At 68.4% G+C, this 57,671-nt stretch carries 40 protein-coding genes and 1 tRNA gene (1 of these 41 running past the window's edge); 20 read left to right on the top strand and 21 right to left on the bottom strand.

Going from position 1 to position 57,671, the window contains the following annotated elements; genetic code table 11:
* Nucleotides 1-627: 627 nt before the first annotated feature.
* The 6 genes from AC3WT6_RS12540 to AC3WT6_RS12565 all read right to left on the bottom strand — a co-directional run bounded on the left by AC3WT6_RS12540 (nt 628) and on the right by AC3WT6_RS12565 (nt 19,804).
* The gene (locus AC3WT6_RS12540) at nt 628-5,490 is read right to left on the bottom strand and encodes a type I polyketide synthase (RefSeq protein ID WP_492653939.1); all 4,863 of its coding nucleotides are present in this window, start codon (nt 5,488-5,490) and stop codon (nt 628-630) included.
* 121 nt (nt 5,491-5,611) lie between these two features.
* Nucleotides 5,612-13,798 (bottom strand): SDR family NAD(P)-dependent oxidoreductase, encoded by an 8,187-nt coding sequence (locus AC3WT6_RS12545; protein WP_492653940.1) that lies wholly within the window; start codon nt 13,796-13,798, stop codon nt 5,612-5,614.
* 36 nt (nt 13,799-13,834) lie between these two features.
* Nucleotides 13,835-14,650 carry a sulfatase-like hydrolase/transferase gene (locus tag AC3WT6_RS12550; RefSeq protein WP_492653941.1) on the bottom strand — a complete coding sequence of 272 codons (816 nt, stop codon included), beginning with the start codon at nt 14,648-14,650 and terminating at the stop codon, nt 13,835-13,837.
* Nucleotides 14,651-15,040: 390 nt separating this feature from the next.
* Nucleotides 15,041-16,561 carry a SpoVR family protein gene (locus tag AC3WT6_RS12555; RefSeq protein ID WP_492654021.1) on the bottom strand — a complete coding sequence of 507 codons (1,521 nt, stop codon included), beginning with the start codon at nt 16,559-16,561 and terminating at the stop codon, nt 15,041-15,043.
* Between the two features lie 68 nt (nt 16,562-16,629).
* Entirely contained in the window at nt 16,630-17,871 is a 1,242-nt protein-coding gene (locus AC3WT6_RS12560; RefSeq protein WP_492653942.1) for a YeaH/YhbH family protein, read from the bottom strand.
* Nucleotides 17,872-17,881: 10 nt separating this feature from the next.
* Entirely contained in the window at nt 17,882-19,804 is a 1,923-nt protein-coding gene (locus AC3WT6_RS12565; RefSeq protein ID WP_492653943.1) for a PrkA family serine protein kinase, read from the bottom strand.
* A gap of 620 nt (nt 19,805-20,424) precedes the next feature.
* Here AC3WT6_RS12565 and AC3WT6_RS12570 point away from each other — a divergent pair.
* The 5 genes from AC3WT6_RS12570 to AC3WT6_RS12590 all read left to right on the top strand — a co-directional run bounded on the left by AC3WT6_RS12570 (nt 20,425) and on the right by AC3WT6_RS12590 (nt 25,528).
* Nucleotides 20,425-21,639, top strand: a complete 1,215-nt coding sequence (locus tag AC3WT6_RS12570) for an acetylornithine/succinyldiaminopimelate transaminase (RefSeq protein WP_492653944.1) — start codon at nt 20,425-20,427, stop codon at nt 21,637-21,639.
* A 147-nt stretch (nt 21,640-21,786) separates the two neighbouring features.
* Complete coding sequence (locus AC3WT6_RS12575) at nt 21,787-22,083, top strand: hypothetical protein (protein ID WP_492653945.1); 297 nt, start codon at nt 21,787-21,789, stop codon at nt 22,081-22,083.
* Nucleotides 22,084-22,162: 79 nt separating this feature from the next.
* Nucleotides 22,163-23,506, top strand: a complete 1,344-nt coding sequence (locus tag AC3WT6_RS12580; protein WP_492653946.1) for a hypothetical protein — start codon at nt 22,163-22,165, stop codon at nt 23,504-23,506.
* Nucleotides 23,507-23,516: 10 nt separating this feature from the next.
* Nucleotides 23,517-24,431, top strand: a complete 915-nt coding sequence (locus AC3WT6_RS12585) for a metal ABC transporter substrate-binding protein (protein WP_492653947.1) — start codon at nt 23,517-23,519, stop codon at nt 24,429-24,431.
* 275 nt (nt 24,432-24,706) lie between these two features.
* Complete coding sequence (locus AC3WT6_RS12590) at nt 24,707-25,528, top strand: metal ABC transporter permease (protein ID WP_492653948.1); 822 nt, start codon at nt 24,707-24,709, stop codon at nt 25,526-25,528.
* On the opposite strand, the gene AC3WT6_RS12595 is transcribed toward AC3WT6_RS12590, so the two are convergent.
* The 6 genes from AC3WT6_RS12595 to AC3WT6_RS12620 form a co-directional block, all read right to left on the bottom strand.
* A complete protein-coding gene (locus AC3WT6_RS12595) occupies nt 25,487-25,816 on the bottom strand; it encodes a YnfA family protein (protein WP_492653949.1) in 330 nt (109 codons plus the stop codon). The genes AC3WT6_RS12590 and AC3WT6_RS12595 overlap by 42 nt on opposite strands.
* Nucleotides 25,816-26,574, bottom strand: coding sequence for a general secretion pathway protein GspB (locus AC3WT6_RS12600; RefSeq protein WP_492653950.1), 759 nt, complete (start codon nt 26,572-26,574; stop codon nt 25,816-25,818). The genes AC3WT6_RS12595 and AC3WT6_RS12600 overlap by 1 nt, the downstream gene beginning before the upstream one ends.
* A complete protein-coding gene (locus tag AC3WT6_RS12605) occupies nt 26,571-28,322 on the bottom strand; it encodes an ExeA family protein (protein ID WP_492653951.1) in 1,752 nt (583 codons plus the stop codon). The genes AC3WT6_RS12600 and AC3WT6_RS12605 overlap by 4 nt, the downstream gene beginning before the upstream one ends.
* A gap of 54 nt (nt 28,323-28,376) precedes the next feature.
* Nucleotides 28,377-28,835 (bottom strand): GNAT family N-acetyltransferase, encoded by a 459-nt coding sequence (locus tag AC3WT6_RS12610; protein WP_492653952.1) that lies wholly within the window; start codon nt 28,833-28,835, stop codon nt 28,377-28,379.
* Between the two features lie 72 nt (nt 28,836-28,907).
* Nucleotides 28,908-29,558: an outer membrane beta-barrel protein gene (locus AC3WT6_RS12615; RefSeq protein WP_492653953.1), complete on the bottom strand. Its 651-nt coding sequence runs from the start codon at nt 29,556-29,558 to the stop codon at nt 28,908-28,910.
* Between the two features lie 103 nt (nt 29,559-29,661).
* Entirely contained in the window at nt 29,662-30,312 is a 651-nt protein-coding gene (locus tag AC3WT6_RS12620) for a response regulator (protein ID WP_492653954.1), read from the bottom strand.
* Between the two features lie 152 nt (nt 30,313-30,464).
* Here AC3WT6_RS12620 and AC3WT6_RS12625 point away from each other — a divergent pair, with 152 nt between their 5' ends.
* Nucleotides 30,465-31,190, top strand: a complete 726-nt coding sequence (locus tag AC3WT6_RS12625) for a sensor histidine kinase (RefSeq protein ID WP_492653955.1) — start codon at nt 30,465-30,467, stop codon at nt 31,188-31,190.
* A gap of 69 nt (nt 31,191-31,259) precedes the next feature.
* Nucleotides 31,260-32,336 carry a hypothetical protein gene (locus AC3WT6_RS12630; RefSeq protein WP_492653956.1) on the top strand — a complete coding sequence of 359 codons (1,077 nt, stop codon included), beginning with the start codon at nt 31,260-31,262 and terminating at the stop codon, nt 32,334-32,336.
* 41 nt (nt 32,337-32,377) lie between these two features.
* On the opposite strand, the gene astB is transcribed toward AC3WT6_RS12630, so the two are convergent.
* The 7 genes from astB to AC3WT6_RS12665 form a co-directional block, all read right to left on the bottom strand.
* Nucleotides 32,378-33,730, bottom strand: a complete 1,353-nt coding sequence (gene astB, locus AC3WT6_RS12635) for an N-succinylarginine dihydrolase (RefSeq protein ID WP_492653957.1) — start codon at nt 33,728-33,730, stop codon at nt 32,378-32,380.
* Nucleotides 33,731-33,834: 104 nt separating this feature from the next.
* Nucleotides 33,835-35,979 (bottom strand): molybdopterin oxidoreductase family protein, encoded by a 2,145-nt coding sequence (locus AC3WT6_RS12640; RefSeq protein WP_492653958.1) that lies wholly within the window; start codon nt 35,977-35,979, stop codon nt 33,835-33,837.
* Nucleotides 35,980-36,076: 97 nt separating this feature from the next.
* Nucleotides 36,077-37,549: a succinylglutamate-semialdehyde dehydrogenase gene (gene astD, locus AC3WT6_RS12645; protein ID WP_492653959.1), complete on the bottom strand. Its 1,473-nt coding sequence runs from the start codon at nt 37,547-37,549 to the stop codon at nt 36,077-36,079.
* A 39-nt stretch (nt 37,550-37,588) separates the two neighbouring features.
* Nucleotides 37,589-38,602 carry an arginine N-succinyltransferase gene (gene astA / locus AC3WT6_RS12650; RefSeq protein ID WP_492653960.1) on the bottom strand — a complete coding sequence of 338 codons (1,014 nt, stop codon included), beginning with the start codon at nt 38,600-38,602 and terminating at the stop codon, nt 37,589-37,591.
* Nucleotides 38,603-38,691: 89 nt separating this feature from the next.
* Nucleotides 38,692-39,045 carry a tRNA-binding protein gene (locus tag AC3WT6_RS12655; protein WP_492653961.1) on the bottom strand — a complete coding sequence of 118 codons (354 nt, stop codon included), beginning with the start codon at nt 39,043-39,045 and terminating at the stop codon, nt 38,692-38,694.
* Nucleotides 39,042-39,854, bottom strand: a complete 813-nt coding sequence (locus AC3WT6_RS12660; protein ID WP_492653962.1) for a DUF3298 and DUF4163 domain-containing protein — start codon at nt 39,852-39,854, stop codon at nt 39,042-39,044. The genes AC3WT6_RS12655 and AC3WT6_RS12660 overlap by 4 nt, the downstream gene beginning before the upstream one ends.
* On the bottom strand, nt 39,845-41,059 hold the full coding sequence (locus AC3WT6_RS12665) for a hydrolase (protein ID WP_492653963.1): 1,215 nt from the start codon (nt 41,057-41,059) through the stop codon (nt 39,845-39,847). The genes AC3WT6_RS12660 and AC3WT6_RS12665 overlap by 10 nt, the downstream gene beginning before the upstream one ends.
* A 117-nt stretch (nt 41,060-41,176) precedes the next feature.
* On the opposite strand from AC3WT6_RS12665, the gene AC3WT6_RS12670 reads away from it, so the two are divergent.
* The 3 genes from AC3WT6_RS12670 to AC3WT6_RS12680 are packed head-to-tail and all read left to right on the top strand — an operon-like array spanning nt 41,177 to nt 43,669.
* The gene (locus AC3WT6_RS12670) at nt 41,177-41,983 is read left to right on the top strand and encodes a transporter substrate-binding domain-containing protein (protein ID WP_492653964.1); all 807 of its coding nucleotides are present in this window, start codon (nt 41,177-41,179) and stop codon (nt 41,981-41,983) included.
* Nucleotides 41,980-42,915, top strand: coding sequence for an amino acid ABC transporter permease (locus AC3WT6_RS12675; RefSeq protein ID WP_492653965.1), 936 nt, complete (start codon nt 41,980-41,982; stop codon nt 42,913-42,915). The genes AC3WT6_RS12670 and AC3WT6_RS12675 overlap by 4 nt, the downstream gene beginning before the upstream one ends.
* Nucleotides 42,908-43,669, top strand: a complete 762-nt coding sequence (locus tag AC3WT6_RS12680; protein ID WP_492653966.1) for an amino acid ABC transporter ATP-binding protein — start codon at nt 42,908-42,910, stop codon at nt 43,667-43,669. The genes AC3WT6_RS12675 and AC3WT6_RS12680 overlap by 8 nt, the downstream gene beginning before the upstream one ends.
* 21 nt (nt 43,670-43,690) lie before the next feature.
* Here the strand turns inward: AC3WT6_RS12680 and AC3WT6_RS12685 are convergent, their stop codons facing one another.
* On the bottom strand, nt 43,691-44,965 hold the full coding sequence (locus tag AC3WT6_RS12685; RefSeq protein ID WP_492653967.1) for a lipase family protein: 1,275 nt from the start codon (nt 44,963-44,965) through the stop codon (nt 43,691-43,693).
* A gap of 115 nt (nt 44,966-45,080) precedes the next feature.
* Between AC3WT6_RS12685 and AC3WT6_RS12690 the strand changes: the two genes are divergently transcribed.
* The 8 genes from AC3WT6_RS12690 to arsA all read left to right on the top strand — a co-directional run bounded on the left by AC3WT6_RS12690 (nt 45,081) and on the right by arsA (nt 55,268).
* Nucleotides 45,081-45,157: transfer RNA gene (locus AC3WT6_RS12690), tRNA-Arg, on the top strand.
* A gap of 312 nt (nt 45,158-45,469) precedes the next feature.
* A complete protein-coding gene (locus AC3WT6_RS12695) occupies nt 45,470-46,315 on the top strand; it encodes a class I SAM-dependent methyltransferase (RefSeq protein WP_492653968.1) in 846 nt (281 codons plus the stop codon).
* A gap of 108 nt (nt 46,316-46,423) precedes the next feature.
* Nucleotides 46,424-50,980: a PAS domain S-box protein gene (locus AC3WT6_RS12700; protein WP_492653969.1), complete on the top strand. Its 4,557-nt coding sequence runs from the start codon at nt 46,424-46,426 to the stop codon at nt 50,978-50,980.
* A gap of 115 nt (nt 50,981-51,095) precedes the next feature.
* Nucleotides 51,096-51,254, top strand: coding sequence for a DUF3309 family protein (locus tag AC3WT6_RS12705; protein ID WP_492653970.1), 159 nt, complete (start codon nt 51,096-51,098; stop codon nt 51,252-51,254).
* A gap of 174 nt (nt 51,255-51,428) precedes the next feature.
* Entirely contained in the window at nt 51,429-52,007 is a 579-nt protein-coding gene (locus AC3WT6_RS12710) for a hypothetical protein (protein WP_492653971.1), read from the top strand.
* Complete coding sequence (locus AC3WT6_RS12715) at nt 52,004-52,726, top strand: cytochrome c3 family protein (RefSeq protein WP_492653972.1); 723 nt, start codon at nt 52,004-52,006, stop codon at nt 52,724-52,726. The genes AC3WT6_RS12710 and AC3WT6_RS12715 overlap by 4 nt, the downstream gene beginning before the upstream one ends.
* Nucleotides 52,727-52,744: 18 nt before the next feature.
* Entirely contained in the window at nt 52,745-53,491 is a 747-nt protein-coding gene (locus AC3WT6_RS12720; protein WP_492653973.1) for a cytochrome b/b6 domain-containing protein, read from the top strand.
* A gap of 10 nt (nt 53,492-53,501) precedes the next feature.
* The gene (gene arsA / locus AC3WT6_RS12725; protein ID WP_492653974.1) at nt 53,502-55,268 is read left to right on the top strand and encodes an arsenical pump-driving ATPase; all 1,767 of its coding nucleotides are present in this window, start codon (nt 53,502-53,504) and stop codon (nt 55,266-55,268) included.
* Here arsA and AC3WT6_RS12730 read toward each other — a convergent pair whose 3' ends face one another.
* A complete protein-coding gene (locus tag AC3WT6_RS12730) occupies nt 55,269-57,074 on the bottom strand; it encodes a CocE/NonD family hydrolase (RefSeq protein ID WP_492653975.1) in 1,806 nt (601 codons plus the stop codon). It abuts the gene before it with no gap.
* Nucleotides 57,075-57,266: 192 nt separating this feature from the next.
* Here AC3WT6_RS12730 and AC3WT6_RS12735 point away from each other — a divergent pair, with 192 nt between their 5' ends.
* Both AC3WT6_RS12735 and AC3WT6_RS12740 read left to right on the top strand, forming a co-directional pair.
* Nucleotides 57,267-57,536: a hypothetical protein gene (locus AC3WT6_RS12735; RefSeq protein ID WP_492653976.1), complete on the top strand. Its 270-nt coding sequence runs from the start codon at nt 57,267-57,269 to the stop codon at nt 57,534-57,536.
* Nucleotides 57,537-57,566: 30 nt separating this feature from the next.
* Nucleotides 57,567-57,671 carry the 5' portion of a nitroreductase family protein gene (locus tag AC3WT6_RS12740; RefSeq protein ID WP_492653977.1) on the top strand. It continues 459 nt past the right edge of the window, so 105 of the gene's 564 nt are visible here — the first part of the coding sequence; the start codon lies at nt 57,567-57,569; its stop codon lies beyond the right edge, outside the window.

Below are 57,671 nucleotides of genomic sequence, written 5' to 3' on the forward strand. Positions count from 1 at the left end.
GCCCTATAGGCGCCTCAGACAGGCGCTCGCTGTCATCCCCCTTTGGTCCTCTACGGCCCGGCCGTAGGCCGGGCGTTCGCTGGGGCGGATTGCCATTCAAGGCAATCCGCAAAGCCTCCCAGCTCACTCTCGGCGCTACGAAGGGGACCGGAACATCTACAGCACGGCGGTCTTCGCCCGCCGCGAAGAGAGAAGCCACATCACCAGCAACCACAGGCGCTTGCTTCGCTCGCGCGATGTCGGCGTAGCCGACGAGCCTGAGTGCTGTTGATGTGGCTTTTGACTTGCCCTCCCCTTCGTAAGCGCCGAGAAGCGCAGTGGTCGGGGGGTATGGAAGCGCCCGCATGTTCGAGGCGCCTATAGGGCGCCGAGTTCGGGCGCGTCCCCCCGGCCGCGAGCATCGCAGGGCACCCCGTAGGGGCGCGACGCAGGGGTGTGCTTTCTTTTGCTGTTGGCATGGCTTGCCATGCCAACCCATTAACTGTTTCTTTGCACAAGCAAAGAAAAGTGAGTCGCCAAGAGGCGAAAAAAAGCTCGCACCAACAGCAGGCTCAGCAGAGCGCGAAGGCGCGAACCACAACCCAGCCGATCGAGGCAAAGGCGAACTAGCCATGGCTATCCCCATGCTCAGTCCGACACCGCTACCGCCGGTACCGCCTCAGTCGCCACACACAAGGCCAGCACCGCCTCGTCGCCCTCGAAGTGCAGCGCCACGTCGTAATCGCGCTCACCCTGGCGCACCCGCGCCACGGTGGGGCTGCCGCCGCGGCGGTCGAGCTGGGCGGCGACCACCAGCCAGTCCTGCGGACGGCCCTGCAGGCCGCTGCCGGCAGCCTTGGCGGCGGCTTCCTTGGCACACCAGAGCGCGACCGCCTGGCGGGCACGCTCGCCGCTGCCGGCGGGCGCGCTCAGCCAGTGCTGCTCGCTGGCGGCGAAGGCGCCGTGGATCAGGTCCTCGGCACGCAGAGGCTCGATGCGTTGGTAGTCCAGGCCCAGGCCGACACCGGGATCGCTGGCGACGGCGCAGGCCCAGCGCCGGCTGTGCGCCAGCGAGATCGCTGGCGGCAGCCGGCCTTGCAGGGCGGCGCAGCGCACCAGCGGGCGGCCGCTGTCCAGGCTGGCGATCTCGATGTCGGCGGGTGCCAGTTCCAGGCCGTGACGCAGACGGACCCAGTCGCGCACCGCGTCCTTGGCGGCGAGCCGGCCCATCAGCCATTCCTCGCGACGCGGACCCTGCGCCGGCAGCGCGTACCAGCGGCCGCGTTCGGCGGCGGTCAGCACCTGGTGGGCGGTGACTCGCTTCCAGATCGCGCCGCCTTCGTCGAGCAGACCTTCCTCCAGCGGCGCCAGGCGGCGGATGCACAACTCCGGTGGCAGGCGCTCGCGCAGCAGCGGCTCGCTTAGCGGTGCGGCGGCGGGGTCCTGGCGGAAGGCATGCAAGCGCGGCGGCACCGCGAACACGCGGTCTTCCCAGCCCTCGGCGCGCATCCGGACCAGGCCTTCACGGTCGGCAATCTCCCAGCGCGCTTCCAGCTGCTTCGCCTCGCCGTCCAGGCGGATCTGCCCCTGGCAATGCAGTACCTGGCCAGTGGCGGGCGGCGGGCCATACAGGCGCAGGCTGCGCACGCGATAGGGGAAGCAGTTGAGCACCTGCTCCGTGTACTTCTCGCGCAGCCAGAAGCCGGCGAGCTGGCCGGCGGCGTCGAGCAGGGCGGCGTCGAACTGGAAGGCCGGTGCCGGCTGGTCGCGGAAGTAGTCGTGCACCGGCAGCACACGCAGCTCGGCGTCCATGCCCTCGGCGTCCCAGCCGGCGATGCGCGCGCAGCCTTGCAGGCGCGGGCCATGGAACATGCCGTGGCGGTAGATCGCCTCCGGCGTGTGCAGACGCGGCGGCTGCAGCGGCCGGCCGTTGGCAGGCAGGCTGGGCGGCGCCGGGTACTGCGCGGCGAGCAACACCTCGCCCTCGAACACCAGGAGCCCACCGGGCGCATTGCCCTCGTCCGGCGCCTGGATGCGGCAGGCGATGCGCTGGGGGCCGCCGTGCTCGCCGGCGCGGCCGGGCAGGCGCTCGGCCTGGATGCGCAGCCGCAGGCGGCCCGAGTCCAGCGCCAGCCAGCGGCTGCCGCGCGCCTGGTCGATGCCGATGACCTTCAGCCCCTCGCCCTCGCAGAGCGCGGCGGCGGCCTCGGCGATCAGCTCCATGCTGAAGGTGAAGGGCAGCACCGGCAGCGGCCGCAGGCCGGGGTCGCGCGGCGTCGGCGTGGTGCCGATGGCGTGGTCGTTGAGAAACAGATCGCTGGCGAGATCGAGCAGGCGCTCGGCCTGCAGGCGCTCGCGTTCGCGCAGGCGGATTTCGCCGAGCAGGGGGTAGCGGCTGCCATCGACGGCAACCGTTGTCGCCGACATCGGCGACGGCGCCGGTAGTAGGGCGGGCTCTGCGCGCGGGACGACCGGCGCAGGCAGCACGCCGGCGAGCCCCAGCACCCGCGCCTGCGAGTCGAGAAACTCCTGCATCAGCGAGAAGTGCATGCGCAGCGCGGCGTTGCGGGCGTCCTCGCCGCTGGGCTCCTCCTGCGCGTCGCGCGCCGCAGTCGCCGGCGTGGCGGCCGTTGCCGATGGCAGTGGCCGGCGGCGGAACTCCTCCGGCAGCTTCAGCTCCGGCATCAGCAGCTTGAGCTGCATGCCGGTCTTCTTCAGCGCCGGCGGTGGCGCGGCTAGATCAACTGCGGGGAGCGCGCGCGCCGCGAACAGCGCGGCCGCGTCGAAGCCGATGCCGGCCGCGAACAGCTGCGCCAGCGTCTGCTGCAGTTGCAGCGTGCCGGACTTGCGGCGGCTGTCGCTGGCCAGGGCCAGCAGGCCCGGCCGGCCGCGCAGCGTGTCCTCGACGAAGGCGGTGAGATTGGCGCTGGGGCCGACTTCCAGAAACACCCGGTAGCCGTCCTCATAGAGGCGTTGCAGGGTCTCGGTGAAGCGCACCGGGCGCTGCCATTGCTCGGCGGTGAGCGCGACGATGCCGTCCTGCACGCGCGGGAAGGGCGCGACGCTGCAGGCGCTGTAGAGCGTGATGCCCTCGCGCGGCTGCAATTGCAGTGTCGGGTAGTAGGCGCGCACCGCCTTGGCCATCGGCGCGAACAGCGGCGTGTGGTAGGCGCGGCCAAAGGGCAGGGCAGCGCAGATCGCGCCCTGCGGCGACAGCCGCTCGCGCACCGCCTCGGCCTGCTCGGCGCTGCCGAACAGCACCAGCTGATTGGGGCAGTTGTCCATCGCCACCACCATGCCGCCCAGGTCGGCGAGCAGGGCGGCGCGGCTCTCGGCATCCAGCGCGCCGACGGTGAGCAGCGTGCCCTGGGCAATGCGGCCCTCGGCCTCCAGCGCGCGGTAGCGGGCGTTGACCTCGCGGATTGCCGCCACCACCTGGGAGCGGTTGTCGCGGTGGCTGTCGCACCAGGCCGAGAGCGCGGTGTTCTCGCCGGTGGAGTGCCCCAGCATGGCCTGCGGCACCAGGCCCAGCGCGTCGTAGAAGGCCTGCAGGCCGAGGCTGGCGGCGAACACGCTCTCGGCGGCGGTGTCGCCCTCGTAGAGCTGCGCTTCCAGCGCCTTGCGTGCTTCCTCACTCAGCACGCTGGGCGGCGGGAACAGGGCTTGCGCCCGCGAAGGCGCCCCGCGCTCGACCGCACCGGCCTCGATGATGTCGAACCACTCGCGCACCAGCGGCCACTGCGCGCAGACCTCGGCGAGCATGCCGGGGTATTGCGAGCCCTCGCCAGGGAACAGGAAGCAGAGTTTTCCTGGCGCCGCGCCGAGTCCGTAGTGGATGCCGTTGCGGGTCTTGAACGGCTTACTGCCGTCGCCGAGTTTTTCCAGCGCGGCGTTGAGCTTGCCCAGCGCCTCGGCGGCATCGGCGGCGAGCAGGGCCAGGCGATGGCTGCCCTCGGCGCGCGCGGCACTGGCCTGGGCGATGGCGGCCAGCTCGGCGCCGGGCGCGGCCAGATGCAGACACAGCATCGCGATGCGTTCGCGCAGGGCTGCCGCCGAGTCGGCAGCGATCAGCAGCAGCTCGCCGCCGCCGGGCCGGTGCAGCACCGGCACCTGCACCGATCTCGACGGCAGGTACTCCTCCAGAATCACATGGCTGTTGATGCCGCCGAAGCCGAAGGCATTGGCGCCGGCACGGCGCGGCGTAGCGCCGTCATGGATCCAGGGCCGGGCCTCGTTGAGGATGTAGAACGGCGTCTGCTCCAGCCGTAGCGCCGGGTCCGGCTGCTCGCAGAGCATCGGTGGCAGCACCCGGTGGTGCAGGGCCAGCGCGGCCTTGATGAGCGCCGCCGAGCCGCTGGCGGGCATGCAGTGGCCGATCATCGACTTCACCGCCGACAGGCCGATGTGGGCGCCGGCGCCGCGATGGCCGAAGACTTCGGCCAGGGCTTGCACCTCGGTGGCATCGCCGAGCGCGGTGCCGGTGCCGTGCGCCTCGATGAAGCCAAGGCTGGCGGGGTCGATGCCGCTGCTCTCGTAGGCGCGGCGCAGCGCCAGTACCTCGCCTTCCAGGCGCGGCGCCAGCAGGCCCTTGGCGCGGCCGTCGCTGGCCGAGCCTATGCCTTGGATCAGCGCGTAGATGCGGTCGCCGTCGCGCTCGGCATCGGCGCGGCGCTTGAGCACCAGCAAGCCCAGGCCCTCGCCGAGCAGGGTGCCGTCGGCGCCTTCCTGGAACGGCCGCAGCTGGCCGCGCGCCAGCGCATTGATGCGGCAGAACTGGATGAAGATCTGCGGCGGCGTGTGGGCGTGAATGCCGCCGGTGATCATCAGGTCGCAATGGCCGTGGCGCAGCTGGTTGATCGCCTGCTCCAGCGCGATCAGCGAGGAGGCGCAGGCGGCATCGACGATGCAGCTCGGCCCCATCAGGTTGAAGCGGTTGCAGATCAGGCCGGCGATGGCATTGGGCGTGAGCACGCCGATGTGCTCGGCCTGGAACGGCGGCAGCTGGGCCTTGAAGGCGTCCTTCAGCCGCGCGAGATCGGCGCCGCTGAAGTCCGGTCGCAGCCCCTGCACCATCGCCATCGCCTGGTCGAGGAACAGGTTGCGGGTCATGGTGCTGGCCAGCGCGCGGTTGCCGTAGGTGCCGCGGCCGAGCATCACCCCGGCGCGCTCGCGGTTGAAGTCGCGGTGCAGATAGCCAGCGTCGGCCAGCGCCTCGCCGGCGTAGTGCAGGGCGAGCAGATGGTCGGGGTCGGCACCGGCGGCGACGCTCGGCATCACCCCGTAAGCCTGCGGATCGACCCAGGCGAGATCGCGCAGAAAGCCGCCGCGGGTGGTGTAGATGCGGTCCTCGGCCTGCGTGTTTTCCTGGTAGTAGTGGCCCACCCACTCCGGCTCCGCCTCGGCCACCGCATCGACCTTGTCGAGGATGTTCTGCCAGTACTGGCGGATGCCGCGCGCGCGCGGATAGCAGCTGGCCATGCCGACGATGGCGATGTCGAGCGGCGCGCTCATGCCTGCGACTGCCTCCGACTCCCTCCCCCGCGCTCGGGGGAGGGCCGGGGTGGGGACGTTGCCAGCATCCGCGCCATTCGGCCGGTTGCTTCCCGCGCATCGGTCCGCAGCAGCGCCGCGCTCATTGCAGCTCTCCGCTAGCCCGCGTGGACCGGCTCCGCACGCCGCCGTCCTCGGGCTGCCAGACGATGTCTTCCGCCAGCGCCGCCAGCATGGCCTGCCCCAGGCCGCGTTGCAGGCGCGCGACCCGCACCGGCTGGCGCTCTCCGGCGTCGCGCAGACTGCTGGCGTCCAGCAGCGGTGCAGTCAGAGCCGTGCCGCCAGGCCGCAGCAGGGCGCCGACGCGGATCAGCAGCTCGCGGCTGCCGGCATCCAGCAGTTCCAGGCTCACCGCCTGCACACCCGGTTCCGAGTGGCTGGCGGCACGCGCGCGCAGCAGCACCGCCTGGCCGGGCTGTGGCGCGCGCAGCAGTCGGGCGTCGCCCAGCTCCGCCAGCGTCCACTGCGGCCAGGCGGCGCAGACGAACTGCGCCAGCAGTTCCAGCGCGCTGGCCAGCGGCGGCAGGCCGGGTTGGGCGGGGAAGGGCAGTTGCAGGCTCACCTGGCCGCCTTCGCCCAGCGCCGGCGTGCCAGGCAGCAGCGGCCAGCGCGTGGCCGTGTTGATGCTATGGCCGGCCGGGTCCAGCTCCGGCGGCAGCGCATCCAGACCCCAGGTGCCGCGGCCGGCGACCACTTCCACCGCGTCGTGCGCGCCATGGCGCAGCTCGTCGAGGAAGTAGCGCCGGCCCTCGGTGAGCGGGATTGGTTCCATGCCGCGCGCGCGCAGCTGCGCCTTCACCGCCTCGCTGGCCATGCCGGCATCCCAGGGCCCCCAGTTGAAGGCGATCACCCGGGTTGTTGGCCAGTGCCGGTGCAGCTGCCAGGCCAGACGGTTGAGGCTCTCGTTGGCGGCGGCGTAGTCGCCCTGGCCGAGGTTGCCGTAGCGGCCGGCCACCGAGGTGAAGAAGGCCAGGAGTTTCAGGCTCTCCGGCCGCAGCTTGTCGCGCAGGGTGTAGGCCGGGGCGAGCTTGGTGCCGAGCACGCGGGCGAAGGAGTCGGCGCTCTTGTCGGCCAGGCGTTTGTCCTCGATCACGCCGGCGGCGTGCAGCACCGCGTCGATGCGGCCGTGCTGCGTGTACAGGCGTTCGATCAGCGCGCCGAAGGTGGCTTCGTCGCGGGCGTCGCAGGCGCAGTACTCCAGCGTCGCGCCGGTGGCGGCGAGGCGGGCGAGATTGGCGCGAATCTCGCGCTCGGTGAGCAGCTTCTGCAGCACGCGCTCGATGTCGGTCGGGCGGGGCTGCTCGCCACGCGCGAGCGCGCTGCGCAGCAGATGGGCTTTGAGCGCCGCCGGCTCGGCGTGTGGCGCCAGCTCGGGCGCTTCCGGCTCCGGCAGCGGGCTGCGGCCGACCAGCACCAGGCGCATGCCCGGCCTTGCCATTTCCTCCAGCAGTTCGGCGGTGATGCCGCGTGCGCCGCCGGTGGCGAGCACCAGCCAGTCCGCGCCCGGCTCTAGTCGCGGCGTCGCGGTCGCGCCCAGTGGCGCGCTCAGGGTGGCGCCGCGCACGCGGGTCTCGCCGAGATAGCCGGCCTCGGGATCGCGGTTGTCGGCGAACAGCTCGGCGACCAGGCGCTCGGCGATGTAGGCGTCGCTCTGCTCGCCGAAGTCCACCGCGCGCAGCACCGCCTGCGGAAACTCGTAGCGCAGGCAGTTGAGCAGGCCATTGCCGGCACCGGCCACCGCGTGCGCCAGGCCGGCGCGGTCGCGGCCGAAGCTGCCGCCCAGGCGGCTGGCCACCAGCACCCGTGCGGCAGCTAGATCGCCGTCGGCCTCCTGCAGGCTGTGGAACAGGTGCAGCACCTGCTGTTCGGCGGCCTCGGCCGATAGACCGGTTTTGCCGGCGGTCAGACCGTGCAGATGGATCAGCGCCCGCAGCGGGCCATGGCTCTGGCGCGCGGCGGCGATGGCGGCGCGCAGGGTGGCCGGCTCCAGGCTGTCGATGGTGACCGCGTGCAGGCCGCGCGCGGCGAGGCGGTCGCGCAGGCCATTGGCGAGCGCGCCGCTACCCAGGATCAGGGCGAGCCCTACCAGGGCGACGCTGCGCTCGTCCAGCGGCGCCGGACGCGAGCGGATCAGATAGCGCGGCAGCGGCTGCCCGCCCGTGGACGCGGAGCTGGTGCCAGCGGGAGCCTCGCTGCTGGCCGGCTTCGTCTGGGCGGTTGGGCCGGTGGCCGTGGTCGCCGCCGGTAGTGCTGCCAGAATCGCGCGCAGCGACTTGGCCTTGCTGAGTTTCTCCATCGGCAGGCCGGCGGCACCCGTGTGGACCTTGCGGAAGGCGCCGAGGATTTCCACCCGCTTGATCGAGTCGATGCCGAGATCGGCTTCGAGATCGGCGTCCAGACCGAGCATCTCGGTGGGGTAGCCGGTGCGCTCGGCGACCAGCGCCAGCAGCAATGCCTGGGCATCGACGCTGGTCGAGGCCTCCGACGCGGCGACCGTGGTCGGTGCTGGCTCGCTCGCGGTCGCCGCCGGAGCTTTCGCCGGCAGGGCCGCGAGTATGGTCTTGAGCGTCTTCGCCTTGCTGAGTTTTTCCATCGGCAGGCTGGCAGCACCCGCATGCGCCTTGCGGAAGGCGCCGAGGATTTCCACCCGCTTGATCGAGTCGATGCCGAGGTCGGCTTCGAGATCGGCGTCCAGGCCGAGCATCTCGGTGGGGTAGCCGGTGCGCTCGGCCACCAGCGTAAGCAGCAAGGCCTGCGCATCCACCACCGGCGCCGGCGGTGCCACTGAGCTCGCCGCGCTTGATGTGGGAGCGGGCGCGCCCGTCGTCGCCGGCAGCACCGCCAGAATCGCGCGCAGCGACTTGGCCTTGCTGAGCTTCTCCATCGGCAGCGCTGCGGCACCCGCGTGGGCCTTGCGGAAGGCGCCGAGAACTTCCACCCGCTTGATCGAGTCGATGCCGAGGTCGGCTTCGAGATCGGCGTCCAGGCCGAGCATCTCGGTGGGATAGCCAGTGCGCTCAGCGACCAGCGAGAGCAGCAGGGCTTGCGCGTCCACCACACTCACCGCGTCCGTTGTCGGAGCGGGCTTGCCCGCGACCGCCGCGGGCCTGGCTTCGGCTACTGGCGGTAGTGGCTGGATGAGGGTGGTTACAGGCAAGCCGGCTCCTGCCGGCGGCGCCGGCAGCATCGCGTCGGGCGGCGCCCCGGCGCCGAGCGCCTGCTGCATCACCCGCTCCTGCAAGCTCAGGAACTGGCGCATGGTCTGCTGGTAGGCAAGCAAGGCCTCGCTGCTCAGCGCGCCATTCGCGGCCGGCAGCGTGGCGCTGACTGGCGTGGTGGCGGCCGGCGAGGCAGATGCGGGAGCGAGCGCCGGCAGCGCCGCGCGCGCCGCCTCGCGGCTGGCGAGCGTCAGTGCCGGCTGGGCGCCGGTGCGGATCACCGGATCGTTGATCGGCCGCGCGCAGCCGCCGCTGACCATCCAGAGATGCGCCGGGCTGGGCAGCGGCTGCGCCAGTGCGGCGAGCTGCGCGCCGCTCAGCGCCTTGAGGCCGCGGCCGCTGTAGAGCGCGCTGGGCCGCCAGTCGGCACCGGCGACGAAGACCTCTGCCAGGCCCAGCAGCAGGCCGCGCAGGCCGCCGCCATTGCCGTCCAGCGACAGCGCCTGGGCGTCGGCGCGACCGGCGAGGGTCTGGCGCGCCATGTTGGCGCAGATGCCGCGCGGCCCCAGCTCGACGAACAGCTGGCAGCCGGCCGCCTGCATGGCCTCGATCTCGGCGACGAACTCGACGCTGGACAAGAGGTGCGCGTCCAGCTGCTCCTGCATCGCTGCCGGTTCCGCAGGGTAGGGCCGCGCACTGCTGTTGGAGTACACCGGAAACCGTGGGGCGCGGAACGGCGTGGCGCGGATCGCCGCCGCCAGCGCGGTCTTCGCCGGCGCCACCAGCGCGGTGTGGAAGGCGCCGGACACCGCCAGCGGCATGGCCCGCAGGCCCTGCTCGTTGAGCGCGGCGACGGCGGCCTCCAGCGCCGCCTTCGGTCCGGAGATCACGCACTGCTCGGGCGCGTTGTGATTGGCCACCACCACGCCGGGGAAGTCGGCGAGCCGGGCGCTGACCTGCTCGCGCCTTGCCTGTACCGCCGCCATGCCGCCGGGCGTGCCGGCGCTGGCGGCGGCGGCCATCGCCGCGCCGCGCGCGGCCGACAGGTGCAGAAAATCTTCCGGTGCGATCACCCCGGCCGCCATCAGCGCGCTGTACTCGCCGTAGCTGTGGCCGGCACTGGCGACCGCGCGCAGGCCCAGACGCTCGGCCAGGCGCAGATAGCCCAGCGACAGCGCGCCGATAGCGGGCTGCGCGACGCGGGTATCGGTGAGCGCGCGGCCCTGCGCGGTCTCGCTGGCCTCGTCGTAGGCGGCGGGCGGCATCATCAGGGCGGCGAGGCCCTGCGGCAGCTCGCGCTGCAAGGCACGCTCGGCGAATTCCAGCGCTTGCCGCACTTCCTCGAAGTACAGCGCCGCCTCGCGGCCCATGTTGAGCTGCTGCGCGCCTTGACCCGGAAACAGGAAGGCGATGGCCGGCGCGCTGGCCGGTGTCGCCAGTTGCAGGCGCAGGCTGTTGGGCAGCGGCTTGCCGTCTTTCAGATGCGCCAGCACCAGGCCGAGATCGCGGGCCAGCGCCGCGCGGTCGGCGGCGACGATGGCCAGCGACACCGGCAGCCGGCCACGCGCCTCGGCCTGCAGGGCCAGGCTCAGCGCCAGCTCGGCCATGGGCACCCGGCTGTCGGCGCCGAGCTGCGCTTGCAGGCTGCTCAGCTCGCCGGCGAGGGCGGCGGCATCGCGGGCGCGAAACAGGAATAGCTCCGTAGGCCAGCGGCTGGCGCCGGCGGCGCCGGTGCTGCGCGGGTGTTCTTCCAGCACCACATGGAAATTGGTGCCGCCAAAGCCGAAGGCCGAGGCGGCGCCCCGGCGCGGATGCGCGGGCGTGGCCAGCCAGGGTCGCGGCTCCTTGAGTAGATAGACCGGCGCCGCCGCGTCGGCGAGCGGCGCGATGGGTTGTTCGACGCCATAGTGCGGCGGCAGGCTGCGGTGGTAGAGCGACAGCGCCACCTTGACCAGGCCGGCGGTGCCGGCGGCGGCCTTGGTGTGGCCGAGCAGGGTCTTCACCGAGCCCAGCGCGACGCTCTTCGGCGTCGCACCGCTGCGCTTCAGGGCATTGCAGATGGTCTGCGCTTCGGCGAGATCGCCGACTGCGGTGCCGGTGCCATGCGCTTCCACCAGGCCCAGCGTCGCCGGCGTGAAGCCGGCCTTGGCGTAGGCGCGGTCGAGCGCGCGCACCTGGCCCTCGCTGCGCGGCGCGGTCAGGCCCAGGGCCTTGCCGTCACTGGAACCGGCGACCGCCTTGATGACCGCGTAGATGCGGTCGCCGTCGCGCTCGGCGTCGGCCAGGCGCTTGAGCGCCACCATCGCCACGCCCTCGGAGATCACGATGCCGTCGGCCGCCTGGTCGAAAGCGCGGGCCTTGCCGCTGGCCGACAGCGCCGAGGTCTTGGCGAAGGCGGTAAAGGCGTAGGCCGACTGGGTGGTGTCGAAGCCGCCGGCCAGCACCAGCGAGCTGCTGCCGCTTTCCAGCTCCTGCACCGCCATGGCGATGGCGGCCAGCGAGGAGGCGCAGGCGGCATCGACCGTGCAGTTGATGCCGCCGAAGTCCAGGCGGTTGGCGATGCGCCCGGCGGCGACGTTGAGCAGGGTGCCGGCGAAGGATTCCTCGGTCCATTCCGGCAGCCGGTCCCAGGCTTCCGGCGTCAGGCTTTCGACGTAGCGCGGCAGCTCGGCGCGCAGCGCGTACTGCGCGCCGAGATCGCCGGAGCCGCCGCTGGCGCCAAGCACGATGGAAGTGGTCTCGCGGTCGAAGCCGCCCTGGCCGAGTCCGGCGTCGGCGAGCGCGCGGCTGGCCGCTTCCAGACTCAGGATCTGCGCCGGGTCGATCGACTTCATCGACTTCGGTGGGATGCCGAAGCGGGTCGGGTCGAAGCGGATCTCGTCGAGGAAGCCGCCCCAGCGCGAGTAGATCTTGTCGCGCGCCTTGGGGTTTTCGTCGAAGTACAGGCGCCAGTCCCAGCGCGACTCCGGCACCTCGCGGATCACGCTCTTCTGGTCGAGCAGATTGCGCCAGTACTGCTCGGCGTCGTCGGCACCCGGCAATACCAGACCGATGCCGACGATGGCGATGTCGCAGGGCTGCGGTTTGGGCCGCGCCGCGCGCGCCGGGATGGCGGCGGCGAGCCTCTGCTGGGATTCGCCAGAGACCGCTTCGTGCAGCTCGGCGATGCTCAAGCTGCGATCACGCAGGGTCGCCACCTGGCCGATCATGTACATGCCCTCGCGCTGCTGGACCTCGGCGGTCACCGGCGCCAGCTCGCCGTCGCGGTCGCGGTCCAGGCCCTTGGAGGCGATGCGCAGACGGCCGAGGTTCAATTCTTCCAGCGCGTCGCGTACTTCCTCGACGCTCTTACCCTCGCGCAGCAGGCGGCGGCGGCAGTCCTGGAAGTCGCGGGCGAAGTCGGTGGCGACGCAGCGCGTCGCATGGCCGGGGCCGGACTCCAGGTTGACCGTGCGCGCGCAGCGCAGTGCCTGCTCCTGAAAGCCCGGCACCACCGCGCCACTGGCGACGATCTCCTCGGTGAACAGATAGGCGGTGCCCATCAGCACGCCGATCTGCATGCCGCGCGCCACCAGCGGCGCCGCCATCGCCGCCACCATCGACGAGGACAGCGCGTCGTGGATGCCGCCGGCGAACAGCAGTTGGACGTCCTTCTCGGCGCCGGCGGGGACTTCCGCCAGCAGCACTTCGATCATCTGGCCCCAGAGCGCGAAGCTGGACAGCGGCCCGACATGGCCGCCGCATTCGCGGCCTTCGAACACGAAGCGGCGCGCGCCCTGTTCCAGGTAGAGCTTGAGCAGCGCCGGCGCCGGCGCGTGGATGTAGGTGGCGATGCCGCGCGACTCGAATTCCGCCGCCTGGTCGGGGCGGCCGCCGGCGATCAGCGCAAACGGCGGCGGGCAGTCCCAGATCGCCGCGCACTGCTCCTGGCGCAGTGCCTCGGGGATGAAGCCGAGCAGGCCCACGCCCCAGGGACGGCCCTTGGCCTGCTCGCGGGTGGCTTGCAGCAGGCTGCCGAGCGGAGCGCCACGCATCAGGGCGAGGGCGAGAAACGGCAAGGCGCCGCCTTCGGCCACGGCGGCGGCGAAGCCGGGGTGGTCGGAGACGCGGGTCATCGGACCCTGGGCGATGGGGTAGCGGCAGCCATGCGCGAGCGCCAGCGGCCCGCCCTCGGCGAGCGCGCCCTGGCCAGCGGCCTGCTCGATCTGGCGCAGGCTGGCGCGCTGCACGGCGGCGATCAGCGCCGCCAGGCTGCCGTGGAGCGCGGCCGCCGTGGCGGCCAGGCCGATGCCCTGGCCCAGCGGCAACAGCTGGCGCTGGCTGTCCTGCCAGCCGGCGAGGCCGGCGATCGCCTGCGTCCCCTCGGGCAGGGCCTCCGCCTCCAGCTGGCGTTGCAGATCCTCGGCGGCCTTGGCCGCCGGTGAGGCCGGGCGCGCGTAGGCGCGAAAGGGCTGGCCGGCGAGCTCGCCGTACAGGCGGCATTCGGCACCGTTGAGGCGCGTCAGCTCGGTCTTGAGCGCGGCCGGCAGCGGGCTTTCCGGCAGCAGCAGCGCGAGATCGTCGAGCACCGCGCCGGCTGCGCCGGCGACGCGGCAGGCGGCGGCGCTGTGTTCGCCGATGCCGCCCAGCGCGTAGATGGGCAGGTCGGTCTTGCCGTGCAGCTTTTGCAGCAGCAGGAAGCTGCCGTCCTCGCCGACCCAGCCGCCGGCCTCGTGGCCGCGGGCGATCAGGCCGTCGAGTCCGGCGGGCAGTTCGGCGAGCTGCTCGGCGCTGCTGATCTCGGCCAAGAGGCGCAGACCGGCACGGCTGGCGATGCCCGGCGACAGCGCATTCAGTGCCGGCGCGCCGCCGCAGACGATCAGGCTCAGCGCCCGGCCGCCGACGCGGGCGAGCAGTTCCGGCAGCACCTCTTTCTGCGCCAGGCCCAGTCGCAGGCCGAAGCGACCGTCGAGCTGCTCCAGCAGCCGCTCCAGCGCGGGCAGGCAGTCCGCTGCCGGCGTGTCGGCGAGATCCAGCACCCCCAGGGCACCGGCGCGGCTGGCCGCGACTGCTAGGTCTGGCGCGCCCAATCCGGCGGGCGAATACACCAGAATCTCGAAGCTGTTGCTCATGGTTCTGCTCCCTGCTGAGCGGGTACTACCGCAGCGCTAGCGCTTGCGTCCTTCCAGAAACGGCACTTCCATCACCTTCTCGTGGACGATCGGTCCATGGCCGAAGTAGCCGCCCTCGCCAAAGCACTCGCCGTGGTCGGCGGTGATGATGAAATGGGTGCCCACCGGCGCCTTCTCGATCAGGCCTTCGAGCACGGTGTCGACATGCTCGACGGTGCGCACCTGCTGGCTGTGCAGCTCGCGCATCTGCTCGTCGTCGAAGAAGCGATCACTGGTCTCGCGGCCCAGCTCGTCGTCCATGCGCTTGAACACCCCGTGCACGCCGGAGATGTGCGGCAGGCTCTTGGGGTCGAGCATGTAGGGGTAGTGGGTCTCGCCCAGGTTGAGGAAGTAGAAGCTGGGCTCGTCGGCGTCGAACTCGATCTCGCGGATCATCCCGGCGAAGTCGTTGTGGTCGGCCATCAGCTTGTAGTCGTCGAAGTGACGGTTCAGGTGCGAGAGTGGATTCAGCACCGGCAGCGAGACCTTGGCGCAGGTGCGGTAGCCCTGCTGCTGCAGCACATAGGGCAGTGAGAGCTGCGGCACGAAGCTCTTGAACGACAGATCCTCGATGCCGAGGCGGTCCACCCACTGGGCGAATTCCTTCTTGTAGACCTCGCTGGCGAACACGCCTCTGGGGCTTTTGTGCGGCACCATGCCCATCAGATAGGTGTAGTGCGAGGGCGAGGTCCAGGAGGCGTAGGAATAGCGCTGCTCGCCGAGCCCGATGTGGTCCATGTTCGGGCGCTTGGCGCGGGCGTAGCTGTCGTAGCGACAGCTGTCCATGACGATGAAAACCAGGTTGTTGCTCATTCAGGCTCAGCAGTGGTCCGGTGCGGCTGTCAGGATTTGCGCGCAAACGCGCACAACGCGAAGTTTTTCCGGCGGGTACCGGAATCGGCTTGCAGCTACTGGCAGACGAAACGTCTGCCTTGCTTGTGTACGCAGCGAACGCGGCTGCGGCGAATCTCCTCCAAACTTTCGCTTTAAGCCCCGATATGGCTCGGGATGTTTGGTATGTCCGTATATACCCTCTTTAAGCCCTTGTTTGGAATAGTTTTTGATGAACTGTCTGTCATGTCCAAGACGGTTTCAGAGCTGAAACAACTGCCCGTTTTCTTGATGTAAGTGGCGTTCGCCGGTGGCGCCGGCGGAATGGGTCGGCGGGGCGCAGTTTCCTTCCCGGAGCAGACTCCCGAAGTCTCAGCCGACGCTCAGCACTTCACCCACCGGGCGATCCTGTTCGTCTACGGTTTCCAGCCGCACGGTGAAGCCCCAGAGCCGGCCCAGGTGCTTCAACACCTCGCTGGCCTCGCCATTGAGCGGCCGGCCGCGGTGCTGGCGGTGACGCAGGGTCAGCGAGCGATCGCCGCGCCGCTCGTAGTGCTGCACTTGGATGTCGGGAATCTGGTTGTCGCGGTTGTATTGCGCGGCGAGCACGCGGCGCAGGCGCCGGTAGCCGTCTTCGTTGTGGATGCTGTCGATGCGCAGCTCCGGCTCGCCGGCGTGGTCGGCCACCGCGAACAGATGGAACTCACGCATCAGCTTGGGCGACAGGAACTGGCCGATGAAGGATTCGTCCTTGTAGTTGCGCATCGCGAAGTCGAGCACCTGGCGCCAGTCACCGCCGGCGATGTCCGGAAACCAGTGGCGGTCCTCATCGCTGGGGCTTTCGCAGATGCGGCGCAGGTCGCTCATCATCCCGTAGCCCAGGGCATAGGGATTGATGCCGCCGTAGCCGGGCTGGTCGTAGCCGCGCTGGGTGATGACATTGGTATGCGAGGCCAGCACCTCGAGCATGAAGCCGGCGTCGACCTGGCCGTGATCGAACAGGCGGTTGAGCAGGGTGTAGTGCCAGAACGTCGCCCAGCCCTCGTTCATTACCTTGGTCTGGCCCTGCGGGTAGAAGTACTGCGCCAGCTTGCGGGTGATGCGCACCAGTTCGCGTTGCCAGGGCTCCAGCTTGGGCGCGTGCTTCTCGACGAAGTACAGCAGGTTCTCCTGCGGCTCCTCGGGGAAGGGGCGCTCGCCCTGACGGCGTTCGGAGGCGCTCTTGCGCGGCACCGTGCGCCAGATCTCGTCGTACTGGCGCCAGGCATGGGCCTCGCGTTCGCGCTGGCGGTCGCATTCCTCGGCGACCGAGAGCGGTGTCGGCCGGCGGTAGCGGTCGACGCCATGGCTCATCAGCGCGTGACAGGAGTCGATGGTCTCCTCCACCGCCGCGTGGCCGTGGCGCTCCTCGCAGTCGAGCACGTACTTACGGGCAAACACCATGTAGTCGATGATCGCGTCGGCATTGGTCCATTGCCGGAACAGGTAGTTGCCCTTGAAGAAGGAGTTGTGGCCGTAGCAGGCATGGGCGATCACCAGCGCCTGCATCGGCAGGCTGTTCTCCTCCATCAGGTAGGAGATGCAGGGGTTGGAGTTGATGACGATCTCGTAGGCCAGGCCGCGCGCGCCCTTGCGATAGAGGTGCTCGTTGCGGATGAACTCCTTGCCATAGCTCCAGTGCGGGTAGCTGATCGGCAGGCCGACCGAGGCGTAGGCGTCGAGCATCTGCTCGCTGGCGATCACCTCGATCTGGTTGGGGTAGGTGTCGAGCCCGAACTCGTTGGCGGCGATGGCGTGGATGGCCTCGTCATAGCGGCCCAGCAGTTCGAAAGTCCACTCGCTGCCGGTGGAAATCAATCCTCCGCCGGTCACCGGGCCGGCGAGCGGCCGCAGCTCGCCGGATGCACCGCCCGCTGGCGCCGGCGCTGGCGAGGCCGGGGTATCTGTCACCAGGATGGCGCTCATGCCTTCGCCTCTTTACGGAACAAGTCGCGCAAGACCGGGTAGACCTCGCCGCGCTCGGTGACCGAGCGGGTGGCGAAGTGCGGGCTGTCGATGCGCGAGTAGGCATGCATCAGCGGGCTCAGACGCTCCGGGTTGTCCGGGGTTTCGAGATAGGCGAAGTAGCGCAGCTGCGGCAGCAGTTGCTCGGCCAGCAGGGCGCGGCTCTTCTCCGGATCGGCGCCGAAGGCGTCGCCGTCCGAGACCTGCGCGCCATAGATGTTCCACTGCCCGGCCGGAAAGCGTTCGGCGATGATCTCCTGCATCAGCTTGAGTGCCGACAGCACCACCGTGCCACCCGACTGCGGGTCGTGGAAGAAGGCGTCCTCGTCGACTTCCTGGGCGTCGTCGGTGTGGCGGATGAACACCAGCTGCACCCGCTCGTACTTGCGGGTCAGGAACAGGTACAGCAGGGTGAAGAAGCGCTTGGCGAGATCTTTCTTCTCCTCGGTCATCGAGGCCGAGACATCCATCAGGCAGAACATCACCGCGCGCGAAATCGGTTGCGGCACCCGCACCCGGTGGCGGTAGCGCAGATCCATGTCGTCGAGGAAGGGAATCTTGCGCAGGCGTTGCTCCAGAGCCTCGCGCTCGGCCTCCAGCTTCGGGCTGGCGCCTTCGTCGGCGACTTGCTGTTCGACTCGGTTCAGCTCGCGGCGGATCGGGCTGCCGAGCGCGATCCGCCGCGCCATGGCGGTACGCAGCGAGCGCAGCACGGCGAGATTGGCGGGCACGCCGCTGGGCGTATAGCCGGCCCGCTGCCATTTGTGGTCGCGCACCTCGCCGAGGAAGTTGCGCACCAGATGCGGCAGTTCCAGGTCGTCGAAGAACAGGCTGAGAAACTCCTCGCGCGAGAGCGCGAACGTGAAGCTGTCGCGGCCGTCGCCGCCTTCGCCAGCCTCACCGCCGCCACCGCCCTGGCCGCCGGAGGGACGGGGCAGGCGATCGCCGGGCTGGAAGCTGCGGTTGCCGGGATGCACCGATTCGTGGTCGCCACCCGGACCGTGCCCGAAGCTGGGTTCGGAGATGTCCTTGACCGGAATGCTGACTGTGCCGCCCTGGTCCATGTCGGTGATCGAGCGCTCTCCGACCATGTCGGTGACCGCCTTCTTCAGTTGCTCCTTGTAGCGGCGCAGAAAGCGCGCGCGGTTGCTGGCGCTCTTGTTGCGGTCGTTGAGGCGGCGGTCGATGACGATGGACATGGCGAGTCGGTCACGCCGACTTCCGAACCCGCAGATACCACTCGGAGAGCAGGCGGACCTGCTTCTCGGTGTAGCCCTTCTCGACCATGCGGCTGACGAAGTTTTCGTGCTTCTTCTTGTCGTTCTCCGAGGCCTTGGCGTTGAAGCTGATCACCGGCAGCAGCTCCTCGGTGGAGGAGAACATCTTCTTCTCGATCACCTCGCGCAGCTTCTCGTAGCTGGTCCACTTCGGGTTCTTGCCGCCGTGCTGGGCGCGGGCGCGTAAAACGAAGTTGACGATCTCGTTGCGGAAGTCCTTGGGATTGGCGATGCCGGCCGGCTTCTCGATCTTCTCCAGATCGGCATTGAGCGCCACGCGGTCGAAGGACTCGCCGGTCTCGGGGTCGCGGTAGTCCTCGTTCTGGATCCAGTAGTCGGCGAAGGTGACGTAGCGGTCGAAGATGTTCTGGCCGTACTCGGAATAGCTTTCCAGATAGGCGGTCTGGATCTCCTTGCCGATGAACTCGGCATAGCGCGGTGCCAGCCAGCCCTTGATGAAATCCAGATAGCGGCGCTGCTGATCCTCGGGCAATTGCTCGCGCAGGATGCGCTGCTCCAGCACGTACATCAGATGCACCGGGTTGGCCGCGACCTCGGTCTGGTCGTAGTTGAACACCGAGGACAACACCTTGTAGGCGAAGCGGGTGGAAGTGCCGGTCATGCCCTCGTCGATGCCGGCGTAGTCGCGGTATTCCTGATACGACTTGGCCGAGGGATCGGTGTCCTTCAGGGTTTCGCCGTCATAGACCCGCATCTTGGCGAAGATGCTGCTGTTCTCCGGCTCCTTGAGCCGGGTCAGCACCGAGAACTGCGCCATCATTTCCAGCGTGCCGGGCGCGCAGGGTGCGGCGGCCAGCGAGCTGTTCTTGAGCAGCTTGCGATAGATATTGACCTCTTCCGACACCTGCAGGCAGTAGGGCACCTTGACGATGTAGACGCGGTCGAGGAAGGCCTCGTTGTGCTTGTTGTTGCGGAAGGCCTGCCACTCGCTCTCGTTGGAGTGCGCCAGGATCAGGCCGTTGAAGGGTATCGCGCTGAAGCCCTCGGTGCCCTTGAAGTTGCCCTCCTGGGTGGCGGTCAGCAGCGGGTGCAGCATCTTGATCGGCGCCTTGAACATCTCGACGAACTCGAGCAGGCCCTGGTTGGCCAGGCAGAGGCCGCCGGAATAGCTGTAGGCATCGGGATCGTCCTGCGAATAGGCCTCCAGCTTGCGGATGTCGACCTTGCCGACCAAGCTGGAGATGTCCTGGTTGTTCTCGTCGCCCGGCTCGGTCTTGGCGATGGCGACCTGCTTTAAAACCGAGGGCTGGATGCGTACCACCCGAAACTGCCCGAGGTCGCCATCGAACTCGGCCAGGCGCTTGATCGCCCAGGGGCTGGCGATGCCGGTGAGATAGCGACGCGGGATGCCGTACTCGCCCTCCAGCATCGCGGCGTCACGCTCGGGGTTGAACAAGCCCAGCGGCGACTCGTTGATCGGCGAACCTTTCAGCGCATAGATCGGATGCGCCTCCATCAAGGACTTCAGCCGCTCGGCGATGGAAGACTTGCCGCCGCCGACCGGACCGAGCAGATAGAGGATCTGCTTGCGTTCTTCGAGGCCCTGGGCGGCGTGCTTGAAGAAGGCCACCACCTGGGCGATGACATCCTCCATGCCGTAGAACTCGCGGAACGCCGGGTAACGACGGATCACCCGGTTGGAGAAGATCCGCGACAGCCGTGGATCGTTGCGGGTATCGACTACTTCCGGCTCGCCGATGGCGGCGAGCATGCGCTCGGCGGGCGAGGCATAGGCCATGGGGTTGGTCTTGCACAGCTCCAGATACTCGGGCAGTGACAGTTCCTCGTCGCGAGCCCGTTGATATTGCTGCCGGAAGGAATCAAACAGTTTCATGGCCAAGCTCCTTGCAGATTCCGTGGTAATGCGGCCACGGTTATGCCGGTAGACCGCGTCGCGGTCGAAATTGCGTCAAGCCGTTCGGGTACGGGCGACAGGTGGGCGTAATCGGGCGCTAGGCGCTTTAGCGTCGGCGATTGCTGCCTTTGCCTGCATGGTCTCCTCCGTGAAAAAGGAAAGTCCCGAGCTGTTGGAATTAAGCCTTGCAAGAATCGGGCGCAAGTGCGCACTCCGGCCAGACCAGCGGAGGTGGCCGACCGTCGGCGCGGCGAGGCTGCTCGGGAGGCTGACGCTGGGCAGCCGGGCTGCCTGAGTGCTGCTTTTCGAGCGAGTCGAAAAAGGCGAGCGTCGGGCTTACGGCGCCGGGCTCACGCCGGCTGGCGGCTGCATTTTTGTCATGGCGCGCCCTAACTCGGGCGATCGCCGGTGGCGTCCCGCTCCCTGGTCTTGGCCCTGGGTCTGCTTGGGTATAATTTGCGCCCTGAACCTGACGGCCCTTGGGCTGCTTTTTCTTGAAGGCCGGGCGGTAAGTTCAGGCCGGGCCGGCGGAGCCGGCAGCCACCGTGGTTCATCAGGCCCGCGAGCCGCTCGCGGGTTTTTGCGTTCTGGAGTCGCCCATGCAAGTCAGCCGTCAGACCTTCAACGAGGTCATGGTCCCCAATTACCAGCCTGCCGAGATCATTCCGGTGCGCGGTGAGGCTTCGCGACTCTGGGATCAGCAGGGCCGCGAGTACATCGACCTGGCGGGCGGTATCGCCGTCACTGTGCTGGGTCATGCCCATCCGGCGATGATCAAGGCTCTTCAAGAGCAGGCCGGCAAGCTCTGGCATCTGTCCAACGTGATGACCAACGAGCCGGCGCTGCGTCTGGCCAAGAAGCTCACCGAGGCGACCTTCGCCGAGCGGGTGTTCTTCTGCAATTCCGGCGCCGAGGCCAACGAGGCGGCGTTCAAGCTGGCGCGCCGCTATGGCAACAACATCGGCCCGCACAAGAACAAGATCATTTCGTTCTTCAACGGCTTTCACGGTCGCACGCTGTTCACCGTGAGCGTCGGCGGCCAGGCCAAGTACACCCAGGGCTTCGAGCCGATCCCGGGCGGCATCCGCCACCTGCCGTTCAACGATCTCAAGGCGCTGGAAGCGGCGATGAGCGACGAGGTCTGCGCCATCGTGCTCGAGCCGGTGCAGGGCGAGGGTGGCATCCTGCCGGCCAGCAAGGAATTCATCGAGGGTGCCCGCGCGCTGGCGACCAAGTACAACGCGCTGCTGATCTTCGACGAAGTGCAGTCCGGCAATGGCCGCAGCGGTCAGCTTTACGCCTACCAGCACTACGGCGTGACGCCGGACGTGCTGACCACCGCCAAGGGCCTGGGCGGCGGCATTCCGATCGGCGCCATGCTGACCACCGCCAAGATCGCCGAGACCCTGGCCTTCGGCACCCACGGCAGCACCTATGGCGGCAACCCGCTGGCCTGCGCGGTCGCCGAGGCGGTGTTCGACGTCATCAATACCCCGGCGATCCGCGCCAACGTCGCCGCCCGCGGCGCCCAGTTGCGTGAGGGCCTGCTTGCCATCGGCCAGCGCTACGGCGTGTTCGAGGGCGTGCGTGGCTTGGGCCTGTTGCTGGGCGCGCCGGTGACCGCGGCCTGGAAGGGCAAGGCCAAGGAGATCGTCAACGCCGGCCTCAAGCACGGCGTCTGGACCCTGGTTGCCGGCCCCGATGTGCTGCGTCTGGCCCCGGCGCTGAATATCACCGAAGCCGAGGTGGCCGAAGGGCTGAAGCGACTCGATGCCGCCTGCGCGGAGCTGAGCGCGCCGGCCAAGGTGGCCTGAACTCCGACGGAGGCCGCGCCGCGCGCGGCCTCCGCAGGTATTGAGCGGGGGCGAGCGGTGCCTTGAACGGCCCCGACGGGAACTTGCCGGCGTGCACGGGGTCTGCCGGACTCTCGCGCTCCGCTATTTGGCGGATGCGCGTATAGAATGACCCCGTCCATGCGCGTCTCCGCCTTCCACAGCGTCCTGCTGGTTCTGGTACTGACTTTCGGTCAGTGGCTGAACCTGGCCCATGCCAGCAAGCATGAGCCGCTGTCGGGCAGCGAGCGGACTTGCGAGTACTGCGTCCACGCCCAGGGTCTAGGCGCGGGTCTGGCGGACTTGCCGCGGCTCAGTGCGCCCAGCTTGTTGCACGAGGCGCCACGGGCGCCGATTCATCGTTCGGTCAGCGTCGCCGCGCCGGCCCACTATCCGATTCGCGGCCCTCCTCTCTCCCTGGTCTGATCCCGCGTTCCGGCATGCCTTGCGCCTGCCGGTTTTCGTCGTTGCCTGCAACGACCGATCTGGATTTGGAAGAGAACCCATGCATTTCAAGAAGACCCTGATGGCGTCGGGCCTGGCCCTGACGCTGGCGCTGCCCGTGGTGGCCAGCGCTGCTACTGACCCCCGTGACCTCGAAATCGAGCAACTCAAGCAGCGCCTGCAGGCGCTGGAAGCGATCGTGCAGAAGCTCAGCGCCGCCGCGCCGACGGCAGTGCCACCGCCCAGCTTGCCGGCACCGCCGCCGCTGGCCGCCGCGCCGCCCCCGGCGAACGGCAATGCCTTCAACCCCAAGATCAGCCTGATACTCGACGGCAGCGCCGCTCGCTACAGCAGTGACGCGACTAGCGAGATTCCCGGCTTTCTGCTTGGCGAGGAGACCGGCCCCAGGCCCGAGGGCCTCTCGCTCGGCGAGTCGGAGCTGGCTATCGAGGCCAATATCGACCAGAGCTTCCACGGCTGGACCACGCTGGCGCTGTCGCCGGAAGGCGGTGTCGGCGTCGAGGAGGCCTATATCAACACCCTGGCGCTGCCCTATGGCCTGGGGCTGAAGTTCGGCCGCTTCTTCTCCGACATCGGCTACCAGAATCACCAGCACGCGCATGCCTGGGAGTTCGCCGACGCGCCCCTGGTGTACAGCGCCATGCTCGGCAACCAGCTGGGCGACGACGGCGTGCAGCTGCGCTGGCTGGCGCCCACCGATCTGTTCCTGGAGTTCGGCGCCGAGGCCCTGCGCGGCGCCGGCTTTCCGGCCGGAGGAGCTGATCGCCCAAGCATCAAGGCCTACACCGGCTTCGTGCACTTGGGTGGCGATGTCGGCAGCGGTGGCTCCTGGCGGCTGGGGCTCTCGCATCTGGAGGCCGATGCCGACGACCGTCGTACCGGCGAAGACCTGGAGACCAGCTTCACCGGCAAGAGTCGTCTCAGCATTCTCGATGCCGTCTACAAGTGGGCGCCGGACGGCAACCCGGCGGCGACCAATTTCGTCGCGCAGGCCGAGTACTTCTACCGCCACGAGAACGGCGTACTGGTCTACGACCCGGAAGGCAGCGCCGACTTCAGCAGCTACCGCGGCAGCCAGCGCGGCTTCTACGTGCAGGGCGTCTACCAGTTCATGCCGCGCTGGCGTGTGGGCGCGCGCTACGACCGCCTGAGTGCCAGCAACCGGCTCGATAACCCGCTGGCCGGCACCGCCCTGGAGCAGCTTGCCAACGGCGGCGACACTCCGCAGCGCTACAGCCTGATGACCGATTTCTCCAACAGCGAATTCAGCCGCTTCCGCCTGCAGTTCAACCGCGACGAATCACGCCCCGAGGGCGAAACCGACAACCAGGTTCTCGTCCAGTACATCTTCAGCCTGGGTGCACACCCGGCGCATCAGTTCTAGGAGTGCCGCTATGAAACGCATGATGAAGAGTCTCGCGCTGCTGGCCGCGGCCGTAGCCGCCTTGCCGGCCCAGGCCGCCTTGAAAGTGTTTGCCTGCGAACCGGAATGGGCGGCCTTGGCGACCGAGCTGGGCGGTAGCGATGTCGAGGTCTACAGCGCCACCACCGCGCTGCAGGATGTGCACAAGATCCAGCCGCGCCCGAGCCTGATCGCCAAGTACCACCAAGCCGATCTCAGTGTCTGCACCGGTGCCGAGCTGGAGCTGGCCTGGCTGTCGCCGCTGGCCGAGAAGGGCAGCAACCCCAAGCTGCTGCCGGGCGCGGCGGGTGCCTTCGAAGCCAGCCGCTTCGTGCAGATGATGGATCTGCCCAGCCGGCTGGACCGCAGCGAGGGCGATGTGCATCCCTATGGCAATCCGCACATCCAGACCGCGCCCGACAACATCGCCGCGGTGGCCAAGGCGCTGGCGCTGAAGCTGGAACAGCTCGATGCCGCGCATGCCGCCGGCTATCAGCAGCGCTATGCCGCCTTCAGCAGCCGCTGGACCGCGGCGATGCAGCAATGGCAGGCGCGCGCCGCGCCGCTCAAGGGCGTGGCGGTGATCAGCGGCCATAAGAGCTGGTCCTACCTCTACCGCTGGCTGGGCATGCAGGAGCTGGCGACGCTGGAGCCCAAGCCCGGCATTCCGCCCAGCGCCGCGCATCTGGAGGAGGTGCTGGCGGGCCTGAAGACCAAGCCGGCGAAGATGGTGATCTACGCGGCCTACCAGGACCGTCGTCCGGCCGACTGGATGGCCGAGCATGCCGGCATCCCGGCGGTCGAGCTGCCGTTCTCGGTCGGTGGCGCGCCTGGCACCGACGATCTGTTCGGTCTGTTCGACGTGACCATCGCCCGCTTGCTGAAGGCCGCTGGAGCGGCGGCATGAACAGACCCGCCGCGTTAGCAGCGGCTGTGAATGACGCCAGCCGCCGACAGCACGCGCTGTCATCGAGTGACCGATTTACGGAGGCGGCATGAACAGACCCGCCGCGTTAGCAGCGGCTGTGAATGACGCCGGCCGCCGACAGCACGCGCTGTCATCAAGTGACCGATTTACGGAGGCGGCATGAACAGACCCGCCGCGTTAGCAGCGGCTGTGAATGACGCCGGCCGCCGACGGCAGGAACGGTCCTCGAGTTCCCGGTTCACGGAGGCGGCCCAATGAGCCTGTCCGACTTTGCCTTCAACTGGTCGCTGCTGGGCCCGCCTTTACTGGCGGGCCTTCTGGTGGTTTCGACGCACGTGCTGCTCGGCCGCAAGGTGCTGGAGCGCGGCATCATCTTCATCGACCTCACCATCGCCCAGGTGGCGGCACTCGGCGTGATCGCCGTCGGTGCGCTGGGCTGGGCGCCGGACGAGGGCAGCGACTGGCGCACCCAGGCCGCCGCCGGCGTCGCCGCATTGCTGGCGGCGGCGCTGTTGACCTGGACCGAGCGGCATTTCCGCAAGGTGCAGGAGGCGCTGATCGGCAGCCTCTACGTGCTCACCGCCAGCGTCGCCATCCTGGTGCTGGCCGGCAATCCGCACGGCGCCGAGCATCTGCAGGAGTTGCTGACCGGACAGATTCTCTGGGTGGGCTACCACGCGCTGATTCCGGTCGCCGTGCTGTATGCCGGCATCCTCGCCGCCTGGTTGCTGTGGGCGCGCACACGGCCGGCGCTGTTCTATTTCCTGTTCGCGCTCACCGTCACCGCCTCGGTGCAACTGGTGGGCGTGTATCTGGTGTTCGCCTCGCTGATCCTGCCGGCGCTGGCGAGCTTCGGCTTGGGCGAGAAGCGCGGCCTGCTGCTGGGATATGGCGTCGGTGCCGCCGGCTACTTCCTGGGGCTGTGGCTGTCGGTGCCCTACGATCTGCCGGCGGGGCCGTTCATCGTGGTGATGCTGGCCAGCCTGGCCTTGCTGGCGGCGCTGCTGCGGCGCTGTTGCCGGGCTGCTGAAAGCTCAGGTTCTCGGCGCGGTGCCGATGATCAGCATGCCCATTAGGCAGAGCCCGATGCCGATCCAGTCGGTGCTCAAGGGGCGCACGCCGTCCACTGCCCACAGCCAGAGCAGCGCCACCGCGACATAGACGCCGCCATAGGCGGCGTATACCCGCCCGGCGGCCGTCGGATGCAGGCTCAGCAGCCAGACGAACAAGGCGAGGCTGGACGCCGCCGGCAGCAGCAGCCAGGCGCTACGGCCCTGGCGCAGCCACAGCCAGGGCAGGTAGCAACCGATGATCTCGGCCAGCGCCGTGAGCACGAACAGCCCGAGCGTGCGGGCCAGCTCCATCAGTGCGGCATTTCCTGCAGCACCCTGGTGCCGCGGTGCTCCAGCACCACGCCCTCGGGCACGATTTCGAGCACCTTGGGGCCTTCGACCAGGGTGTCGGTTTCGCGGTACTTCTTGCCGTTGATCAGCACGAAGCGGCGCAGCGGATTGGGGTCGTAGACATGCACCTGCACGCTCAGCGCCGGGAACTCGCTACGGAAGCTCGGCGGCATGTCCTTCAGCGGCATCGGCTCGGGGCTGCGTGCCGCCGGAGCCGGTGCCGGCTCGGCTGCTATCTCGGGGGTCTCGCCGCCTGGCGGAACGGGCTGTGGTTCGGTCTCCGGTTGAGGTGCCGGTCCGGAAGACTCGGGAGCGTCGTCGAGCACCTCGTCGAGCGTGGCGGCGTCCGCGCCCATGTCGGAGACCAGCGGTTCCGCCAGGCGCTCCGGATCCACCCGAAGGGCCGGCGCGGGCTCAAGGGTGGGCTCGGTCGGAGCCACGAGAGTCGGCGAGGGTGGCGTGGTGCTCGCGACTTCCGGCGCTGCGGGCGGCTGCGCGGGAGGCGTCTGGCCACGGCTGAGCAGCCACCAGGTCAGGCCCGCCACCAGAAACACCGCAGCCACCGTCAGCGCGGTGCGGATCATCAGCGCGGTTTCGTTCTGGCGCTGCGCGCGGCCCGGGCCCGGCGGCGGCCGGTTCAGCGCCTCGTCGATGGCCGGGGCCTGGCCGGCGTGTCGCTCGCGCTCGGATTTCTGCAGGGCGTCGAGGATGAAACTCATGGGCGTTTCCGGAGCTGGGGACTGCCCTGGCGGTCGGACAGTGCCTGCAGTGTGCGGGCTCCGGCGATGCCGTCGGGCCTTATGCCGTGGATGGTCTGGAAGCGCTGCACCGCCTCGCGCAGCTCGGCGTCCCAGCGGCTATCGAGCGGGTCGCCCACGCTGCGCTTGAGACGCTCGGCCAGACGCTGGCGCAACCACTGGATCGGCTCGCCGCGAATCTCCGGGCCGATGCTCATCTCGTCGGTCTCGCGCTTCCACAGCAGCAGGTACTCGCCGGTCCACAGCGGATCGAGCTCGCGCAGCGTAAAGCTGCTGCCGCCCTGTTCGCCGAGCAGCACGGCGCGTTCGTCGCCGAGTTCGCGCAGCAGCACATAGCGCAGCTCGCCATCCACCGACAGGGTCAGCACCGCCGGCGCATTCATCGCCATCAGATCGCTCCACTCGCCGTTGCCCTTGAGGCATTCCAGGCGGAAGCGGTGCAGGGCGCGGCAGACCTTCTCGTTGCCGGCGCGGAAGTCCTTGTCCCAGAGCCTTCCCAGTCTCGGCATCAGGCTGTTGAGCGGGGCGCTGGCGGCGTTGACGCGGTCGATCACGCTCCTCATCGCCGGCGGCGGTGTGGCGACCGGCGGAGGGACCGCAACCGGGGCCGCGGGTGCCGGCGAGAGGACGGTCGCGCTGGTGGCGGGTGGCAGGCTGGCCGCCGCCGGCGGCACGGTGGCTGGCTCTGGCACAGCGGGCACGTCGACCGTGGTTGAGCTGGCCTCGGTGGCTGGAGTCTCGGACTGCGGCGTCGAGGTCGTCGCCGGCCAGGGCCAGTGCTGACGCAGGAGCAGCGCCGCGACCACCAGACCGACGGCGGCCAGGCCGATTTCCACGCTGCGCAGCGTGGGCAGGGGAATGCGCGGCAGGCGGAAGTTGAACTGCGGACGCTGCGCGGTGATCGGCTTGCCCAGCGCCTCCTCGGCAGCCTTGTGGACGATCTCCGGGGTCACCTGTCGCAGACCCTGGGCGTAGGCGCCGAGCAGGGCGCGGTCGCAGATGATGTTGACCAGCCGCGGCACGCCGCCGGCGTGCTTGTGCACGGCTTTCATCGCCGCCGGAGTGAACAGGTCACGGGCGCCACCGGCGATCTGCAGACGGTGGGCGATGTACTCGCCGGTCTCCACCGCATCCAGCGGCGTCAGGTGATAGCGGGCAGTGATGCGCTGGGCGAGCTGACGCAGATCCTGGCGGGCCAGCAGCTCGGCCAGCTCCGGCTGGCCTATCAGCATGATCCGCAGCAGCTTTTCCTTGGTGGTTTCCAGATTGGTGAGCAGGCGCACCTGCTCCAGCACTTCCGGCGCCAGTTGCTGGGCCTCGTCGATGATCAGCACTGTGCGCCGGCCGTTGGCGTGCTGCTCCAGCAGATAGGCGTTGAGCGCATCCACCAGCGTCTTGAGGCTGGGCTGCTCGCCGTAGCGCACGCCCAGCTCGTCGCAGATGCTCTGCACGAACTCGCGCTCGGACTGGCGCGGGTTGTGGATCATCGCCACATCCACGTTCTGGAGCTTCTGCGCCAGCAGGGTGCGGATGATGGTGGTCTTGCCGGTGCCGACCTCGCCGGTCAGCTGCACGAAGCCGCCGTACTGGCCGGTGCCGTACAGCAGATGCCCTAGCGCCTCCTGGTGGCGCGGGCTCATGTAGAGGTACGCGGGGTCCGGGGCGATCGAGAACGGGACTTCCCGCAGGTTGAAGAAGCTGGTGTACACGGCAGGAGGCGGAGTGGTGAAGCTGGATTCTAGCCGCTGCCGGCCCTCGCGGACTCAGCCCGGAGGCGGTAGCCGCATCTTCACATGCAGGATGCCGTCCTCCAGCTCCGGCTCGGAGACGGTGACGAAGCCAAAGCTGGCGTAGAAGCCTTCCAGCCGCTGCTGGGCCCAGATCAGGATCGGGCTCAGGGGAAAACGCTCGCGGCTGCCACGGATGCTTTCCGCCATCAGCCGCCGGCCGGCGCCGCTGCTACGCACCGACAGCGGTACCACCACCCGGCCGATCGAGCATTCCGGATACTTCTCGCCCGGCGGCAGCAGGCGTGAATAGCCGATCAGCGCGCCGCCGGCGTCATGCATCAGCAGATGCTCGGAGTTCTGGTCGTGGTCGTCGAGGTCGAGGAACACGCAGTTCTGCTCCACCACAAACACTTCGCTGCGCAGCTTGAGCAGCGCGTAGAGATCGGTGTTGCGGAGTTCGGAAAAGCGCCGCCAGGTGTAGTGTTCGGTCATCGTGTCGGGCACAAAAAACGGCGCGGTTGAACCCCGCGCCGTCGGTAGAACGGTGAGCGATTGTAAGAGCGACTACTTGCCGAAGGCGTATTCCAGGCCGGCCTGCGCCACTCCGATGGAGCCGCGCTCGTTCTGGTAGAACCAGTCGCCGCCGACGCTCAAGCCCCAGTGAGCACCGAGCGCCAGCTTCAGCGCCGCGCCGGTCATCACGCCCAGGCCCTGGTCGTCGATCTTCTCGTTGCCGCTGGTGCCGGTGATTTCCGACTCCTGCTGCCAGGCGATGCCGCCCAGACGGGTAGTGAGCGAGAGCTTGTCGGTGATCGGCAGGTCTTGCCGGACACCGAGGCCGACGAACAGGCCGCCGGCGGGCTTGAGCTCGGCCAAGTCGGCGGGCAGCGCCGCCGGCCGGGTGCTGCCGCCGCTCAGGGCGACGTCATAGTCGCCCAGGCTGCCCAGCGAGGCTTCCAGGCTGAACAGCTTGCAGACCTGGTAGCCCAGGCTGCCGATCACGGCGACATCGCGCTTGTCGATCTGGGTGCTGACCGTGTGGCCACGGGCGGCGAGCTGGCTGTCGAGCTCGGAGGTCTGCGCATCCGACAGCGTCAGGCCGCCACGAATGCCGACGGTCCAAGCGCCTACCGGTGCCGCCTGGGCCAGCGCGGGCAGGCTGAAGGCCAACAGGGGAAGCAAGCTACGCAGCGCGGAAATTCCTTTTTGTCGCATGGTCAGGCCTCGTTGTTATCGACGTTGGACAAGAGATTACGAGCGGCTGCCGAACTGCCCCATCCCCCAGTTCCGGTATTCCCTCGCCAGAACGCGGAATGCTCTACACCAGCCCGAGCCGGTTGGCCGCAAGTACGGCCTCGGCACGGCTGGCTACCGCCAGTTTTCGGTATACGCCCTTGATATGAGTATGCGCGGTGTGCGGGCTGATCGCCATCGCCTTGGCCGCCTGCGGCACCGAGTAGCCCTTGGACACCAGCAGCAGCACCTCGCGCTCGCGCTCGGTGAGCGAGTCGTTGGCGGCCACCGTCGGCAGCGGCGCCAGCGGCGTGGCGAAGTGCGACAGCAGGCGCTTGGCGACACTCGGCGACAGCGGCGGCTGGCCGTCGAGCATGGCCCTGAGCATTTCGGCCAGATGTTCGCGTGACTGGTCTTTCAGGATGTAGCCGGCAGCGCCCAGTTTGAGGGCGGCGAACAAGTGCTCGTCGTCGTCGAAGATGGTGGTGATCACGCAGCGCGCCGCCGGCTGCCGGCTGCGCAACTGGTGCAGCACGCTCAGGCCCGGGGCGTCCGGCAGGCCGAGGTCGAGCAGGGCCAGATCGACCGGCTGCTCCATCCGCTCCATTGCCTCGGCGGCGTTGACCGCCAAACGACATTCGGCTTCCGGGAAGGCGCTCTTGACCGCCGCCAGCAACCAGTCGCGGGTGCTGGACTGGTCTTCGATGATCAGGACGTGGACAGGCGATGACTCCATGGGCGAAAGGTAACCCATTGCGGCCAGCCGATGTTTCTCCCGGCTTGCTCCTCACGCTGGCATCGGCAAATCTTCACGGATCACTTCCCCATGGTCGCCACGAGAGTCATGCCACGCCGCCCGTCCAGCTTGAGCCTCTTGCCGGTGCCAGCGTGACCTCGCTGACCCTGGCCGGGCTGCTGCTACTTGTGCTCCTACTGCTGGCGGCCGGTCTGGGCTGGTGGCTGGCGCGGCGCGGTGTGCAGCCTGCCTCCTCTGCCGAGGCTGGTTCATCTCCGGCGCCTCGGGTCGAGGAGATTTCCGCCGATCGAGAACGGGAGCGCATCTACAAGGATCTCCACGACGATCTCGGCGCCAAGCTGCTCCAGTTGGTGCACGGCGCCGAAAATCCGCAACAGGCCGATCTGGCGCGCGCCGTGCTGCAGGATCTGCGCGACGTGGTGTCGCGTTCGCGTCGGCCGCCGGCACCCTTGCTGCAGTTGCTCGGGGAGATCGAGGTGGAGGTGCGCCAGCGTCTCGCCGCCACCGGCGCCGAGCTGGTGTGGGAGCAGGAGCCGGCCCTGCCGGAGGTGGCGCTGGACCAGGCGCAGACCCTGCACCTGATCCGCATCTGTCGCGAGGCGGTCAGCAATGCCCTGCGCCATGGCGAAGCGCGCTGGCTGCGGGTGCGCGTATTCCGCGTTGACCCCGAGCTGATGATCGAGATCACCGACGATGGCCAGTTCCGGCCGGCGCGGATTGGCGAAGGACGCGGCACCAGCGGCATGCGCGAGCGCGCCGCGGACCTTGGCGGTGATATCTGCTGGAACCAGGGCACCCTGGGTGGCACCAAGGTGATTCTGCGCGCCCGAGTATTCGCGACTGGACCTCTCGCTTGATCGGGCGATAGGCGTTGGCGCCGGGCCTCCCTATGGTTCGGTCGTTCATCCCGATGCCGGAGCCCTTCAATGTTCCTGTTCCGAAAGTTGTTGCTGATCTCCCTGCTTGTGCCGGTCAGCGCGCTACACGCTCAGGAGGCGGCGGTCGGCGCCTCGGTTGCCGTTGAAACGGCGGCGCCAGCAGTCCCCTTGGAGCCCTTGCCCGATCTCGACCCGGCCCAGTGGTTCGACGGCAAGTTCGGTGGCACTTTCGGTGCCAAGACGGTCACCGCCTTGCCGAAGACCCGGCGCGTGGCCGTGGCGGGTTTCAAGGTGGTGTTCGTCACTCACAACGAGGCGCACGCAATGGTGCGGGCCAGCTACCTCCCCGGACGGGATACCACCGGGGCCAAGGCCGCGATGATTGTCGATCTGGAGGGAGTCGACTCCGCCACCCTTCAGGCAATCACCGACGCTGCCTATGCGCGCTTCGTCGAACAGCTCAAGACCGCCGGCCGGGAAGTGATTCCAACCTCGGAGATGGCCAGCTTCTTCGCGGAAGTGAAGTCCCAGCCCGCTCCGATGGAGAGCAGCTTCGGCAACGCCAAAGGCCTGGTCTTCACCCCCACCGGCATGCCGCTGTGGTTTGGCGCGACGGATCCCTGGGGCAAGGGCGGGGGATTCGGCGGCGGCAACGATGTGCCGTTCGCTAAGCTGTCGGCGGCCCTGGGCGCGCCGATCACCATCGCGCCACTGATCGTGGTCGACTTCGCGCAGATGCAGTCCAGCGGCAACCGCAGCGGCCTGATCGCGCGCCGCGCCGAGGCCGGGACCACGCTGTCGATGAGCGTGCCCACCTTCAGCACCCGGCTCATACGCGCCGAGGAAGTGCGCGGCTGGGGTGTGTCTAAGGGCGATGACGGCGGTCTGGCGATGACCGGCCGGCTGGATACCGACATCGAGTTCGCCAGCCTGGTCGAGGTGCCCAAGGACGCCAGCCAGGGACTGACCAATGCCATCCGCTTCATCGGCGGGCTGGGGCCAAGCAACAAGAGTGTTCGCAAGGCGGTCACCACCAACGTTGCCTACCAGGCCGCGGCCGAGGCGGTGTTGACGCAGGCGACCGGGACTTTCGCGAAGTTGTTTGCGCTGTACCCCGTGCCCTGAGTCTCGTTGGCCTGCCCTCGTTTCGGGGGCGGGCGCCGACTTCAGCGCTGGAAGTCGTAGATCGAGCCCAGCCCCAGCAACTGGGTCAGGCGGTCGAGCGCCGTACGGCATTCGTCGAGCAAGGCCGGGTCGGCGAGATCAGCCAGCACCAGACGGTCGCGGTAGTGCTGGCGCACCCAGGCTTCCAGGGCATCCGCGCGCTCCGGCGTGATCCAGCTGCCGGAGTTCACCGCCGCGCGCTCGGCCTCGGTTAGCACCACCCGCAGGCGCAGGCAGGCCGGGCCGCCACCGTTGTGCATGGACTGGCGCAGGTCAAACACCTTGACCGCGTTGATGGGGCAGGACTCGTCGGCGAGCAGACGCTGGATGCAGGCCCAGACCTTGGCGTTCTCCTGGCACTCCTGCGCGACGATCAGCGTGTGGCCGACGGTGCCCGGCAGGCAGACCAGCTGTGAGTTGAACAAATAGCTCGACACTGCGTCGGCGACGCTGACGTCCTGGCTTGCCACTTCGACGAAGGCGGCCTGCGGCAGGCGGCTGTGGGTCCAGTCGCGCAGGGCGCGGCTGTCGACGAAGGCCTCTTCGTGAAAGAACAACAGCTCGCGGTTGCCGACCGCGATCACGTCGTTGTGGAACACGCCCTGGTCGATCACCTCCGGCCGCTGCTGCTGGTGGTGTACGCGCGCCGGGTCCAGTCCGTGCAGGCGGGCGATGGCCTCGCAGGCGGCGCGGGTCTGGCGCGCCGGGTACTTCTGCGGCTTCGGCTCGGTCTCGCTGCCCTGGCCGTAGACGAACAGCTCCAGCCCCGGCGCACCGTAGTCCGCGCAGAGGCGGGTGTGGTTGGCCGCGCCCTCGTCGCCCATGGCCGGCGTCGCCGGCAGCGGCGCGTGATGCGCGAAGTGGGCGCCGGGAGGAAAGCTGGCGGCCAGCGCGCGCGCGGTGGTCGCCGGTTCCAGCGAGCGGTGCAGATGGCTGGCGAGATTGGCCGGCGTGAAGTGGACCCTGCCATCGGCGGTGTCGGCGCTCGGCGACACCGTGGCGGCATTGGCCGTCCACATGCTGCTGGCACTGCTGGTGGCGGCGAGCAGGCCCGGTGCCTCGCGGGCGGCCTTGGCCAGCACCTCGCCATCCTTGCCGCTGAAGCCCAGGGCTTTCAGGGTGGGGATGTGCGGTCGTTCCTGCGGGGGCAGCACGCCCTGCGGCAGGCCGAGCGCAGCCAGTGCGCGCATCTTCGCCAGCCCTTGCAGCGCGGCTTCGCGTGGATTGCTGGGCTTCTCGGCGTTCTTCGCCGAAGCGACGTTGCCGTGGGCGAGGCCGGCGTAGTTGTGGCTGGGGCCGACGAGGCCGTCGAAGTTGGCTTCGATGGCGGTGGGGGTGGTTGCTGGAAAGTTCATCTCGGGATTATTGCGGATTGCGGATCACGGATTGCGGATCGAGAAGCGAAGGCGAGGCGCAAGTGGCCGTTGAATCCGCAATCCGCAATTCGAGATCCGCAATTTCAGTAGACCTCCACCTCCAGGCCATTGAGCGCGGCGTTGCCCGAGACCGCGTCCAGTGCGTGCTCGTCGGTCAGGTCGTTGACGCTCACGCCGGCGTGCGCCTGTGCCACGCCCAGGCGCACGCCCTCGCGGCCATGGCCCCAGCCGTGCGGCAGGCTGACCACGCCCGGCATCATCTCGCTGCTGGCCTGCACCTCCACGCGGATCTCGCCGACTCGCGAGCGCACCCGTACCGGCGCGCCGTCGGCCAGGCCGCGCGCGGCGAGATCGCTGGGGTGCATCAGCAGTTGATGGCGCGGCTTGCCCTTCACCAGACGCTCGGAGTTGTGCATCCAGGAATTGTTGCTGCGCAGGTGGCGGCGGCCGATCAGCCTGAGGCCGGCGCCGGGCTGCGCCTGCGCGGCCAGCCGCCGGAGGTCGGCCAGTACCTCGGGCACAGCGCAGCGGATGCGCTGGCCCTCGCTGCGCAGGCGCTCCGGCAGGCTGGGCCGCAAGGGGCCGAGATCGAGGCCGTGGGGATGCTCCTTGAGCAGCTTCAGCGACAGTGCTGGCAGCGGGCTGTCGGCCGCGCGCCTGGCAGCGCCATAGGGGCCGGACTGCAGACCGAAGTCGATGATCTGGTCGGGGCGTGGGCCGGTCTGCGGCTTATTGCCCAGCTTCGCGGCCAGGCGGCTGCCCAGCGCATTGAAGATCTCCCAGTCGTGGCGCGCATCCGCGGGCTTGTCGAACAGGGGCTGGTTGTAGCGGGTGCTGTTGCGCACCGCGAAGTGGTGGAAGATCAGGTCGTAATGGTCGTGTTCCAGCGCGCAGGTCGGTGGCAGGATCACGTCGGCATGGCGGGTGGTTTCGTTGAGGTAGATGTCCACCGAAACCATGAACTCCAGCTGCGCGAAGGCGCGGTCCAGCTGAGCGCCGTTGGGGGTGGACAGCACCGGATTGCCGGCCACCGTCAGCAGCGCGCGGATCTGGCCCTCGCCGGGCGTGAGTATCTCCTCCGCGAGTGCTGCCACCGGCAGCTCGCCAGCGAATTCCGGCAGGCCGCTGACCCGGCTACGCCATTTGCCGAAATGGCCGGGGCGGGAGTTGGGCGCATCCACCAGATCCAGCGCCGGCGCGGTGAACAGCGCGCCGCCGACGCGATCGAAGTTGCCGGTCACCAGGTTGAGCAGCTGGATCGCCCACTGGCAGACCGTGCCATAGGCCTGCACCGAGACGCCCATGCGGCCATAGCAGACCGCCGCCTCGGCGCCGGCGAACTCGCGCGCCAGCCGGCGGATGTCCTCGGCGGCGATGCCGGTCTGCGCGGCGGCGCGCTCCGGCGTGTAGGGCGCCACTGCGGCGCGCACTTCGTCGAGGCCGTCGAGCCACTCGGTCAGGCGGCCGGGCTGGTCGAGGCGCTCGGCGAATATCGTCTGCAACATCGCCAGCAGCAGCCAGGCGTCGCCGCCGGGGCGGATGAAGTGGTGCTCGTCGGCGACCTCGGCGGTCTCGCTGCGGCGCGGGTCGATCACCACCATCTTGCCGCCGCGCGCGTGCAGCGCCTTCAGGCGGTTGCGGAAGTCCGGCACCGTCATCAGGCTGCCGTTGCTGGCCATGGGGTTGGCGCCGAGCACGAAGAAATACTGCGTGTGGTCGAGGTCCGGTATCGGCAGCAGCAACTGATGGCCGTACAGCCAGTAGGCCACCAGCTGCGCCGGCAACTGGTCCACCGAAGTCGCCGAAAACCGGTTGCGGGTCTGTAGCTGGCGCAGCAGCGCCGGCGCGTGGGTGAGATGGCCGTAGTTGTGGACGCTGGGATTGCCCAGGTAGGCGCCGACGGCATTGCCGCCGTGCTCGCGAATGATGCCGGCCAGCCGCTCCGCCACCAGCTCGAAAGCCTCGTCCCAGGCCATTTCCTGCCAGCCCTCGGGCGTGCGCCTGAGCGGCCGGCGCAGGCGGTCGGGGTCTTCGTAGAGATCGCGCAGCGCCACCGCCTTCGGGCAGATGTGGCCGCGTGACAAGGGGTCGGCCTCGTCGCCCTTGATCGAGAGAATCTTCTGGCCCTGCACCCGAAACTCCAGGCCGCAGATAGCCTCGCAGAGATTGCAGGCGCCGAGGTGGCTGCGTATCGGGGCGTCGCTGCTGGCTGGCGATGGCTCGCTCATGGGTTTGCTCTCCTCCGCGACCGGCGCGGCTGGCACGACTCTGTACCCGTCGCCCCTGGCCCGCAAGCCGCGCGGGTGCGAGCCGCGAAGCCGGCGGCTACAGCTTCAGGCCGGGCGAAAGCGCCGCCGGCAGGCTCAGCCGATGCGCTTCGGTACTCGACACCGGGTAGCTGCAGTAATCGGCCGCGTAGTAGGCGCTGGCGCGGTGGTTGCCGCTGTCGCCGACGCCGCCGAAGGGATAGCTGCCGCTGGCGCCGGTGGTCGGCTTGTTGCGGTTGACGATGCCGGCGCGGCTCTTCCGGAAGAACCGTTCCCACTCGCTGTCGTCATTGCTGAGCAGGCCGGCCGAGAGGCCGTAGCGGGTGGCGTTGGCGCGGGCGATGGCCTCGTCCAGCGTCGCGTAGCGGATCACCTTCAGCAGTGGGCCGAAGTCCTCCTCGTCGGGCACCTCGGCGGCGATGGCGGTGACGTCGACCAGGCCGGGCGAGACGAAGGCGTCTCCGAGCGGCAGCTTTTCCATAGCCAGCAGACTGGTGCCGCCGAGCGCGACCAGCCGGTCGTGCGCGGCCTTGAGGCCATCGGCGGCCTTTGCAGAAACCAAGGGACCCATGAAGGGCTGCGGTTCGTCTTCGGCGCGGCCAACGACAAGATTGCGGCCGGCTTCGGCGAGCTTCGACAGCAGCAGATCGCCGCGCTCGCCGAGCGGCACGAACAGCCGCCGCGCGCAGGTGCAGCGCTGGCCCGAGGTGATCCAGGCCGACTGCACGATCTCGTACACCGCGGCATCGAGGTCGATGTCGCTGCCGACGATCAGCGGATTGTTGCCGCCCATTTCCAGCGCCAGGATCACGCCCGGCCGGGCCGCGAACTGCTGGTTGAGGATCGCACCCGTACGCGAACTGCCGGTGAAGTAGAGGCCATCGAGCTCCGGATGCTTGGCCACTGCCTCGCCGGTGGCGCGCTCGCCCTGCACCAGGTTGAGCACGCCGGGCGGCAGACCGGCGTCTTCCCAGAGCTTCACGGTTTCCTGCGCCACCATGGGGGTCAGCTCGCTGGGCTTGAACACCACCGCATTGCCGGCCAGCAGCGCCGGCACGATGTGACCATTGGGCAGATGGCCGGGGAAGTTGTAGGGGCCGTACACCGCGACCACGCCGTGCGGCTTGTGGCGCAGGATGTGGCGGCCGAAGTCCTGCGGCTGCTCCCGCGTGCCGGTGCGCTCCTGATAGGCGGTGATCGAGATGGCGATCTTGCCGGCCATCGCCGCGACTTCGGTGCGTGCCTCCCACACCGGCTTGCCGACCTCGCGGGCGATGGCGCGCGCCAGGTGCTCGCTGTTGGCCTTCAGCAGCTCGGCGAACTTCTTCGCGATCGCCGCGCGAGCCTCGAAGCCCAGGTCGGCCCAGGCCTCGAAGGCGTGGCGGGCGGCCTTGAAGGCGAGATCGACATCGTGGGCGTCGGCGCTGTTGCCGCTCCAGATCGTTTCGCCGGTGGAGGGATTGACGCTGGCGAAGGCCGGCCCGTGACCGGGCAGCCAGTGGCCGTTGAGGTAGTGGACGGGGGTGCTCATGGGACTCTCTTTTCGGCTCCTGGGTGTAACGGCGCCGGTCTACAGGGCGGTGACGCGCAGCATGTCGCCTTCGTCGATGGCCAGCGCCCGCGCCAGCGCCGCCGGTATCGCCACCTTGCCAGCCTCGACATACAGCGTGGCGTGCGCGCAGCGGAAGCCGTGCAGATCGGTGTTGGATACCAGGCAGGGCACGCCGCCGGCGGCGGGTTCGGCGATCACCGCCTCGAACAGGCGCGAGCGCTTGATCGAGCGGATCTCGTTGCGGGGCACTTCCACCGAGGGGCCGCCGTCGAAGATGTCGATGTAGCCCTGGTAGCGGAAGCCCTCCTGCTCCAGGAGGTGCAGGGCTGGCGCGGTTTGCGGATGCACCTTGCCCATCACGTCCTGCGCGCTCTTCGGCAGCAGTACGGTGTAGATGGGATGGGGCGGCATCAGCTCGGCGATGAAGGCCTTGTTGCCCATGCCGACGATGTGCTCGGCGCGCTCGTAGTCCACCGAGAAGAAGTGACGGCCCAGGCCCTCCCAGAACGGCGAGTGGCCCTCCTCGTTGCTGACGCCGCGCATCTCGGCGATCACCTTCTCGGCGAAACGCTGCGGAAACTGCGCCATGAACAGGAAGCGGCATTTGCTCAACAGCTTGCCGGCGCCATCACCACGGAACTCCGGCCGCATGAACAGCGAGCACAACACGCTGGTGCCGGTGAGGTCGTTGCTGAGATAGAGCGTCGGTACCCGGTTGTAGATGCCCAGCTCGCGCGAGGCATGCACGGTGAGGCCGACGCGATAGTTGTAGAAGGGCTCGTCGAGTCCGCAGGCCGCCTCGATGGCGCAGCAGGCGCCGACCTCGCCGCTGTCGGTCTCTTCCATCACGAACATGTAGCGCTCGTGGCCGGCCACCTGCACGGCGCGGTCGAAGGAGGCCATCGACAACGCGATCTTCTCGCGCAGATAGCCTTCGTCGGGGGGCAGCGAGGTGAAGCCGGCGCCGGCGGTGCGGGCCATGTGCAGCAGGGCCGGCAGGTCGTGGAGGGCGATGGGACGGATGAGTTTCATGGCGGGCAGTGTCGTTGATTGCGGCGCGACTCGCAGGTGGCGGCCGGGTAACCCGGAGAGAAGACGATGGTCCTTGGTCGGGCCAGCATTCAGTACACCCGCTGGCCGTTGGCCACTGGCCGCTCCACGGCCAGCAACACCAGACCGCCGTCGCCATCGACGGCCAGGGTCAGGCAATCGCTGACCACGCCGGCGACGTTGCGCGGAGCGAAGTTCACCACCGCCAGCACCTGCCGTCCGACCAGGTCTTCCGGCGTGTAGAGCTGGGTGATCTGGGCGCTGCTGGTGCGCGGGCCCAGCGGGCCGAAGTCGAGGCTGAGCACGTAGGAGGGCTTGCGCGCCTTGGCGTTGGGTCGGCAGGCGGTGATCGTGCCTACCCGCAGATCGCAGCCAAAGAACTGCTCGACGGGGATGGTGGCGGCGGCGCTGGTTTGCAGGTTCATGGCAGCAGGCGGCGGATCGGCGAGTCGGGCGCGAGGTGCTCGGCCAGCGCCGCGTAGGGCAGGTGGATGTTGGGGAGGCCCATGGAGTAGGGCGCGATCTCGTAGGCGCTGTAGGTGAAGCGCAGGCCTTCGTTGTCGAGCGCGACGTTGTCGGTGAGCGGCAGTCGGTCCTCGAAGAAGCCACTGGCTTTCAGCGAAGCCTGTGGCGGCACGTTCAGCGCCAGCCGTAGCTGCTGTTCCAGCAGCGCGCGCAGCTGGGGATCGGGGATCTGGATCAGGTCGGTGAGCGCCAGCGCCTTGCCATTGCGCCGGTCGATGTTGAGATAGCTGACCGAGGGCATGCCGTGGGCGCCGCCGGTGTCGGCATAGCTTTCCAGCGCCAGGCTCAGCAGGTAGTCGCGGTTGAGCACGACCTTGGTTTCGGCACTGAAGCTGCAGCGTACGGGGGTGTCCGTGCCGGCCAGGGCCGTCGCCTGTTTCAGGCAGCCGTCCATCCACAGCTTGAGGCAGGCGGCGCCACTCTCCGGCACCGCGCTCTGCTCGGGATCACGCGGGCAATGGCTGCCGACCCAGCGCTCGATCTGGCGGTTGAGACCGGCTTCGCTGGTCTCGATCAGGCTCAGCTCGGCGCGCAGGTCCTCGCCTGGGAGCGGCTGGGGTGACTGGCGGCGATCCTTGAGCAGCAGGCTACGGACTTCCACCTTGCTGTGGTCGCTCGTCGTGCTCGCGGGTGCCGGCGTTTCCTGGCGGCAGCCGGCGAGCGCCAGCAGCAGTACCAGGCCCGCGGTGTGGCGCCGGCTCAGGGCCATGACAGCTCGCCGCTGGCGAGGCGCAGCAGCAGCAGGGCGCTGAGCTTGGCGCGCTCGGCCAGCGAGTCCAGGCGCATCCATTCGCGGTCGCTGTGGATGTCGCCGCCGACCACGCCCATGTTGTCGAGATTGGGCAGGCCGTAGGCGGCGAGGTTGTTGCCGTCGCAGCAGCCGCCGGTGGGCTTGAACTGCAGACCCAGGCCGAGCTGGCGGCCGCAGTCGCCGACGTAGTCGATCAGCCGCTGCATCTCTGCGCCCACCACCTTGGGCGGGCGGGTGAAGCCGCCGACCAGTTCGCAGCGCAGGCCGTCGCGGTCGTTGAGCCGGGTCATCAGCAGGTCGAGCTGGTCCTGCACCCAGCACTCGTCGCTGGGCTCGGCGGTGCGGACATTGAACTTGAACACCGCCAGGTCGGGCACGACGTTGAGCGCGCCGCCGCCGTGGATATAGCCGGGATTGATGGTCAGCTCGCCGCGCTGGCCGTTGAGGGCGTTGAGCTCGCGCAGGAAGTCGGCGGCGGCGACCAGGGCGTTGCGGCCGGCGGCGAAGTCGCGGCCGGCGTGGGCGGCGCGGCCGTGCACGATGAGGTCGAAATTGCCGCTGCCCTTGCGGGCGCTGGCGAGGTTGCCGTCCGGGTAGGCCGGTTCGTAGATCAGACCGAGCTGGTGCTGGCGCGCGGCCTCGCGCAGCAGCGGCGCCGAGGAGCGCGAGCCGATCTCCTCGTCGGGGTTCATCAACACGGTCCAGCCGATGCGTTCGCGCAGCGGGCTCTGCTCCAGCGCCGACAGCGCCAGTTGCAGGGCCACCAGGCCGCCCTTGAGGTCGGCGACGCCGGGGCCGTTGAGGATGTTGTCGTCGAGCAGGCGCGCGGTCTGGAACGGCGAATTGGCGGCGAACACGGTGTCGAGATGGCCGCAGAAGAACACCTGCAGCGGCGCCTCTGGCCGCTGACGCAGGCGCAGCGCCGGGCCCAGCGGCCTTTGCAGGCGCTGGCCCTGGTCGTTGGTGGACTCGTAGGGGGCGACTTCCAGCCATTCGACGCGCGCGCCCAGCGGCGCGTAGAGCTCGGCGAAAGCCTCGGCGGTGGCGCGTACCCCAGCGGCGTTGAAGCTGCCGGAGTTGATGTTGGCCAGACGCACCAGGCTCTCGCGCGCGGCGGCCTGCTGCTGGTCGATCAGGGCGAGGGCGGCGGCGTGCGGGTTCATGGCGGGAGTTTACTGGAGCGGCCAGAGGCGCCGCAGCGGCGGCCGGTCGTAGCCGGAACGCTTATTGCCTGCATGCGGCTAGACTAAAAAACACCGCTCCCCGAATCCCGACCGACCATGAAACGCTGGTTCACCGCGCTGCTCGCGCTCGTGCTTGCCGTCCCGGCCCTGGCCGCCGACCAGGCGCTGTGGGAAAAATCCACGCTCAACCAGATCATGAAGCGCGGCGAGCTGCGGGTGGGGCTGGAAGCCGGCTACATGCCCTTCGAGATGCGCGACAAGAACGGCAACATCATCGGCTTCGATGTCGACCTGGCCAAGAAGATGGCCAGCGTGCTGAAGGTGAAGGTCACCTTCGTCAACACCCAGTGGGACGGCATCATTCCGGCCCTGCTCACCGACAAGTTCGACATCATCATGGCCGGCATGACCATCACCAGTGAGCGCAATGCGCAGGTGAATTTCACGCAGCCCTACATCGTGGTCGGCCAGGCGGCCCTGCTCAGCAACAAGATCAAGGGCAAGGTCAGCGAGGCCCGGCAGCTCGACGACCCCAAGTACAGCATCGCCACCAAGCTGGGGACTTCCGGCGACATCACCGCCACACGGATGATGACCAAGGCCAGGATCAAGCGCTTCGAGACCGAGGCCGACGCCGCGCTGGAAGTGAAGAACGGCCGCGCCGATGCCTTCATCTACGACTTTCCCTTTCTCGCCATCTACGCCAACCAGTATCCGGAAGGCGTGAGCCTGCTGCCCGAACCCTTCACCAAGGAGGCGCTGGGCTGGGCGATCCGCAAGGGCGATCCGGACTTCGAGAACTGGCTGAACAACTTCCTGCTGTCGATCAAGAACGACGGCACCTATGACGTGCTCTACCAGCGCTGGTTCCAGGGCACCGCCTGGCTGAAGAACGTGCAATGAAGCCGGCCAGTCCGCTATGGCGTCTGCTGACGGTGGCGTTGGTGCTGGCGATCGGCGCCGGCATGTACTGGGCGACGCTCAAGGTCAATTACCAGTGGCGCTGGGAGCGGGTGCCGGAATACTTGCTGGTCACCGGCGGTGAGGAAGTGCCGGCGCCGTTTGACGGCACCGTCGCGGTCAACGGCAAGCAGATCCGCATCACCCCACTGCTCGGCGGCGAGCCGCAGGCGATCCCCGACATCGACGTGGTGCAGGTCTCCGACGGCGAGATCGTGTTCGCCGGCAACACCGTCGGCAAGAAGGCCGGCATCACCCCGGGGCCGCTGCTGATCGGCCTGTGGGTGACGCTGAAGATCTCGGCGCTTTCGCTGGTGTTCGCGCTGGTGCTGGGCCTGATCGCCGGCCTCGGCCGGGTGGCGCACAACCCGGCGGCGCGCGATCTGGCGGCGATCTACGTCGAGCTGATCCGTGGCACGCCGCTCTTGGTGCAGATGTTCATCGTCTATTTCTTCCTAGGCACGGTGCTGAATCTTTCCGGCTTCGTCGCCGGCGTGACCTCGCTGGCGGTGTTCACCGGCGCCTATGTCGCCGAGATCGTCCGCGCCGGCATCGAAGCCGTGCCCAAGGGGCAGATGGAGGCGGCGCGCTCGCTGGGCATGAGCCACTGGCAGGGCATGCGCAAGGTGGTGCTGCCGCAGGCGCTCAAACGCTCGCTGCCGCCGCTGGCGGGGCAGGGCATCAACCTCATCAAGGATTCCTCCCTGGTCTCGATCATGGCGCTCACCGACCTCACCAAGGCCGGCCGCGAGGTGGTGAGTTCCACCTTCAGCCCCTTCGAGGTCTGGTTCACCGTCGCGCTCATGTACCTGCTGCTCACCGGCGCGCTGTCGGTGTACGTGCGCAAGCTCGAAAAGAAGATGGCCCATGACTAAGTCCGAGTCCGCCGCCGAGGTGCTGATCGAAGTCCGCCAGGTCGAGAAGCGCTACCCCAACGGCACCCTGGCACTGAAGGGCGTATCGCTAGCGATCAATCGCGGTGAAGTGGTCTGCATCATCGGCCCCAGCGGCTCGGGAAAGTCCACCCTGCTGCGCACCTTGAACGCGCTGGAGAGCATCAGCAGCGGCGAGATCCTGATGGACGGCATCTCGGTGCACGCCGCCAAGACCGACCTCAACGAGCTGCGTACCCACGCCGGCATGGTGTTCCAGCAGTTCAACCTGTTTCCGCACATGACCGCGCTGGAGAACATCATGCTGGCGCCGGTGGAGGTGCTGAAGCTGCCGGTAGCGCAGGCGCGCACGCGCGCCGAGAAACTGCTGGCCAAGGTCGGTCTGGCCGACAAGGCCGGCAACCGCCCCTCGCAGCTTTCCGGAGGCCAGCAGCAGCGCGTCGCCATCGCCCGTGCCCTGGCCATGCAGCCGCGGGTGATGCTGTTCGACGAACCGACCTCGGCGCTGGACCCGGAAAAGGTCGGCGAAGTGCTGGACGTGATGAAGGATCTCGCCGCCGAGGGCATGACCATGGTGGTGGTCACCCACGAGATGGGCTTCGCCCGCGCGGTCGCCGACCGCGTGCTGTTCATGGATCGCGGCGAGCTGGTCTACCAGGACGCGCCCGAGGCCTTCTTCACCGGCGCCACCAACGAGCGCCTGCGCGCCTTCCTCGGTCAGGTGGCGGCGCACTGAGCGCCGCTCCCGTTTGCCAGCCTAGTTGCAGCTCTCGGTGCCGGGCGGCAGCGCGGGCGTCTGCGCGCCGGCGAAACGGCTGAGCAGGTAGAGCCATTGCCCCGGCACCGCCAGCGCGCCGCCGGCGGTGTGGTTGCCGCCACTGGCGCGCTGGAAATGCACCGGGGTGCCGGCTGCGCACCAGTTGGCGACCAGGGCGGCGGTTTCCTCAATGGGCACCAGCTCGTCGTTCTCCTGGTGGTAGAGGTAGACATCCGCGGTCGGCGCCACGCCGGCCTGCTTGAGGTCCAGTTGCGGGAATACCTGGCGCGCGCCCGGCGTGGCGTAGAAGTCCTCGACGTTGAGATAGTCGCTGTAGTGGCCCGTGGGTGCGGCCGAGCCATCGGTGGTGGCGCCGCTGCAGCCGTCCTTGACCGCTTCGGCGCTACGCTCGCCCGCCGCGTTGAGCAGCCCCGGCGGCAGAAATTGCGGGTAGGCGCGGTTGATGCCGATCAGCATGCTGAAGGCGAGCTTGAAATTGCTGGCGGCGGCTTCGAAGGCCGGGAACGAGGCCTCCAGATTGGCCGGCAGGCCGCCGGCGGCGACGCCCACCAGGTTCAGCTCCGGCGCGTAGCGTGGTTGCAGCGCCGCCGCCCAGCCGGTGGCGATGGCGCCGCCGGAGTAGCCCATCATACCCACCGGCGTTTCCGCCCCGGCCAGTCCCAGGGGTTCGAAGGACTCGGCGGCGCGGATGCCGTCGAGAATGATCGGCGCGTAGACGCGGCCGACACCGAAGGCGGCATCCGGCCCCTGGTAGTCGGGGAAGATCAGCGTCCAGCCGTAAGCCAGCAGTTGCGGCAGGTATTCCAGGGTTTCCACCTGGGTGTCGCGATTGTCGAGGCTGCCGGTGACCTGCCGCGTGGGCTGGCACTTGAGACCCAGGCTGTCGGTGAAGAAGTGGTAGGAGAGCAGCGGGCGCTGCCCGGTCAAGGCCGGCGTCAGCGGCTGCACCACCACGGCGGTCTGTGCCTGTGGCTGGCCGTGGATGTCGGTAGATAGGTATTGCAGTTGCCAGGCCGGGTAGGGCAGCGGCAGGCCCAGCGGCGCCAAGCGGACCTCGCGGGATTGCAGGATGCTGCCGGGCGGAAGCGCCGGCAGCGGCGTGGGCTGCGCGTAGAAGGGATCGGGGTCCGGCGTTGGCAGGTAGGGCGCGCGCTTGCTCGCGTCGCCGACGCCAGTGGTGGTCGGCGCCACGGAGGCAGGACCGCAGGCGGCCATGGAGGCCGCCAGCAGCAGTACACCGGCGGCAGATCGCATGGCGGTGCGGTTCACGAAGTTGTCCCGACGAGGAAGGTCGGCATTTTCACCGCAAGCTTCAGGCCTCGCCAGACGAGACTTGCCGCGCCTCAAGGCTTTACCATGGCGCCCCCAAGCGCCCGTAGCTCAGCTGGATAGAGCACGCTCCTCCTAAGAGCGGGGTCGCAGGTTCGACTCCTGCCGGGCGCACCATACTTTCGCCGAAGACCGCATTAGGCACCTGACGAGCCTTGCGGCCCAGTTCAGACCTTGGGGTCTGCCCTCAGCGCAGTCCATGCGACATAGGCGGCGATCGCCATGAAGATCAGCACGCCGACTGATGGACGTCGGTGGCGGATCTCGTTACTTCGGTGGAATCGGCCTTGGAACCGAATGTCGTGATGCTCTGGCGGGCCTGCCTGCCACCGCTACGAAGTCAGGCTGCTGCGCCGGCTTGACCTCAAGCCGACTTGAAGTTGCATGCTGCGGCTCCCGCTACTGCGAAACACGACTCCGGAGAGCCTCATGACCCCCAGCCTTCAACCCGCCAACGAGCAGTCGGTACTGTGGAATGGCCAGGCCGGCCGCGCCTGGGTCGAGGCGCAGGCGGTGCTCGACCAGATGTTCAAGCCGCTGGAAGAGCTCCTGGTCGAGGTGGCGCGCGCCCAACACAGGGATAGGGTGCTCGACGTCGGCTGCGGTACCGGCAGCACCACGCTGGCGGTAGCCCGTAGCCTGGGCGGCAGGGTCGATTGCGTTGGTGTCGACATCTCCGAGCCGATGATCGTCGCCGCCAGGGCTCGCGCCGAACGGGAAGCCACGTCGGCCAGCTTCGTGCTGGCCGACGCCGAGACCCACGCCTTCGAGTCCGCCAGCTTCGACCTGATCATTTCGCGCTTCGGCGTGATGTTTTTCGAAGACTCGGTGCGAGCCTTCGCCAACCTGCGCGGGGCGGCGAAGGGCGGCGGCGAACTGCGCTTCATCGCCTGGCGCAGTCCGGCGGAGAATCCCTTCATGACCGCCGCCGAGCGCGCCGTCGCGCCCCTGCTGCCCGATCTGCCGCCGCGGCAACCGAACGCACCGGGCCAGTTCGCCTTTGCCGACCCACAGCGGGTCCGGCGCATCCTCGAAGAAAGCGGCTGGCAGGCGATCGACATCCGGCCCCTGGATGTCCGCTGCCGCCTGCCCGAGAAGGACCTCATGGGTTACCTGGCCCGGCTTGGTCCCCTGGGGCGGGTGCTGCCGGAGCTCGATGAGAACACCCGTGCGCGGGTGCTGGAGGTCGCGCGCGCCGCCTTCGAACCCTACGTGCAGGGAGACTGGGTGAGTTACGACGCCGCCTGCTGGAGCGTGGGCGCCCGCGCCCCCTGAGGGCCCGCTGAAAGGGCAAGGGAGGCTGCCGCTCATCCCCCGCCCAATGGATATTGCTCTGGTTCGGGGAGGGCGTAGTCTCTTGTCGGGCCAGGACAATAATTTCTAATGACGGCAGACCTGCTTGAGGAGCTGACTAATAACGCCGCGCCTTTGCTGGCGTTGGTGATTCTGCATAGCGTCCTGATCAGCCGCCTGAGACGGGGTGATCGCTGGGTTGCCTTGCTGTTCGGCCTGCTGTTCGGTCTGACCACGCTGATCGGCATGGCCTATCCGTTCACGCTCCAGACCGGCCTGATTTTCGATGGCCGCTCGGTGGTGCTCGCCCTGGCCGGCTTCTTTGGTGGCCCTCAGGTGGCGGTCATCGCCGCCGCCATCGCCGCCGCCTACCGCATCCTGATTGGCGGCAGCGGCTTGTGGATGGGGCTGGGCGTGATCGCCACCTCCACGGGCATCGGAATCGCGGGCCACTGGCTCAAGAACTCCGGCCGCCTCAAGCCGCGCTCGATCAGCTTTCTGGCGCTGGGCCTGATCGTCCACCTGTGCTCGCTGCTGTGGATGCTGGTGCTGCCGGAGGAAATCCGCTGGGTGGTGATTACCGGCGTCGCCTTGCCCTATCTCGGCGTGCTGACCCTGTCCACCTGGGCGTTTGGCCACGCCTTCCAACTGGTCGAGAGTCGCGAGGTGGCGTTGCGCGAGGCGGGCGAGGCCGAGGGTCGCTTCCGCAATCTGGTGGAGGGTTCCCTGGTCGGTGTCTATCTGGTCCAGGACGGACTCTTCGTCTACACCAGCCCGGCCCTGGAGAAAGTCTTCGGCTACCCGCCGGGTGGACTGCTGGGGCGGCCGGTGGACGACGTGGTGATGCCGGAGGATCGCCCGCTGGTGCACGACAAGCTGGCCTCCGCGACCAGCGACGGCGATCACTTCCTGCGCTACCTGGTCCAGGCGCGGCATGCCGACGGTCACAGCTTCCGCGTCGAGGTATTCGGCAGCCGGGTGCAGCGCGACGGGCGGCCAGCGGTGGTGGGCATGCTGGTGGACGTCACCGACCGCGAACAGGCGGCGCAGCGCTTGGTCGAGAGCGAGCGCCTGCTGCGCGAGTCCCAGCAGGTTGGCCGCATCGGCAGCTACGAGCTGCGGATCGCCGAGATGCACTGGAGGGTGTCGTCGGTGGTGGACGAGATCCTCGGCATCTCGCCCGATTATCCGCACAGCTACCAAGCCTGGCTGGACCTGGTGGTGCCGGAACAGCGACCGGCCTTGATCGCCCACATGCAGCAGGTGCTGGCTGGCGGCGGGCGGTTCGACCGGGAATACCAGATCCTGCGTCCGGGGGATGGTGAGCGGCGCTGGCTGCACGGACTGGGCACGGTGGAGCACGACCCCAGCGGGCGGGCCGTGCGGATGTACGGAACGATCCAGGACATCAGCTCGCGCAAGGAGGCCGAACTGGCCGCCCAGGCGAGCGAGGCGCGTTTCCGCTCGCTGGTCGCTGCCATGCCCGACCTGGTCTGGCTCAAGGATCCGGATGGCGTCTACCTGGCCTGCAACCCGCCGTTCGAGCGCTTCTTCGGCGCCAAGGAAGCCGACATTCTCGGCAAGACCGACTTCGACTTCGTCGATGCCGAGCAGGCGGAGTTCTTCCGGCGGAAGGACCGCGAGGCGCTGGCGGCCGGCAAGCCGACGATCAACGAGGAAACCCTGACCATCGCCGCCGATGGTCGCACCATCCAGGTCGAGACCATCAAGACGCCGCTGCTGGACGCCGAGGGACGCCTGGTCGGCGTGCTCGGTGTGGCACGCGACATCACCCAGCGCAAACAGGCGGAGCTGGCGCTGCGGCGCAGCGAAGAGCTGCATGAGGAGGCGCAGCGGGTGGCGCAGATCGGCCACTGGGAGATGGACCACGTCAGTGGCCGGCTGAGCTGGTCCGGGCAGACCTACCGCATCTTCGAGCGCGACCCGCGGCAGACGCCGGAGATGAGTTATGCGCTGTTTGAGCAGGCGATACACCCGGAAGACCGCGAGCGGGTCGCGCGGGCCTTCGCGGATTCCGTCGCCCACCGCACTCCCTATGCCGTGACGCATCGTCTGCTGCTCAGCGAGGGGCGCATCCGCTACGTCGAGGAGCGCGGCGAGACCTTCTTCGCCGCCGATGGTAGCCCGCAGCGTTCGATGGGTACGGTGCAGGACATCACCCTGCGCCGAACCGCCGAGATCGAACTGGCGCGGGAGCTGGACAACACCCGGATGATGCTCGGCACCATGACCGATGGCTACGTCCGCACCGATGTCGAGGGGCGGATACTCGACGCCAATCCCGCCTACTGCCGGATGCTGGGCTACACGCACAGCGAGCTGGTCGGCCGCGAGATCAGCTCGCTGAAAATGCCCGGCGCCGAGGCCGAGGTGCCGATGCGCATCCAGCGCATCCTCGAAGCCGGCCGGCTGCGCTTCAACACCCAGCATCGCCGCAAGGACGGCGGGCGGGTCGATATCGAGGCCAACGTGGTGTCGATGGCGAAGGCCGAGCCGCCACAGATCGCCGCCTTCTTTCGCGATGTCACCCAGGAAAAACGCGCCGAGACGCAGTACCAGGAGCTGGTCAACCGCATCCCGGCCGGCGTGTTCCGCTACCGCACCGTCGCCAGCGGCGGCCGCTTCGAGTACGTCAGCCCGCGCTTCTCCAAGCTCTTGGCGGTTGATGAGGCCGAGGTGCTGGCGCATCCAGAGCAGGCGTTTCAACACCTCGGGGCTGGCGACATCGCCCTGATTGCCGAGCTGCGTGCCGCCGCTCGCCAGGGTAGCCAGCCGTTTGCCTGGGAAGGCCAGTTGCGGTTCGGCGACCAGAGCCGCTGGCTGCGGGTGGAGGCTGGCGCCACGCAGGAAGCCAATGGCGATCTGGTCTGGCACGGCATCGTCTCCGACGTCACCGAGCGCCAGCAGTTGCTGGAGCGCCTGCGTCTGGACTCGGCGGTCATCGCCAGCACCTTCGAGTCGATCATGGTCACCGACCTCGAGGCCAGGGTGGTTTCGGTGAATCCGGCGTTCGCGAAGGTGACCGGCTACAGCGCCCAGGAGGTGATCGGCCAGAACGCCCGCCTGCTCAAGTCGGGCCGCCACGACATCGTGTTCTACCAGGAGATGTATCGCGCGCTGGAAGAGGTCGGGCACTGGCAGGGCCAGATCTGGAACCGCCACAAGACCGGCGAGCTCTACCCGGAGCTACTCAACATCAGCGTCGTGCGTGACCACGCCGGGCGACCGACCCACTACGTGGGCGTGGCCAGCGACATCAGCCAGATCAAGCACAGCGAAGAGCGGCTGGAGCACCTGGCGCACCACGATGCCCTCACCGATCTGCCCAATCGCCTGCTGCTGGGCACTCGTCTGGAATACGCGCTGGACCGGGCCCGGCGCGAGCACGCCGAGCTGGCGGTACTGTTTCTCGATCTCGACCGGTTCAAGACGGTCAACGACAGCCTGGGTCACCAGATCGGAGACCTGCTGCTGATTTCGGTCGCCGAGCGCCTGAAACAGACTCTGGGCGAGGCGGGCACCCTGGGGCGTCTGGGCGGCGATGAGTTTCTGGTCCTGCTCGAAGGTGTGCCCAGTTCGATGGCGGTCGCCCAGATCGCCCATAACCTGCTGGGTGCGCTGGGCCCGCCGTTTCTGCTGGCCAGCGGTCACGAGCTGTTCGTCCAGGCCAGCATCGGCATCAGCCTGTTCCCGGCCGATGGTGGCAGCGCCGAGATTCTGATCCGCAATGCCGACTCGGCGATGTTCCGCGCCAAGGAGCTGGGTCGCAACAACAGCCAGTTCTACACCGAGGCGCTGACCGTGGCCGCCAGTGAGCGGCTGGATATCGAGACGCGCATGCGCCGCGGTATTCAGAGCGGTGAGTTCAAGGTCTGGTATCAACCGATCTACCGATTTTCCGAGCGCCGCCTGGTCGGTGCCGAAGCGCTGATCCGTTGGCAGCCGCCGGACGGGCCGATGATTTTTCCGGACCAGTTCATCTCGATCGCCGAGGACAGCGGACTGATCCTGGAGCTGGGCCGGCAGGTTTTGCAGACCAGCTGCAACGATCTGCACATCTGGCTGGATCGTGGCCTGAAGGTGGAAACACTGGCGGTGAACCTGTCGGCGCAGCAGTTCCGCGCGCCGAATTTCGAGCAGATGGTCGCCGACTGCCTGGCCGCCGCCGGAGTGCCGGCGCAGATTCTCGAACTGGAGATCACCGAGCGCGGCTTGATGGATCTCGGCGGTGAAACCCTGGCCAAGCTCAGCGCCTTGAAGAAGCTCGGCGTGCGCCTGGCGATCGACGACTTCGGCACCGGCTATTCCTCGCTGGCCTACCTCAAGCAGATGCCGGTAGACAAGCTCAAGATCGACCGCAGCTTCGTGCAGGATCTGCCCGGCGACAGCAGCGACGCGGCGATCGTACGGGCGGTGATCGCCATTGCCGGCATCCTGCGCCAGCGGGTGCTGGCCGAGGGTGTGGAGACCGTGGAGCAGCTGGAGTTTCTGCGCGCCGCCGGCTGCGACGAGTGCCAGGGCTTCCTGTTTGGGCGTGCGGTCCCCGCCGAGCAGTTCGCCGAGCAACTGCGGGCGAACAGGCTGCCCGAAATCCTGACCAAAGACCCATCAAGCCCATTGGGATAGCCGCCGCGAACGGCGGCTTGGGTGGTGGCGAGCCCGGTTCTATGTACGGCAACGCACCGAAGTTGAGCTACCTAAAACCTAGAGTGCCTGCTCAACGACATTCAAGGACGCCGCCATGAGCCTGGGAACTATCCTGTTGGTTGTTTTGATTCTGATGCTGGTCGGCGTCATCCCCACTTGGCCGCATAGCAGGGGCTGGGGCTATGGGCCCAGCGGCGGTTTGGGTGTGGTGCTGCTCATCGTCATTCTGCTGGTGGTGACCGGGCGGCTGTAGACGCAGCGCAGGTTGATCTGGGTCAAGACCGGTCGGGCACCAGGGCCACAGAATGCAGGCAAATAGGTTTTTGCCTGGAGACACCGTGCTCACGCAGAGTGGTCTGCTGCCCTTGGTTCTGAGGCCTCGAAGGCCGGGCTGGGGTTCTGCCGCCGGCACCGGCTGCTTGCCGAGATGAACCGCTCCCTGCTGCGCCGCGACGTGGTGCCGCCGGCCCTGCTATTTGCCGGACTGGCACTGGCGACGCTGCTGTTGGACGCTCTGCTGCACCAGTGGCAACTGGTCTGGGTCGGCCGCTACCTGGGCATCCCCGGCGTGCTGCTGATCCTGGTCTCGATGCGCTACTCGCTGCGCAAGCGCAAGTACATCCAGTCCGGCAATCCGCTCAAGCTGCTGAAGTTGCACAAGACGCTTGCCTGGCTGGGCTCGTTGCTGGTGCTGGTGCATGCCGGCATCCACTTCAACGCCATCCTGCCCTGGCTGGCGGTCGCTGCGATGCTGGTCAATGTCGCCAGCGGACTCACCGGCAGCTATCTGCTGGGCCGCGCGCGTAGTCATCTGGAGTCCCGGCGCAAGCAGCTGCTGGATCAGGGCCTCGACGTCGAGGCGGTGGAGACGCAGCTGCTCGCCGACTCGGCGACGCTGGACCTCCTCAAGAAGTGGCGGGTGGTGCACCTGCCCATCGCGCTGGCCTTTGCGACCCTGGCGCTGGCGCACATCCTGAGCATCTTTCTATTTTGGGGTTGGCGATGATTTCGCGCTGGCTATGGGCTACGGTGATCGCCGGCTTGGTGGCGGTGGTGGCGCTGTTGTTCGTCTGGCCCGAGCCCCTGCTCAGCCCCGGCAAGGTGATCGCCGGCCATCAGACGATCGGCAAGGACTGCTTCGCCTGCCATGCGCCGCTCACTGGCGCGTCTGCCGAGCAATGCCTGAGCTGTCATGCCCTGGATCGCATCGGCCTCTACCGCACCGACGGTACGCCGATAAAAACCGGCAAGACCCCGACGGCGTTTCACCAGAAGCTCAGCGAGCAGAACTGCACCGCCTGCCACAGCGAGCACCAGGGCGCCGAGGCCCAGCGCGCGCTGCGCGGCTTCTCCCACCAGATGCTGCAAGCGGAGCTGCGCAGTCAGTGCGCCAGCTGTCACGCCAAGCCGCAGGACGCCCTGCACCGGCAGGTGGGCGAGACCTGCACGCAGTGCCATAGCCAGGAGGCCTGGAGCCCGGCGACCTTCGATCACGACCGCTACTTCCTGCTTGACCGCGAGCACGACACCGCCTGCGCGACCTGCCATGTCGGGCAGGATTTCAGCCGCTATACCTGCTACGGCTGCCACGAGCATTCGCAGTCCGGCATCCGTGCCGAGCATGAGGAAGAGGGCATCCGCAATTTCGACAACTGCGTCAAATGCCATCGCAGCGCCGATGAACCCGAGGAAGGCCGTGGCCGCGAAGGCGGTGATGACGACTAGTTGGAAAAGGAGTTTTCCATGAGCGAGCTGAAGTCTTATGCGGTGTGGGACGCGCCGACGCGTTGGTTCCACTGGATCAATGCCCTGAGCGTGATCGGCCTCGCGGGCATCGGCCTGGTTATCCTCAACGATGCCGCGCTGGGCATTACCAACCCCGGCAAGGTGGTGCTGAAGACCCTGCATGTCTGGCTGGGCTATGCGTTTGCCGTCAATCTGGTCTTTCGCCTGTTCTGGGCCTGGGTCGGCAACTCCTACGCGCGCTGGCCGCAGCTCTTGCCTTGCGGTTCGGGCTACTTCGGCCGGCTGGGCCGTTATGCCAGCTCGGTGGTCAGCGGTCGGCCCGAGCACTATCTCGGCCACAACCCCATGGGCCGGATCGCGGTGACGCTGATGTTCATCCTGCTGCTGATTCAGGCGGTCACCGGCCTGCTGCTGGCGGGTACTGATCTGTTCTATCCGCCATTGGGCCACTGGCTGGCGCAGAGGGTGGCTGCTCCCGGTGTTGATCCGGCGACGCTGGTGCCGTATGCGCCGGACCTCTACGACTCCAGCGCCTATGCCCAGATGCGGGCCATGCGCAAGCCCTACGCCCTGGTGCATCTCTACGGTTTTTATGTGCTCGGCGGCACCGCGCTGCTGCACATCGCCGCGGTGGTGCTGACCGAGTTGCGTGAGGGCGGCACTCTCATCTCGGCGATGTTCACCGGCCGCAAGATTCTCCCCGGCGAGCCCGTCGACCCGCCGGTCGACCGCTCTGCTCGTTAGGCTATCGAGCATGCAGCTGCTGGAATCGGCGGTCCGCTATTTGTTCTTCACCGGCAAGGGCGGCGTTGGCAAGACCTCGCTGGCCTGCGCGACCGCGATCAGCCTGGCCGATGCCGGCAAGACGGTGCTGCTGGTCAGCACCGATCCGGCCTCGAATCTCGACGAGATGCTGGGTCTGGCGCTGGGCAATGAGCCCAGGCCGGTGCCCGGCGTGCCGCGGCTGTCGGCGATGAACATCGACCCGCAGGCGGCGGCCGACGCCTACCGCGCGCGGGTGCTGGCGCAGATGCCGCAGGCCGGCCCGGCGGAGCGCCAGCAGGTGCTGGAGGAGCTGAGCGGCGCCTGCACCATCGAGATCGCCTCGTTTGACGAATTCTCCGGCCTGCTTGGCGCCGCCGCGCCGGCGGCCGATCACATCGTCTTCGACACCGCGCCCACCGGCCACACGCTGCGGCTGCTGAGCCTGCCCAAGGCCTGGACTGGCTTTCTGGAAGGCAATGACCGTGGCGCTTCCTGCCTGGGGCCGCATTCGGGCCTGAAGATGCAGGAGGCGCGCTTTGCCGAGGCGCTGGCGGCGCTGTCGGACCCGGCGCGGACGCGCATCGTGCTGGTCACCCGCCCCGATGTGCCGGCCCTGGCAGAGGCAGCGCGCACCTCGGCCGATCTCAGCGCCCTGGGCCTGGGCAACCAGCTGCTGGTGGTCAATGCGCTGTTTCGCGCCAGTCGCGCCGACGATCCGGTGGCGCTGGCCCTGGAAGCCCAGGAGCAGGCCGCGCTGGCGGCGATGCCGGAGCGGCTGCGGCAGCTGCCGCGTGACGAGATTCCACTGCGCCCCTACGACATGGTTGGCCTGGCGGCGCTGCGCGCGATCCTGTCGCCAGCTTCGGCGGAACCGGCGGCCACGGCAGCACCAGTCGCCGCTGCTCAGCCGGCGCTGCCGGCACTCGATGGCCTGGTCGAGGCGCTGGCGGCGCCCGGCCACGGGCTGATCATGGTGATGGGCAAGGGTGGGGTGGGTAAGACCAGCATCGCCGCTGCGTTGGCGCTGGGCCTGGTCGAGCGCGGTCATCGCGTGCATCTGTCCACCACCGATCCGGCCGCGCATCTCACGGCGGCACTGGCGGGAGAGGTGGCGGGCCTGCAGGTGGACCGCATCGACCCCAAGGCCGAGACCGAGCGCTATGTGGAAAAGATCATGGCCGGCAAGGGCCGCGATCTGGAGCCGGCGGCGCGTGATCTGTTGCGCGAGGATTTGCGCTCGCCCTGCACCGAGGAAGTCGCGGTGTTCCATGCCTTCTCGCGGATGGTCAACGAGGCGCGCAAGGGCTTTGTGATTCTCGACACCGCGCCCACCGGCCACACGCTGCTGCTGATGGATGCGACCGGCGCCTACCACCGCCAGATTCTGCGCGACGCGGTACCCGGCGGCCCGCGCATGGTGACGCCGCTGATGCATCTGCAAGATCCGGAGTGGACCCGCATCATCCTGGTGACGCTGCCGGAAACCACGCCGGTCTCCGAGGCCGCCGCACTGCAAGACGATCTGCGCAGAGCGCGGATCGAGCCCTACGCCTGGGTGGTCAACCGCAGCATGGCGGCGGTGCAGAGCCAGGACCCGGTACTCGCGACCCGGGTGGCCGGCGAGCAGCGGCAGCTGGCGCGATTACGGGCAGGCCTGGCGCGGCGTCTCTACCTGGCACCCTGGCTGCCGCGCGCGCCGGTCGGCGCTCACGGCCTGCGCCAGCTGCTGCGGCTGCCGCCGCTGGCTGGCCACTGACTAGCGACTGACCAGCGGCAGGCTCACCGAGCCACTCACCGTCACCGGCAGCGGGGCCAGCGAGAGGATGGAGTTGTTGAGGTAGTAGGGGTGAAAGCCGTAGAGCAGCAGGCCGATTTCATCCCCGGCGGACAAGGCGGCGCGCACGCCGGCCAAATCCAGCGCCACGCTGCCGCTGGCGCGCACCGGCGTCACCTGATCGCTCACCGCCACCGCGTCGCCGGCACCGCCGCGGCGCAGGCCGAGGCCGACGAACAGCGGCGGGCTGTTGAGACCGCCGGCAAACGTCAGGCTGGCCTGAGGGATGCCAGCCAGCGCCTGATCGCCGCTGATGCTGTGGAGCGGCACATACACCGGTGCGGCGGTCAGCTGTTGCAGCAGCTCATAGGGCAACAGGTTGACGATCTGCGGCAGCAGGGCGAGAAAGTCCTGGCTGTAGCCGGCGTTGCTGCCGGGCGGGTTCTGGAGGATGTCGAGGATCAGATTGATCGCCTCCGGCCCCAGGCCGGCGAGGCTGCTCAGCAGGGTTTGCAGCGGCAGGCTGCCGAGCAGGTTCACCAGCTGGCCGACCGCGCCCGGCACCACGCTGGTCTCGGCAAACACGATGGGCAGGCCGCCGCGTGGCAGGCTGGGCAGCAGCAGGCCCTGATCCGGCGTCAGCGAAACGCACAGCGCCGGCGGCGACTGGCTGCCCGGTGCCCGGCCTTTCAGCTTCTGGTCGAGGAAGTCGACCATCATCGCCGCGGTGTTGTAGCTCTGGCCGCCGCAGCTCAGGTTCTCGTCGACGCCGAACAGGATCTGCCGGCCGGCCGATTGCAGCGCCGGGAGGATGTGACCACTGGTCTGCACCAGCAGGCGCGCGTCGCGGCCACGGCTGCGCAGGCAGTCGAGATTGGCGGCGGCCTCGTTGAGGTTGAACAGGATGTCGTTGGCGCCCTGCACGAAGAAGGCATCCACCGCCGGCACGCCGACGCCATCGGCACGGCTGCCGGCGCAGTAGGAGACGAAGCTGCGCTTCTCGAATTCGGCCAGGGTTTCCTGGCTGACCATGCCCAGCGTCGCCTGCACGAAGGCGGTGTAGACGAAGGGTTCAAACTGAAAGCCGGCGGTGGCGCCGCCGGCGGCGACCAGGATGTCCAGCCAGATGGTCTTGGGCACCCCGGCCGGCGCCAGGCTGTAGCGCAGGTCGTTCCAGGTGGCGGTGGGCACCAGGGCGTCGAAGCGCGCATCCACCGCGCTGCCGATCAACTGAAAACCGCCGCCATAGCTCAGGCCCACCGCGCCCACCACGGGGTTGCCGCGACGGCGGGCGAGGTGGGGCAGATTGGCTTCTGCCCAGTCGAGGATGGTGCTGATGTTGCGGCCATCGACCTCCGGGTCCATCACCGTGATCGGGCCGCTGGAATCGCCGAAGCCGCGCTGGTCGAAGCTGATCACGTAATAGCCGCTGTTCCAGGCCAGGCGGCCGGCATCGCTGGTGACATCCGCGCCCAGAAAGGCCGCCACCGGGTTGCTGGTGTCGAAGTCCTTGTTGCGCGACAGGCCGAAGCCGTGGCCGTGGATCACCAAGGGCGCTGCGGCATCGGCGGCGAGCGCCGGCTGGTAGACGGTGATGCCGATGGTCTCGCCGTCGGCGGCGGGGATGGTGCCGTTGTAGAGGATGGCCTTGTCCACCGCCGAGGCCTGCAGCGGGTCATAGCCGCCGGCACCGCCCGCGCCACCCTGGCTCGCCGGTTCACTGGAATTGCAGGCCGCCAGCAGCAGGCTGGCGAAGGCGATCAGGGCGAGGCTGCGGGGGTGGGGCATGACGTCAGCCAATGGTTTGGGGTGGCGGAGCTTAGCCTCATAAAAACAATCCACAAAACATGATTAAACGATCATGAAATCAGTGAGTTGTTTTGTGATGCGAGTGATCGGCAGGATTGACCCAGGTCAAGGCGGGAGGTGGTGCGGGCCCGCAGACTGTTTCTACCCCCACCGCTCACCGAGGTCATCGCCATGTCCCGACTCAAGCAAGCTTTCCACAACGACGTCCAAGCGCTCGAACTGCTGCACGACGAGCTGGTGTTGCAGGCTCATCTGTTCAAGGCCGATGCCAAGGATCGCTGGCAGGACCTGGAAGTCAGCTGGGACCAGCTCAAGCAGCAGCTGAAAAGCGCCAAGCGCGCCGCCGAAGCCGCCGAGCCGAAGATCGATGCCGCCGCCGAGCAGCTGGTTGCGGCGCTCAAGGCCGGCTACGCTGATCTCAAGAACGCGCTCAAGAAGTAAGCCCTTTCGCCACCGTCGCGGAGTTTGCTCATGAAACTGCTGGAAGCCCTGAAACAGCGCCGCGCGGTGCGCGAATACCTGCCCGATCCGGTCGATGCCGCGGTACTGACCGAACTGGTCGAGGCCGCCTGCCTG

Source organism: Stagnimonas sp. FW305-C-60 (genome assembly GCF_058782965.1).

Bases quoted from the DNA above. Each gene is read 5' to 3' on its own strand.
- AC3WT6_RS12540 (WP_492653939.1), bottom strand. From the start codon at position 5,490: ATGAGCGCGCCGCTCGACATCGCCATCGTCGGCATGGCCAGCTGCTAT.
- AC3WT6_RS12545 (WP_492653940.1), bottom strand. From the start codon at position 13,798: ATGAGCAACAGCTTCGAGATTCTGGTGTATTCGCCCGCCGGATTGGGC.
- AC3WT6_RS12550 (WP_492653941.1), bottom strand. From the start codon at position 14,650: ATGAGCAACAACCTGGTTTTCATCGTCATGGACAGCTGTCGCTACGAC.
- AC3WT6_RS12560 (WP_492653942.1), bottom strand. From the start codon at position 17,871: ATGTCCATCGTCATCGACCGCCGCCTCAACGACCGCAACAAGAGCGCC.
- AC3WT6_RS12565 (WP_492653943.1), bottom strand. From the start codon at position 19,804: ATGAAACTGTTTGATTCCTTCCGGCAGCAATATCAACGGGCTCGCGAC.
- AC3WT6_RS12570 (WP_492653944.1), top strand. From the start codon at position 20,425: ATGCAAGTCAGCCGTCAGACCTTCAACGAGGTCATGGTCCCCAATTAC.
- AC3WT6_RS12575 (WP_492653945.1), top strand. From the start codon at position 21,787: ATGACCCCGTCCATGCGCGTCTCCGCCTTCCACAGCGTCCTGCTGGTT.
- AC3WT6_RS12580 (WP_492653946.1), top strand. From the start codon at position 22,163: ATGCATTTCAAGAAGACCCTGATGGCGTCGGGCCTGGCCCTGACGCTG.
- AC3WT6_RS12585 (WP_492653947.1), top strand. From the start codon at position 23,517: ATGAAACGCATGATGAAGAGTCTCGCGCTGCTGGCCGCGGCCGTAGCC.
- AC3WT6_RS12590 (WP_492653948.1), top strand. From the start codon at position 24,707: ATGAGCCTGTCCGACTTTGCCTTCAACTGGTCGCTGCTGGGCCCGCCT.
- AC3WT6_RS12595 (WP_492653949.1), bottom strand. From the start codon at position 25,816: ATGGAGCTGGCCCGCACGCTCGGGCTGTTCGTGCTCACGGCGCTGGCC.
- AC3WT6_RS12600 (WP_492653950.1), bottom strand. From the start codon at position 26,574: ATGAGTTTCATCCTCGACGCCCTGCAGAAATCCGAGCGCGAGCGACAC.
- AC3WT6_RS12610 (WP_492653952.1), bottom strand. From the start codon at position 28,835: ATGACCGAACACTACACCTGGCGGCGCTTTTCCGAACTCCGCAACACC.
- AC3WT6_RS12615 (WP_492653953.1), bottom strand. From the start codon at position 29,558: ATGCGACAAAAAGGAATTTCCGCGCTGCGTAGCTTGCTTCCCCTGTTG.
- AC3WT6_RS12620 (WP_492653954.1), bottom strand. From the start codon at position 30,312: ATGGAGTCATCGCCTGTCCACGTCCTGATCATCGAAGACCAGTCCAGC.
- AC3WT6_RS12630 (WP_492653956.1), top strand. From the start codon at position 31,260: ATGTTCCTGTTCCGAAAGTTGTTGCTGATCTCCCTGCTTGTGCCGGTC.
- astB (WP_492653957.1), bottom strand. From the start codon at position 33,730: ATGAACTTTCCAGCAACCACCCCCACCGCCATCGAAGCCAACTTCGAC.
- AC3WT6_RS12640 (WP_492653958.1), bottom strand. From the start codon at position 35,979: ATGAGCGAGCCATCGCCAGCCAGCAGCGACGCCCCGATACGCAGCCAC.
- astD (WP_492653959.1), bottom strand. From the start codon at position 37,549: ATGAGCACCCCCGTCCACTACCTCAACGGCCACTGGCTGCCCGGTCAC.
- astA (WP_492653960.1), bottom strand. From the start codon at position 38,602: ATGAAACTCATCCGTCCCATCGCCCTCCACGACCTGCCGGCCCTGCTG.
- AC3WT6_RS12655 (WP_492653961.1), bottom strand. From the start codon at position 39,045: ATGAACCTGCAAACCAGCGCCGCCGCCACCATCCCCGTCGAGCAGTTC.
- AC3WT6_RS12660 (WP_492653962.1), bottom strand. From the start codon at position 39,854: ATGGCCCTGAGCCGGCGCCACACCGCGGGCCTGGTACTGCTGCTGGCG.
- AC3WT6_RS12665 (WP_492653963.1), bottom strand. From the start codon at position 41,059: ATGAACCCGCACGCCGCCGCCCTCGCCCTGATCGACCAGCAGCAGGCC.
- AC3WT6_RS12670 (WP_492653964.1), top strand. From the start codon at position 41,177: ATGAAACGCTGGTTCACCGCGCTGCTCGCGCTCGTGCTTGCCGTCCCG.
- AC3WT6_RS12675 (WP_492653965.1), top strand. From the start codon at position 41,980: ATGAAGCCGGCCAGTCCGCTATGGCGTCTGCTGACGGTGGCGTTGGTG.
- AC3WT6_RS12680 (WP_492653966.1), top strand. From the start codon at position 42,908: ATGACTAAGTCCGAGTCCGCCGCCGAGGTGCTGATCGAAGTCCGCCAG.
- AC3WT6_RS12685 (WP_492653967.1), bottom strand. From the start codon at position 44,965: ATGCGATCTGCCGCCGGTGTACTGCTGCTGGCGGCCTCCATGGCCGCC.
- AC3WT6_RS12695 (WP_492653968.1), top strand. From the start codon at position 45,470: ATGACCCCCAGCCTTCAACCCGCCAACGAGCAGTCGGTACTGTGGAAT.
- AC3WT6_RS12700 (WP_492653969.1), top strand. From the start codon at position 46,424: ATGACGGCAGACCTGCTTGAGGAGCTGACTAATAACGCCGCGCCTTTG.
- AC3WT6_RS12705 (WP_492653970.1), top strand. From the start codon at position 51,096: ATGAGCCTGGGAACTATCCTGTTGGTTGTTTTGATTCTGATGCTGGTC.
- AC3WT6_RS12710 (WP_492653971.1), top strand. From the start codon at position 51,429: ATGAACCGCTCCCTGCTGCGCCGCGACGTGGTGCCGCCGGCCCTGCTA.
- AC3WT6_RS12715 (WP_492653972.1), top strand. From the start codon at position 52,004: ATGATTTCGCGCTGGCTATGGGCTACGGTGATCGCCGGCTTGGTGGCG.
- AC3WT6_RS12720 (WP_492653973.1), top strand. From the start codon at position 52,745: ATGAGCGAGCTGAAGTCTTATGCGGTGTGGGACGCGCCGACGCGTTGG.
- arsA (WP_492653974.1), top strand. From the start codon at position 53,502: ATGCAGCTGCTGGAATCGGCGGTCCGCTATTTGTTCTTCACCGGCAAG.
- AC3WT6_RS12730 (WP_492653975.1), bottom strand. From the start codon at position 57,074: ATGCCCCACCCCCGCAGCCTCGCCCTGATCGCCTTCGCCAGCCTGCTG.
- AC3WT6_RS12735 (WP_492653976.1), top strand. From the start codon at position 57,267: ATGTCCCGACTCAAGCAAGCTTTCCACAACGACGTCCAAGCGCTCGAA.